The 57,671-nt window shown below is 33.3% G+C and carries 49 protein-coding genes (1 of these 49 only partly in view); 26 read left to right on the forward strand and 23 right to left on the reverse strand.

Annotation, left to right across the window (positions count from 1 at the left end; all coding sequences use genetic code 11):
- Nucleotides 1-12: 12 nt before the first annotated feature.
- From A0O34_RS20320 to gpmI, 3 genes are all read right to left on the reverse strand, one after another.
- Nucleotides 13-444: a BT0820 family HAD-type phosphatase gene (locus tag A0O34_RS20320; protein WP_066758771.1), complete on the reverse strand. Its 432-nt coding sequence runs from the start codon at nt 442-444 to the stop codon at nt 13-15.
- Nucleotides 445-537: 93 nt separating this feature from the next.
- A complete protein-coding gene (locus A0O34_RS20325; protein ID WP_066758774.1) occupies nt 538-1,518 on the reverse strand; it encodes an acyl-ACP desaturase in 981 nt (326 codons plus the stop codon).
- A 149-nt stretch (nt 1,519-1,667) separates the two neighbouring features.
- Nucleotides 1,668-3,209, reverse strand: coding sequence for a 2,3-bisphosphoglycerate-independent phosphoglycerate mutase (gpmI, locus tag A0O34_RS20330; protein ID WP_066758776.1), 1,542 nt, complete (start codon nt 3,207-3,209; stop codon nt 1,668-1,670).
- Between the two features lie 353 nt (nt 3,210-3,562).
- On the opposite strand from gpmI, the gene A0O34_RS20335 reads away from it, so the two are divergent.
- On the forward strand, nt 3,563-4,561 hold the full coding sequence (locus A0O34_RS20335) for a hypothetical protein (protein WP_066758778.1): 999 nt from the start codon (nt 3,563-3,565) through the stop codon (nt 4,559-4,561).
- Nucleotides 4,562-4,731: 170 nt separating this feature from the next.
- Nucleotides 4,732-5,055: a translation initiation factor gene (locus tag A0O34_RS20340; protein ID WP_066758781.1), complete on the forward strand. Its 324-nt coding sequence runs from the start codon at nt 4,732-4,734 to the stop codon at nt 5,053-5,055.
- Nucleotides 5,056-5,057: 2 nt separating this feature from the next.
- Here the strand turns inward: A0O34_RS20340 and A0O34_RS20345 are convergent, their stop codons facing one another.
- The 3 genes from A0O34_RS20345 to A0O34_RS20355 form a co-directional block, all read right to left on the reverse strand.
- Nucleotides 5,058-5,957, reverse strand: a complete 900-nt coding sequence (locus tag A0O34_RS20345; protein WP_066758785.1) for a leucine-rich repeat domain-containing protein — start codon at nt 5,955-5,957, stop codon at nt 5,058-5,060.
- Nucleotides 5,958-6,012: 55 nt separating this feature from the next.
- Nucleotides 6,013-8,157: an alkaline phosphatase PhoX gene (locus A0O34_RS20350; RefSeq protein ID WP_066758787.1), complete on the reverse strand. Its 2,145-nt coding sequence runs from the start codon at nt 8,155-8,157 to the stop codon at nt 6,013-6,015.
- Between the two features lie 220 nt (nt 8,158-8,377).
- Nucleotides 8,378-10,210: a cytochrome-c peroxidase gene (locus A0O34_RS20355; protein WP_066758789.1), complete on the reverse strand. Its 1,833-nt coding sequence runs from the start codon at nt 10,208-10,210 to the stop codon at nt 8,378-8,380.
- A 228-nt stretch (nt 10,211-10,438) separates the two neighbouring features.
- Between A0O34_RS20355 and A0O34_RS20360 the strand changes: the two genes are divergently transcribed.
- Nucleotides 10,439-10,906 (forward strand): hypothetical protein, encoded by a 468-nt coding sequence (locus A0O34_RS20360; protein ID WP_066758791.1) that lies wholly within the window; start codon nt 10,439-10,441, stop codon nt 10,904-10,906.
- 9 nt (nt 10,907-10,915) lie between these two features.
- Entirely contained in the window at nt 10,916-11,770 is an 855-nt protein-coding gene (locus A0O34_RS20365; protein ID WP_066758794.1) for a nucleoside phosphorylase, read from the forward strand.
- A 69-nt stretch (nt 11,771-11,839) separates the two neighbouring features.
- On the opposite strand, the gene A0O34_RS20370 is transcribed toward A0O34_RS20365, so the two are convergent.
- The 4 genes from A0O34_RS20370 to A0O34_RS22650 all read right to left on the reverse strand — a co-directional run bounded on the left by A0O34_RS20370 (nt 11,840) and on the right by A0O34_RS22650 (nt 14,644).
- The gene (locus A0O34_RS20370) at nt 11,840-13,210 is read right to left on the reverse strand and encodes a hypothetical protein (protein WP_157886080.1); all 1,371 of its coding nucleotides are present in this window, start codon (nt 13,208-13,210) and stop codon (nt 11,840-11,842) included.
- 274 nt (nt 13,211-13,484) lie between these two features.
- Complete coding sequence (locus tag A0O34_RS20375; RefSeq protein ID WP_066759890.1) at nt 13,485-14,030, reverse strand: DNA-3-methyladenine glycosylase I; 546 nt, start codon at nt 14,028-14,030, stop codon at nt 13,485-13,487.
- Between the two features lie 155 nt (nt 14,031-14,185).
- Entirely contained in the window at nt 14,186-14,353 is a 168-nt protein-coding gene (locus A0O34_RS22645) for a hypothetical protein (RefSeq protein ID WP_228394326.1), read from the reverse strand.
- Between the two features lie 93 nt (nt 14,354-14,446).
- Nucleotides 14,447-14,644, reverse strand: coding sequence for an IS5 family transposase (locus tag A0O34_RS22650; RefSeq protein WP_066758800.1), 198 nt, complete (start codon nt 14,642-14,644; stop codon nt 14,447-14,449).
- 462 nt (nt 14,645-15,106) lie between these two features.
- On the opposite strand from A0O34_RS22650, the gene A0O34_RS20390 reads away from it, so the two are divergent.
- The 10 genes from A0O34_RS20390 (at nt 15,107) to A0O34_RS20435 (ending at nt 25,870) form a co-directional block, all read left to right on the forward strand.
- Nucleotides 15,107-15,886, forward strand: a complete 780-nt coding sequence (locus A0O34_RS20390; RefSeq protein ID WP_066758802.1) for a hypothetical protein — start codon at nt 15,107-15,109, stop codon at nt 15,884-15,886.
- Between the two features lie 594 nt (nt 15,887-16,480).
- Nucleotides 16,481-16,690 carry a transposase gene (locus A0O34_RS22470; RefSeq protein ID WP_066758804.1) on the forward strand — a complete coding sequence of 70 codons (210 nt, stop codon included), beginning with the start codon at nt 16,481-16,483 and terminating at the stop codon, nt 16,688-16,690.
- Between the two features lie 237 nt (nt 16,691-16,927).
- Entirely contained in the window at nt 16,928-17,227 is a 300-nt protein-coding gene (locus A0O34_RS20400; protein ID WP_082891214.1) for a hypothetical protein, read from the forward strand.
- Between the two features lie 122 nt (nt 17,228-17,349).
- On the forward strand, nt 17,350-18,159 hold the full coding sequence (locus A0O34_RS20405) for an enoyl-ACP reductase FabI (protein ID WP_066758806.1): 810 nt from the start codon (nt 17,350-17,352) through the stop codon (nt 18,157-18,159).
- Nucleotides 18,160-18,427: 268 nt separating this feature from the next.
- On the forward strand, nt 18,428-19,483 hold the full coding sequence (locus A0O34_RS20410; protein WP_066758808.1) for a LysM peptidoglycan-binding domain-containing protein: 1,056 nt from the start codon (nt 18,428-18,430) through the stop codon (nt 19,481-19,483).
- A gap of 35 nt (nt 19,484-19,518) precedes the next feature.
- On the forward strand, nt 19,519-20,349 hold the full coding sequence (locus A0O34_RS20415; RefSeq protein ID WP_066758810.1) for a DUF4280 and LysM peptidoglycan-binding domain-containing protein: 831 nt from the start codon (nt 19,519-19,521) through the stop codon (nt 20,347-20,349).
- Nucleotides 20,350-20,362: 13 nt separating this feature from the next.
- On the forward strand, nt 20,363-22,840 hold the full coding sequence (locus tag A0O34_RS20420) for a lysozyme family protein (RefSeq protein ID WP_066758812.1): 2,478 nt from the start codon (nt 20,363-20,365) through the stop codon (nt 22,838-22,840).
- A 4-nt stretch (nt 22,841-22,844) separates the two neighbouring features.
- Nucleotides 22,845-23,681: a hypothetical protein gene (locus A0O34_RS20425; RefSeq protein ID WP_066758814.1), complete on the forward strand. Its 837-nt coding sequence runs from the start codon at nt 22,845-22,847 to the stop codon at nt 23,679-23,681.
- A gap of 451 nt (nt 23,682-24,132) precedes the next feature.
- Nucleotides 24,133-24,903: a hypothetical protein gene (locus A0O34_RS20430; protein WP_066758815.1), complete on the forward strand. Its 771-nt coding sequence runs from the start codon at nt 24,133-24,135 to the stop codon at nt 24,901-24,903.
- A 7-nt stretch (nt 24,904-24,910) separates the two neighbouring features.
- Nucleotides 24,911-25,870 (forward strand): hypothetical protein, encoded by a 960-nt coding sequence (locus A0O34_RS20435; protein WP_157886082.1) that lies wholly within the window; start codon nt 24,911-24,913, stop codon nt 25,868-25,870.
- A gap of 117 nt (nt 25,871-25,987) precedes the next feature.
- On the opposite strand, the gene A0O34_RS20440 is transcribed toward A0O34_RS20435, so the two are convergent.
- The 5 genes from A0O34_RS20440 to A0O34_RS20460 form a co-directional block, all read right to left on the reverse strand.
- On the reverse strand, nt 25,988-27,427 hold the full coding sequence (locus tag A0O34_RS20440) for a glycoside hydrolase family 30 protein (protein WP_066758817.1): 1,440 nt from the start codon (nt 27,425-27,427) through the stop codon (nt 25,988-25,990).
- Nucleotides 27,428-27,846: 419 nt separating this feature from the next.
- Nucleotides 27,847-30,069, reverse strand: a complete 2,223-nt coding sequence (gene bglX, locus A0O34_RS20445) for a beta-glucosidase BglX (protein ID WP_066758819.1) — start codon at nt 30,067-30,069, stop codon at nt 27,847-27,849.
- Nucleotides 30,070-30,082: 13 nt separating this feature from the next.
- Nucleotides 30,083-31,513 carry a glycoside hydrolase family 30 protein gene (locus tag A0O34_RS20450; protein WP_066758821.1) on the reverse strand — a complete coding sequence of 477 codons (1,431 nt, stop codon included), beginning with the start codon at nt 31,511-31,513 and terminating at the stop codon, nt 30,083-30,085.
- A 3-nt stretch (nt 31,514-31,516) separates the two neighbouring features.
- Nucleotides 31,517-33,055, reverse strand: coding sequence for a RagB/SusD family nutrient uptake outer membrane protein (locus A0O34_RS20455; protein ID WP_066758822.1), 1,539 nt, complete (start codon nt 33,053-33,055; stop codon nt 31,517-31,519).
- Between the two features lie 10 nt (nt 33,056-33,065).
- Nucleotides 33,066-35,975 carry a SusC/RagA family TonB-linked outer membrane protein gene (locus tag A0O34_RS20460; protein WP_066758824.1) on the reverse strand — a complete coding sequence of 970 codons (2,910 nt, stop codon included), beginning with the start codon at nt 35,973-35,975 and terminating at the stop codon, nt 33,066-33,068.
- 177 nt (nt 35,976-36,152) lie between these two features.
- Here A0O34_RS20460 and A0O34_RS20465 point away from each other — a divergent pair, with 177 nt between their 5' ends.
- The 4 genes from A0O34_RS20465 to A0O34_RS20480 all read left to right on the forward strand — a co-directional run bounded on the left by A0O34_RS20465 (nt 36,153) and on the right by A0O34_RS20480 (nt 41,557).
- Nucleotides 36,153-37,340: an MFS transporter gene (locus tag A0O34_RS20465; protein ID WP_066758825.1), complete on the forward strand. Its 1,188-nt coding sequence runs from the start codon at nt 36,153-36,155 to the stop codon at nt 37,338-37,340.
- A 23-nt stretch (nt 37,341-37,363) separates the two neighbouring features.
- Nucleotides 37,364-38,158, forward strand: coding sequence for an NUDIX hydrolase (locus A0O34_RS20470; protein WP_066758826.1), 795 nt, complete (start codon nt 37,364-37,366; stop codon nt 38,156-38,158).
- A gap of 112 nt (nt 38,159-38,270) precedes the next feature.
- Nucleotides 38,271-39,449 carry an acyl-CoA dehydrogenase family protein gene (locus A0O34_RS20475; RefSeq protein ID WP_066758827.1) on the forward strand — a complete coding sequence of 393 codons (1,179 nt, stop codon included), beginning with the start codon at nt 38,271-38,273 and terminating at the stop codon, nt 39,447-39,449.
- Between the two features lie 164 nt (nt 39,450-39,613).
- The gene (locus A0O34_RS20480; RefSeq protein ID WP_066758828.1) at nt 39,614-41,557 is read left to right on the forward strand and encodes a T9SS type A sorting domain-containing protein; all 1,944 of its coding nucleotides are present in this window, start codon (nt 39,614-39,616) and stop codon (nt 41,555-41,557) included.
- Nucleotides 41,558-41,627: 70 nt separating this feature from the next.
- Here the strand turns inward: A0O34_RS20480 and A0O34_RS20485 are convergent, their stop codons facing one another.
- The 5 genes from A0O34_RS20485 to A0O34_RS20505 all read right to left on the reverse strand — a co-directional run bounded on the left by A0O34_RS20485 (nt 41,628) and on the right by A0O34_RS20505 (nt 47,375).
- The gene (locus A0O34_RS20485) at nt 41,628-44,321 is read right to left on the reverse strand and encodes a PD-(D/E)XK nuclease family protein (protein WP_066758831.1); all 2,694 of its coding nucleotides are present in this window, start codon (nt 44,319-44,321) and stop codon (nt 41,628-41,630) included.
- Nucleotides 44,318-44,854, reverse strand: a complete 537-nt coding sequence (locus tag A0O34_RS20490) for a DUF922 domain-containing protein (RefSeq protein ID WP_066758832.1) — start codon at nt 44,852-44,854, stop codon at nt 44,318-44,320. Before A0O34_RS20490 ends, A0O34_RS20485 begins: the two co-directional genes overlap by 4 nt.
- A gap of 2 nt (nt 44,855-44,856) precedes the next feature.
- Nucleotides 44,857-45,264, reverse strand: coding sequence for a hypothetical protein (locus A0O34_RS20495; protein ID WP_066758833.1), 408 nt, complete (start codon nt 45,262-45,264; stop codon nt 44,857-44,859).
- 64 nt (nt 45,265-45,328) lie between these two features.
- Complete coding sequence (rsmG, locus tag A0O34_RS20500; protein WP_066758835.1) at nt 45,329-45,964, reverse strand: 16S rRNA (guanine(527)-N(7))-methyltransferase RsmG; 636 nt, start codon at nt 45,962-45,964, stop codon at nt 45,329-45,331.
- Between the two features lie 73 nt (nt 45,965-46,037).
- A complete protein-coding gene (locus A0O34_RS20505; RefSeq protein WP_066758837.1) occupies nt 46,038-47,375 on the reverse strand; it encodes a M28 family metallopeptidase in 1,338 nt (445 codons plus the stop codon).
- Nucleotides 47,376-47,501: 126 nt separating this feature from the next.
- On the opposite strand from A0O34_RS20505, the gene A0O34_RS20510 reads away from it, so the two are divergent.
- The 5 genes from A0O34_RS20510 (at nt 47,502) to A0O34_RS20530 (ending at nt 53,116) form a co-directional block, all read left to right on the forward strand.
- Nucleotides 47,502-48,695, forward strand: a complete 1,194-nt coding sequence (locus tag A0O34_RS20510; protein WP_066758839.1) for a pyridoxal phosphate-dependent aminotransferase — start codon at nt 47,502-47,504, stop codon at nt 48,693-48,695.
- A 36-nt stretch (nt 48,696-48,731) separates the two neighbouring features.
- Nucleotides 48,732-51,671: a M16 family metallopeptidase gene (locus tag A0O34_RS20515; RefSeq protein ID WP_066758841.1), complete on the forward strand. Its 2,940-nt coding sequence runs from the start codon at nt 48,732-48,734 to the stop codon at nt 51,669-51,671.
- A 149-nt stretch (nt 51,672-51,820) separates the two neighbouring features.
- Nucleotides 51,821-52,453 (forward strand): peroxiredoxin, encoded by a 633-nt coding sequence (locus tag A0O34_RS20520; RefSeq protein WP_066758845.1) that lies wholly within the window; start codon nt 51,821-51,823, stop codon nt 52,451-52,453.
- Nucleotides 52,454-52,559: 106 nt separating this feature from the next.
- Entirely contained in the window at nt 52,560-52,868 is a 309-nt protein-coding gene (locus A0O34_RS20525) for a thioredoxin family protein (RefSeq protein ID WP_066758846.1), read from the forward strand.
- Nucleotides 52,868-53,116, forward strand: coding sequence for a DUF6952 family protein (locus A0O34_RS20530; RefSeq protein WP_027375263.1), 249 nt, complete (start codon nt 52,868-52,870; stop codon nt 53,114-53,116). The genes A0O34_RS20525 and A0O34_RS20530 overlap by 1 nt, the downstream gene beginning before the upstream one ends.
- A 172-nt stretch (nt 53,117-53,288) precedes the next feature.
- On the opposite strand, the gene A0O34_RS20535 is transcribed toward A0O34_RS20530, so the two are convergent.
- Genes A0O34_RS20535 through A0O34_RS20545 form a run of 3 tightly spaced genes read right to left on the reverse strand, consistent with a single transcriptional unit; the run spans nt 53,289 to nt 55,538 of the window.
- Nucleotides 53,289-53,975, reverse strand: a complete 687-nt coding sequence (locus tag A0O34_RS20535) for a Bax inhibitor-1/YccA family protein (protein ID WP_066758851.1) — start codon at nt 53,973-53,975, stop codon at nt 53,289-53,291.
- Between the two features lie 37 nt (nt 53,976-54,012).
- A complete protein-coding gene (locus A0O34_RS20540) occupies nt 54,013-54,459 on the reverse strand; it encodes a peptidylprolyl isomerase (protein WP_066758852.1) in 447 nt (148 codons plus the stop codon).
- Nucleotides 54,460-54,503: 44 nt separating this feature from the next.
- Nucleotides 54,504-55,538: an aldehyde dehydrogenase family protein gene (locus A0O34_RS20545; RefSeq protein ID WP_066758853.1), complete on the reverse strand. Its 1,035-nt coding sequence runs from the start codon at nt 55,536-55,538 to the stop codon at nt 54,504-54,506.
- 59 nt (nt 55,539-55,597) lie between these two features.
- Between A0O34_RS20545 and A0O34_RS20550 the strand changes: the two genes are divergently transcribed.
- The 3 genes from A0O34_RS20550 to A0O34_RS20560 all read left to right on the forward strand — a co-directional run.
- Entirely contained in the window at nt 55,598-55,948 is a 351-nt protein-coding gene (locus A0O34_RS20550) for a 4Fe-4S binding protein (RefSeq protein WP_066758854.1), read from the forward strand.
- A gap of 124 nt (nt 55,949-56,072) precedes the next feature.
- On the forward strand, nt 56,073-57,137 hold the full coding sequence (gene serC / locus A0O34_RS20555) for a 3-phosphoserine/phosphohydroxythreonine transaminase (RefSeq protein ID WP_066758856.1): 1,065 nt from the start codon (nt 56,073-56,075) through the stop codon (nt 57,135-57,137).
- Between the two features lie 58 nt (nt 57,138-57,195).
- Nucleotides 57,196-57,671, forward strand: partial view of a D-2-hydroxyacid dehydrogenase gene (locus A0O34_RS20560; protein ID WP_066758858.1) — the 5' end (the start) only. It continues 490 nt past the right edge of the window; 476 of the gene's 966 nt are visible here — the first part of the coding sequence; it begins with the start codon at nt 57,196-57,198; its stop codon lies off the right edge, out of view.

The following is a 57,671-nucleotide window of genomic DNA, read 5'->3' on the forward strand; positions in this document are numbered from 1 at the left end:
TCTTATAAAAATCTACCAGAAAAGTCCTTTTTTCTTTTCTTTTTTAAGTTTAGAATAGGCTAAAACTTCTTTTCCTTCTACACGAAATTCTATTCTTTCATTAATGATATTGTAGATTTCACCCCAACCTGGGAATCCTCCTAAATTTCTGTCATCAATAAACCAATCTGCATCCAGTTTTCTTGATTGTGTTTCAGAATCAAAAACTTCTCCTTCAAAACTTGAATTTACGGCATAGAATTCAATTCCGTTGCTTCTGCAGAATTCTACTGCTTCATCCAATTTTTTTCCGTGTCTGTATGTCCAAAGGATCAGTCTGAATCCTTGACCTTGTAATTTTTTTAATGTTTCGAATGCGAAAATCTTCGCTTTTCCAATTGCCGGATATGCATCATCAACGATTGTTCCGTCAAAATCCACAGCAATTTTTTTATTATTCATCATTTACCTTATGATTTAGAGTTGCAAAGATAAGAAATAATAAAGAGTGCCAAAAAACTTGACACTCTTACTTTATAATTTAATGATAATATGGAACTAACTTTTTACCCAGCTAAACTGAAACTGTAGATCCGGAGTAGAAACTCTGTCTGTGATTTTCTGTAATCTTCCCGGCAATTTCATTAGATATTCCTGAGCTTTTTCTGCTTTTTCAGTAAGACCTGTTACATGCTCAATCTTCCATTCATCCAATAAGTCTTTCATAATATTGATGTAATCCTGACCTGTATACACCATACATCTTTGCGCTGCATCTGAGAAATGTCCCCAAAGTTCACCCGCTTTTTGTCCTGACTGTCTCATCAAATGCGCAGGCATTACAATTTTCTTACGCATCATATCTTCAAATGCCAAGATCATTTCTGATGGATCTAATTCTAAAATTTTTGCAACGAAATGTTTGTAAGCTTTAGCGTGTCTCGCTTCATCAGCAGCAATTACACCACACATTTTAGCTAATTTTCCGTTTCCGGACTGCTTTGCCAATGTTCCTACTCTTCTGTGAGAAATATTGGTAGCCGTTTCCTGAAAACTTGTATATACGAAGTTTCTGTATGGGTCCATACTTGTACCGATATCGAAACCGTCACTGATTAAATATTGTGTTGTGATCTCGACTTGTCTCATGTTTACTCTTCCACACAGATAAAGATATTTGTTTAATAAATCTCCGTGTCTGTTTTCTTCACCGGTCCAAGATCTGATCCAGTTTGCCCAGCCAACTTTGTTTTCTTCCTGATTAATTCCCTCAACACCCATTAACCAAGATTCGTATGATGGAAGAGCTTCCTCCGTAATACAGTCTCCAATTAATGTTACGAAAAGATCGTAAGGCATTTCACGGGCGAAAGTCTGAATTTCTTCTAAATCATGCTTAAAATCATCACTTGACGGATCTGGAAGATAGTCTGAGGGTTGCCAAATTTTCTCAATTGGCGTCAAAAATTTTTCTAGAAAAGAACCTACTTCCTTTTCCAATATTCCCATTACTTCTTTCCTTACAAGACTGTGATACATTTTAACTATTTAGATTTTAATTTACAAAGATAGGATTTATTTATTATTTGGCGCATAATAACATATGTAACTCATAATATGTCTGACATAAATCATAAAAAATACCATTCTAAAGATAGAACGGTATTTTTTTAACATTATTATTGATTTTAGCTAACTAAAATATCTCCAGTCATAATTTCAGGGGTTTCTATTCCCATTACTTTAAGAATTGTTGGAGCAACATCTCCTAATTTTCCTGGTTTTAAACTCCAGGTATGATCTTTATCCATCACAATAAATGGAACCAAGTTTGTTGAATGCTGTGTATTTGGAGTTCCGTCCGGATTAATCATTACATCTGAATTTCCGTGATCTGCAAGGATGAAAACAGCATATCCATTTTCATAAGCTGTTGTTGCAACTTTTTCGATGCATTTATCAACTATTTCGGCAGCTTTTACAGCAGCTTCGAAAACTCCTGTGTGCCCAACCATATCTGTGTTGGCGAAATTTAAACAGATGAAATCAGCCGTTCCATTTTCTAATTCGGGAACGATAGCATTTGTGATATCGTAAGCAGACATTTCAGGTTTTAAATCATAAGTTGGAACATCTTTCGGGCTTGGACAAAGCAATCTTCTTTCGCCAACAAATTCCTCTTCTCTTCCTCCTGAAAAGAAAAACGTAACGTGAGGATATTTCTCTGTTTCCGCAATTCTGATCTGCGTTTTATTGTTTCTTTCTAAAACCTCTCCCATTGTATCCTGAAGAACATTTTCATCAAAAACTACATGTACATTTTGGTAGGTTTTATCGTAATTCGTCAGTGTAACGTAATATAAATTCAGCTTGCGCATAGAATAATCCGGATAATCCTGCTGAGAAAGCACTTCTGTAATCTCACGACCTCTGTCTGTACGGAAATTGAAACAAATAACCACATCATTATCTGTAATCTTAGCTACAGGAACAATGTTTCCGGTTTGCTTTTGATCGATCATGATGATCGGTTTTAAGAATTCATCCGTTACATTATTATTGTAAGATTCTTTAATTGAAGCTAAAGCATCGGTTGATTGCAAACCAATTCCCTCTACCATTGCATCGTAAGCCAATTTTACACGCTCCCATCTTTTATCTCTGTCCATCGCATAATAACGACCAATAACAGTTGCTAGTTTTCCGGTTGTATGAGTCATATGTTTTTGAAGCTCATCAATAAAGCCAAACCCTGAATGAGGATCACAGTCTCTACCGTCTGTAAAAGCATGAACAAAAACATTATCATGTAAGCCAAATTCCCCTGCAGCAGTTAAAAGACCTTTCAGGTGATTGATATGTGAATGTACTCCTCCATTAGAAACCAATCCGATAAAGTGTACTTTTTTATTTTCTCTTTTAGCATACTCAAATGCTTCCTGAATGGTTTTTTCTTGACCTAATGTTCCATTTTCAACGGCCATATTCAGTTTAACAAGGTTTTGGTATACTACTCTACCTGCTCCTAAATTCATGTGTCCAACTTCAGAATTTCCCATCTGACCGAAAGGAAGACCAACCGCCAAACCACTCGCCTCAAGCGTTGCGTGAGGAAATTTTGTATAACAACTATCTATAAATGGTGTATTTGCTTTGTCTAATGCTGAAACGTCTGGATTAAGACCCAATCCCCATCCGTCAAGGATCGCTAATATTGCTTTTTTTGACATTATTTTATAACTTTTGTACTACAAATTTATCTATTTTAGAATGAATTGAAGAATTTGAAAGACTTAAATTTTTATTAAAATTTTGTCTTTCCCCAACAGATATCAACATATTTAAACTACAAATTTTTCATACTGACTTTTAGTAAATCCTGTAAAGTTGTATTTCAAATATTTTGATCGGACATCAGTAAGTAAAAATACGTACTGAACAGAATAGGCATTTACACTCTATTTTTAACTGATCTTAATGCGTTCCTTTGAAATAGTAATAGAGAACAAAGAATCAACAATATTTACAAATGGACGAATCCGAAAAGCCTTACGAGTAGGAAAACTTAAAAAAACTAAATACCATGTTTACAAAACTAGAATTAATCAATTTAAAAACATCTTTCAACACTGCATATCCTGAATATTGCAGTCAATTAGATGCTTGTACGACTGAGACAGAGTTATTAGAAACGTATGAAAAAATTAAAGAAGATGCGTTTGCTAAGGCTAAACCATATTTAGCAGCAGGTGATGATCCTACCGGTTTTCCGGCACTGGCTCTTACTCCACAACAGTATAATAATCTGAAATCAGCAACAGGATCAAATATCAAAGTGTATGTTACAGCAATGCTTAATCAGGCTCAAATAATTCAGCCAAGTTTCAGTGTTGGTCAAACCGTTGCAACACTTATAGGAGGCGGTCTTACTGCAATAGGTACAATTGCCGGAGCAGCATTTGGTACCGGTATTATAGGCGGAATGGTTGCATCTGTTGCGGTTGCTGCAGGAGTAACAGCAGTTACCGTTGCTGGTCTTGTAACGCTGATAGCAGTTGCTATTGTTGCGGTAATTATCCCTATTCTTTATTTTATGCTTAAACCAGCGTGTTGTTTTGTATTAGTATTAAACGAAACAAATAATCAGCTGACATGGAAAGACGATTATAATGTTCATGGGAAGCCTATCGGACATACTCCGCATATTAGTGCTGCCATAGATATTCCTGAACCTATTCCTGGAGCTGGTAAATATGTTTATGCAGGTCTTGTACAAACGGATAAGAGAGATGCCGCTTTATTTGGAACTCAATATGGATTTACTTACACAGGAGACGTTGGCAAGTATAATGTTAATTTCGGGGCAGAATGTCCTTTAAGCAGTATTTATGTAGATAATAACTGCTATTGTGAAATAGGTTCCACATCAGAAAATTCAGCACGTCAAACAACTAAAAAGAATGCTTTGACCTATTCTGCAACAAGTACAACTCCAAAACTTGATACAAGCATCAAATGTAATTCTGCATCCGGATATGTAGCCTACTATATTGCAAGAGTTGAGGATGGTTCGTTAAGCTAAACCCAATTATAAGCTATATTCTTATCCATTGGAAAGAATCTCAGCCAACTTTATATATCAGCAGTACTTTCACGGTACTGCTTTTTTCATTATTACAATGTTTTTTATTCTTACCACAGATTTGCACAGATGTTTATGGTTAGTAATTAATTTATTTTTAATTTTGCTTTATGGATTTACGAGATCAATTGAAGAACCTTTTTCCTACTCATGAAGAGCAGGATTTTGAGATGCCTGAAGAGCAATTTAAGCAAAAAGAGCCTTTGGTATGTAAGTTTGAGAAAAAAGGAAGAAACGGAAAACCTGTAACGATCGTTGAAGGTTGGGAAGGAAGCGAGGAAGATTTAAAGAAAATCTCAAAAAAAATAAAAACCACACTGGGAATAGGTGGTTCTGAAAAGGATGGAACGATTATTATTCAAGGGGATAATCGTGATAAAATAATGGATATCCTTAAAGAAATGGGATATAAAACCAAAAGAGTTGGCGGATAAATTTAGAAATAGATCTGCGCCTGAGGAAGTAAGGTTTTTAACTCTTCAATTTTATTTTTTGTCATTGGATTTCCTGTTAGAATCAATGTTTTAAGATTTTTCAAGTGTTTAATTTCTGTTGGAAGGTCTTTTAAATTATTGTTCGCCAAATTCATACTCACAACATTTTTCAAACCTTTTATTTTAGGAGAAATCTCCTGAATATTATTGTTGCTTACGTTCAGAAACTCTAGATTTTTTGAATGAAATAAATTTTCCGGCAGTTTTGCGATCGCATTTTGCTGTAATTCTAAATATTTAATGTCTTTAGGGAATTTTAAATTTCCTAAATCATTGATTTGATTTCCCGAAAGGTTTAAAGACTTTAAATTTTTAATCTCATCTAAATCATCAGCAATAAAACTGATCTGATTTCCCTGTAAATTAATCTCTTCCAGCGTTGGAATTTTCATTAATGCTTCAGGAAAAACATTCAAACTATTGGCATCAAGGTGAATTACTTTAAGGCTTTGAAGTTTTGCCAGGTTTGGATTGATGCTTGTTAAGCTATTAAGATTGATAGAAAATGAGGTCAATTTTGTTAAATTTCCTATTTCGTCTGGAATGAATTTAATGCTGTTTTCATTCAAATTTAATATTTCCAATTCTTTTAATGAAAAAATTTCATCATCCATTTTTTCTAATTTATTTCCCATGATATTTAGGAAAAATAAAGCATCCAATTTTTTAATTTCTGGCGGAAGATTGAACAATCCTTTATCCCTGAAACTCATACTGTAAATGGTTTTTCCGCTTTTTAAAGCATCATCAACATTCGTATAAGTAGGATATTTTACAGGATCGATCTGAGCTTTTGCCTGATTGAGCGCTAAAATGGAAATAAGAACGAAAAGTTTTTTCATAAAAAAGATAAAAAGCCACCGATAATAAATTACCGGCAGCTAAAATTATTAATAACTATTTCTTTAAAAGTTTCACTGTTTTCTGGAAACCTTCTGCTTCAATATTCAAGATCAATACTCTTGATGCTTCAAGTTGTGAAGTGAAATCAAGATCTAATGATTTGTTTGAACCTGTATATTTCTTCGTGAAAACAATTTTACCGTCTATGCTGTAAGCTGTTACAGTAATGTCTTTCAATCCTTTTGGAGAGTTAATTTTAACCATTCCGGAAGTTGGATTTGGAGCAACTGTTACTGTATTTTCTGCAGCGTGATCAACCGTTCCTAAAGCTCCTGTTGTTCCTAAATTATCTTTAAGAGCCACAACGATCGTTGCCGATTTTCCTCTGTAGTCAATTGTATTTCCTGTAGCATCTACGTCCGTAAGAATTGTAGAATCCGGGTGTTGAATTGAGAAGAATCCAAATTTATGATCCGGTGTAAATGTAAGACCTGTAGGCTCTGATCCTGCCGGCATAGAAGCAAATAATTTCACTTTTGGATTTGCCTGCGTATGATCCGGAGCGATTACCCAGATGTAGTTTTTACCACCATCCTGAAGTACCCAAAGATTTCCTAATTCATCGAAAGTAAGATTGTCATTACCATCTCCCCAAGCTTCAGATTTCGTTCCCTGTGCAGTTGTGAAAGAATATACAGTAGAAAGACCTCCTACGAAAGTTTCTACTTGGGAAGCGGTAGTTCCATTATCCTGTAAACGGTATACTTTATTTAAACCTTTAGCCGTAAAATAGATTTTTCCGTCTAACGGACTGATGTCTACATCTTCTACTCCATTAAAAGAAGTTCCGCCTAATGACTGAGCTAGAGAAGCTGTATTATTTTGATCTGCTTTAGTTTTATTAGGAATCTGAATCCATGTAGCTGTTGTTCCTACAGGATCTCCATTGCTTAATCCCTGATCTAATTTTAAAACATATAAGTTTCCTGAAGCAAGGTTGTTTGGAGTATCCATGATGTATTTATAAACCATGTGAGTTCCACCATCTTCACCGTAATATGCTGTAGTTCCTGCATTATTTACCACTACATTTTCGTGGTTCATAATACCCATCTGCCATAATTTTCCTTTAGATCCATCAGCATTTTGAGAAATAACCTGAGCTGTTGCAGGGTCAATTTCTACCAACCATCCGTAATCCTTCATTCCATCAGCATTTACATCACTTGCAGTTGTCTGCTCTTCAGCTGTAACTACAGTTCCCCAAGGTGTAACTCCTCCGGAACAGTTTCTGATTGTCTGTACCAAACTTGGTGCTGAGAAACTTACCGCTCTGGATTTTGTTAACTGCCAAAGTTTTGTTGTAGCGTTATAATTGATTTCCGCCATGGTAACACCACCCGGATTTGTTTCGTGGTTTACAGAAAGATAACCGTTTGTGCTGCTTGCATTTTTAGCAACATAAGCAGTGAAATCATTTTGACCTCCAACCAATCCGCCACCTTCTGTATAATTATCACCTTCTTTTAAAACAAGCTGATATTTATGTTCAGTTGGAATGATTAATTTTCCTGTCTGTGCAGTCGGAACGATAGATGTAAAACAACTGATGTGCATTGAATTACAAGTCGTCGGGTTTGTTGTATTTGTTGTTGTTTTAAGATAAGCATCAATTCTTAAATCTGAACTTGTAGCTCCTCTGTTGTGTAATTCGATAGAAATTCTGTTGGTTCCGTTAACGAATTTTGATTTTGGAATTGAGAAAATATTATACACACTTTCTGCAGCTCCGTCAATTGTAGTACTTGATAATGTATTGAAATCAATAACACCTGCTGGCATATTATCTCTCACTACTTCTTCACCGTTTAGGTAAACAACGATACCATCATCTCTCATTACGCCTAATTCCATTGTATCACTTAGAGTAGATAAATTTACCGTGATATCTTTAGCAAAATAAGCCGTCAAAAGACCTGAATTGATAGTCGTTGTAACAGGATCACCATATCCTAGAGGGCCAGCTCCGGTAGTCCAAGTTGAAATATCAAAAGTCTTGTCTTTCCATTGAGCAACCTGTGCCTGATTGTTATCTTTGTAGCTCCACGACGAATTCTTGTCGAACACATAAGTCTGCGCCTGAAATAGAGAACTTGTCACTAATAAAAGGGCTGCAACTGTTAGTAATTTTTTCTTCATTTTAAATTTGATTTATTAGACACTGCAAAGCTATTTTTTTATCCCCAGCCCTCTATTAATAGGACTTTAAATAAATCTTGCCGAATATTAATAAATCAGGAACCTAATGTTAATTAGATTAATTTTATGTTAAATTAAAAAAATATTAAAAAGTGAAGGGTGGATAAGGAAATGCAATTTTTGACTTTTACATTCGTTAAACCACCCTTTCACTAGTAATTTATTTTTTGGTCTGGCTGATATCGGTCAGTGTATTTAGGAAAGCGATTACCTGCTTGATTTCGGTTTGAGTAAGGTTTAATTTATCAGCTGGTAATGTTTGATTTTTCATTTTTAAACCTGCTCCTTCTCCGCCGCCTTCGTTATAGAAATCCATTACTTCTTCCAGTGTATTGAAAGCTCCGTTATGGAAATATGGTTTTGTAAGCGCGATATTTCTAACGGTAACGGTTTTGAATGAATTCTCATAGATCCAAGAATTTTCTTTTTTAACAGGACTGTTTACTCTTCCTTTATCTGTATCAAGCTCGATTGGCAGTTGATTTAAAGGTTTTTTAGTAACACCCAACACTTCAGATTCATTTTCATTAAAGAATGGCGGAACCAATCCTGAAAAATGCGGTGCGAAGTGACAAGTCGCACAATTTGCCTTTCCCATAAAGAGATTGTAGCCTTTTTTAGCATCATCAGAAATTTCTTTTTCATTTCTCATGAATTTATCAAAATCACTTTCAAAAGAATACAGTGAGGCAACGTAAGAACTTAACGCTTTAGAAAAATTCTCTTTACTTATTTCTCCATTTTTAAAAGCTGAACGGAACGCTTTCTTATATTCCGGTTTTGTCTTTAATTTTTTAATGATGCTTTCGTAGCTTGTATTGAATTCATCTTGATTGTAAATTACGTGTTCAGCCTGTTGTTCCAAATAAAAAGCTCTTAAATCATAGAAAAACCTTTTTGCAAAAACTGCATTATATAAAGAAGGTGAATTTCTCAAAACCGTTTTCCCTTCAACATTACTTTGAGATCTTGTTTTTAAATCTGTAAAAGCATTTTCCGGTAAATGGCAGGTTGCACAGCTCATTTTGTTGTTATCACTCAAGTTTTGATCGTAGAAAATATCTTTTCCTAATTTTCTCAGGTCCGGATTATCTTCCGAAGATTTTAATAAGGTAAAGAAATAAGGATCGAGGAAATCGCTGCTGAAAAGGTTTTTACTTTTTACGTTCCAACCTGAAAACTCTTTTAAGTCATCTGAATTTCCGTCCCAGTTTCCGAATTCTTCATACAACGGTTGAATATATTTTTTGTAAAACTCAATTCTGTCAAAAGTTTCAAAATCTTTATTTTTTGAAAGATAATCGATGCTTTCCGTTAAAATTCCATTTGCTTTCTGAACGGAATAATTTTTAAAATAACCATCATTATTGATGTATTTTTTCATTCCTAATAATGCGTGACTTGCTTCTTCGGAAATATTTAATGAACCTGGAGTATCAAAACCTGTTACGCCTAACGTATAAATTCTAATCAATTCAATTCTTAAAGGCAAAGTTTTGTTATTTCCTTTGCTCAAGCCATTTTTTACAGAACTCAAATAGAAGCTTGCATAACTGTTATAAAGAAAATTAGTGATTGTCTTGATTTCCTCTTTTTGCTCTCCTGCTTCATCGGAAAATATCAATTCGTCCAAAACCTGCAAACCCTCTGGAGGAAGTGTATAAGCTGAAGTTCCCGCTGCCTCGATGTGAAATAATGGAGCGGCATTCAGGTGTGTTTTAGAAAATTCAGGGTAATGATAAGCAATATAAAACTCAATTTCTTTGTATGAATTTCGGGTGTTACTTAATGATTTTCGTAAATCTTCAAGAGAGATTTTATCCTCAGAAAATAGATGAACATCAGATTTTAGTTGCTCAAGCTTGCTTTTAAAATCAGTTAAACCTTTATTTACAACGGTATTTTCATTTTCTGTACCTGTGTAAGTAGGATTAAATGACATTATTGCAAAACCCATCAACAAAATGATGATAACTATCGGATAAGATCTCATGAAATTTTTAACGGCAAAGCTATGGTTCGTACGTTACCACAACTTTAATTCAGGATTAAATAATGTTTATATTTTACTTCAGTATTTTTTATTAATTTTAAACCCCGAAATCAAATTCATGATACTCAAAATGGTCGTTACACTCTAAAGACCTATTTTAAAATGATGATGAAAGGATATTGGGTGAGGATTTTAAAGATTTAAAACAAATCAAACTAAAATATTACTATGAAAACAAAACTATTGCTGGCTTTTGTGGCAGGGCTTTTTTCATTTTCTGCTTTTGCTCAGAAATTAGGTCAGGAAATGGCTGTTTATGCGGAAAAAAGAGGTAATGATTATTACCTGCTCCGTCTTGCACAAGACAAACCTGTACCTAAAGTTTACGTTTACTCAAACGGGCAAACGAAAGTTTACAAAGATTACAAGGAAATAAAAGATGTTGCCATGGATTTTCCGGGAATTGTAACCTCTAACAAATCAACAAAAGAAGAATTGGTTTCTATTCTTAATAAAGACAATCATTTTTACGAGGTTACTTCTCAAAGAAAAGATCCTAATAATTTTGAAAAAACAACCGTTACCGTTTACGAAGTTTCAAACGGACAAAAAAGAATTGTAGAAGAATACGGATCTATTATGGAACTTGTAATGTCGCCATATAAAGATGCTATTTTCATTGATATAAAAAAATAAATATACAATATGCTAAATAAACTTGCAGCTTCAGAATTGGTTCTGAATGATGACGGAAGTGTATACCACTTAAATCTTTTACCCGAAGATATTGCCGATAAAGTGATCCTTGTAGGAGATCCGGACAGAGTACCGAAAGTGTCTCAATATTTCGATAAAGTTGAGGTTAAAAAGAACAAAAGAGAATTCTACACGCACACAGGAACATTGCGTGGCGAAAGAATTTCTGTAATGTCAACGGGAATCGGTACAGAAAACATCGATATCGTAATGAACGAGCTTGATGCTTTGGTGAATATCGATTTAAAAGAAAAAGAATTCAAAAAAGAACATAAATCGCTTCAGCTTTTCCGTATGGGAACTTGCGGAAGTGTAAACCCTGACGTTCAGGTTGATAACATGCTAGTAACACAAAATGTTGTCGGATTGGATGGATTAATGCATTTCTACCAAGATTACGAATTTGAAAATGATTTTTCTAGAAACTTCATAGAGAAATTCCCTTATGCGAAGATCAAACCGATGCTTTATTTCGCTGATTGGTCAGAAGAATTGGGAGAATTGTATAAAGATGCCAAATACCACGGAAATACGGCTACTTTCCCAGGATTCTATGCTCCACAGGGAAGACAGCTTCGTTTGAAAGCTTTGGATGATAAATTCTTGGAAACTTTAAATGATCTTGGTGTTACCAATTTCGAAATGGAAACTTCTGCAATTTATGCCTTATCAAAATTATTAGGACATAAAGCGATTACCGTAAATAACGTAATCGCTAACAGAAGACGTGGAGAATTCTCTGCAGATCATCACGCTTCTGAAAAGAACCTGATTACTTGGGTTTTGGATAGAATTATTAAGTAATTTTTCCACCATAAAACATAAAAGGATCTCAATAATTGAGATCCTTTTTTTAACCATATTGAAAACTAATTAAAATTCATTAATCGTTACATAAAAATGTCCCGAATAAAGACTTGCAGAGTTACCTGAAATATTATTTAAAGCTATTGTAATTGTTGAAGTTGAAGAAAGTCTTGGGTTTAAAACTCCAAAATCCGAAATACCCGCAAAATCATTCGCAGGAGATACAACAACTGATGCTCTTGTTGAAGTCGGCTGATAAGCCGCCGGAATTGTAATACTTAATGTTGTCGTTTTCCCAGCCGGTAAATTATTAATAGAAGGATTCGGCCAAACCTCAAAAGTGATCTGATTCTTCTGAACACTACCCTTTTCACCCAGTTTATATTGTCCGTTTACATCAATTTTAGTTGCTGCAGTCGGAGAATTAGTTCCTATGCCTACAGAAGCATTGTTATCACCTAAAATAATAGCATTGGCTTGTGATGTAGTTGCTCCATACCCTATTGCCGTTGAGTTTTGCCCCGTTGCTGATGTTCCCGAACCCAACGCTGTAGAATTCTGATTATTCGTCTGAGAATTAATTCCCAAAGCCGTTTCACCGTTGGACGTAGTTTTTGCATTATGCCCCAACGCAATCGACTGATATCCTCCCGCAACAGAATTTTTCCCGATTGCAGTCGCTTCATTCGTTGTTGTTTTGGCATTATGTCCTATCGCTGTTGATTGATAACCATTAGCCTCAGAACCAAATCCAATGGCGGTAGCTTCGTTCACCGTCACTTTGGCACCGTAGCCCAAAGCGGTCGATTGAAACCCTAAAATTTGTGTATTTGCCCCTACTGCAACAGATTCGTTGGCTGTTACAGAAGCGTTTGTTCCTATTGCAATTCCTTGATAGGCACTGCTTGAGTTTCCTAACGCAATCCCGTTTTGAGCCGCACTTGCTGCAGAACCAAAACTTATGGAATTGTTTGCTCCTAATCTTCCCATTGTAGAAGAATTTACCTTAAATATCAAATCGTCTAACGTAGATGTTCCTAGAGATAAAGGCGTATTGCCAGCACTGTAGTTACCCGCGTTAGTTCCGGTAGTATTCCATCCACTGAAACTGTTGGTTCCGTTGTTGCCATTATTAATGTTTGAGCCTGATGCACTGGAAATTAAATTCCATTGAGTATTATTCCAAAAATAAAAACCTGCTGTCGTCAGAGTACCTGTTCCGTTATTCCAGACCAATAAACCTGTTGCCGGAGATGCGATTGTAGTAGCATCCGTTGAAGAATTTAAAGCTATGCTTGGAATTAATAATCCTTTATTCTTAGAGTTGATTTCTAACATTGCTGAGTTGCTTGGGGAAGCTATTCCTATCCCAACTTGGGCATAAGATAAACTGTGAAAGACTAAAAATAATCCAACAGTTAAGATGACATTTTTCACTTGAGGTATAGTATTTAATAATTGCTTATTATTCGAGTTGCAAATATATGAAATTTTCAATAAAAATACTATTATTTTACATAATTCGCAATAACTATACTATACAGTGATAAATATACCTGTTACTCACTGTTTAATGACAAAACAACAGTTTCAATTACCATAATAAAGCTTTTATCCATAGGCATATAAAAAATAAATTTAATAAAAAGCAGATTTAATATTATCAATTATTTAATTAAATAACACAAAATTGTGAATAATATAATTTTATTCACCGTTTGATGAAACAGCTTTTGAGGTGATCATTGACCATTCCCGTCGCTTGCATGTGCGTATAAACAACTGTTGAGCCCATAAATTTAAAACCTCTTTTCTTCAGATCTTTTGATAAAATATCTGAAATTTCAGTCGTTGCAGGAACATCTTTTAAGGTCTTAGGATTATTTTTTATAGGCCTACCTCCTACAAAGCCCCAGATATATTTTGAAAAACTTCCAAATTCTTCTTGAATCTCCTGAAATTTTTGGGCATTAGTTATTGTTGCTAAAACTTTAAGCCTGTTTCTTACAATCCCAGGATTTTGCATTAATTCTTCCACCTTTTCATCAGAATAGTCTGCAATTTTTTTATAATCGAATTCATCAAAAGCTTCTCTTTTACTTAAGATCGTATACCAGCTCAATCCGGCCTGAAAACTTTCAAGAATTAAAAATTCAAATATCGTTTCATCATCATAAACAGGTCTTCCCCATTCTTCATCGTGATATTTTCTGTACAGATCGTCTTTCTCGCACCATCCACAACGTATTTTTTCCATAATCATATATTTTAAATTAAAGATAAAAACGATTTGGAAAATTATTAGAGCCTGTTTAAATTTTATTGAGTAATAATTTTATAGCAGATAATTTGACCCTTTTTTCAGAGGATTCCATTAGGAGTTCGTAATTTCTGCATAATCTTCTATCATTATCAAACCAAGAAAAAGTGCGCTCTAATAATCCATCGTTTATGAATTGACTCAAACCCTTTTTCTTTTTTGTCTACCATAACATGTCTTTTGATTCCTTTTACTTTTTTACCTCTGTCAAAGCCATTGAGTGAACGGTTATTTCCCCAACGAACACTTTGACTGTCCATAATTCCCAAACTTGCCTCGGATTTCTGACCTCTGTTTCGTCGTACTTTCTCCCTTAATTTTGATAATAACAAATCGAAAACCTCCAGATTTGACTATTTTGAATAATAGCAATACACCAACTGCCATTTTGGAAAATCATGAGGTAAAAGTCTCCATTGGCAGCCTATTTTCACCAAATAACTAATAGCATTCCAAATGACAATCAAATCATATTTTCGTTTTCTGTCATCAAAATCTAATGCTTTTTTTATAAATTGCCACTGAGTTTGGGTTAAGTCCGTTGAATACATTGATGTTTTTTGTTTTGCAACTCTAAAATGACAATTTTTATGTAACTTCTAACCCTTACTCGTTCTTATTATTACTTTTTTAAACAGGCTCTGATACTTTAACGCATAATCTAACATAGTATATAAAGGATTAGATTCATTATAAATCGGTCGCTTTTCGTTATGAGCAGTTGCTTGGTATGGTTAGTAGATAAACTTTTGACATTTTTTTAGTCTTAATAAATCTCATTACCATTGTATCCTACTGTCTTAGAATGGCTTTCATTGGCGTTATTTGTCTTTACTCAGTATTGTTTTGTGTTGGTTTGCCGAATTGTAATTTAAATACTGTTATCAGAACTATTTTTTGATAAGATGTCCCTGTTTTCCTAAGCTGTAACACTATATTCATTATTTAACTTGTTTTATATAAGATATCTTTTTGCTGATTTAAAAAAATGCAATATCTTTGCAAAAAATTAAATGATTAAAAAGAAGGCAATTAATTTGGGTCTTTTATTGGGTTCAATAACCGCGTTTTCACAAGTAGGGATTAATACAGCTAACCCTACAGGCATATTACATATTAATGCCGGAAGTAGTCCGGAAGACACAAATCCCAATGATGATATCGTGATATCTAAATCAGATGGAAATGTTGGTATTGGGCATACAGTTCCAACAGTTAAGTTAGATATAAAAACAGCGGGAACGGCAGGATCTCCAGTTTATGGTTTTAAGCTTTCGGATGGAAATCAAGCTGAAAATAATGTACTATACAGCGATGCTAATGGGGTGGGAACTTGGAAAAAATTGTCAATATTTACCGGGCAAAATATAGTAGGCTCTTTTAATTGGGCAGCATACACAGGTATTGGAAACACAAATTGGAATGAAATTGCTACTCTGACAATCACTCCGGGATCACATATGATCTATACAAAAATTCATATACTTAATAGCTCCAATACTGGGTTTGTGAGAACGTATATAGGAACGAAAAATGTTGGAACTAATAATAGTAATCCACAAGATACACCTATACTTGGAAGTACTAATTTTCAGCCGCTAATGGGAAGAGATTTCGAAGTTACCCAATCCTTTGTTTATAATAATGTTACGAATGCAAATGTGACTTTATATTTTGTTCTTCAGTCGGATATTAATACTATCAGTAGGAGTGTATATAGTTTCAATAATCAAGCAACATTTAGCGGTGTAAGTTTAATTGAGAATTATTTCTTTTCAACACCTGTTGACTAAAAAATCCAGTCATCTTTTTGAACAATAGTTTAATCAAATACTGTAAAAAATAAATATTACAGTAGAAGCACTATTTCATAATGTAAAAAGTTTAAATGACTTATAATTAAATAACTCATGTTTAATTTGAGTTACGGTCAGTAGTTTTAATCCTTGGATATCTCCAGGGATTTTTTTTTGAAAATGTCCTTTCATAAAGCTTTTTAGTTATTAAAGTATAATTGACTAGTGGTATTCGTATTGGAATTAATGAATTATTCTTATTTCTCATTAGTAAGAAATAAGATTAAAATTCTTAAGTTGAGTGACCTAAAAGAACCCTCTTAGGGAATAATGATTATTCACTTAAACTATTTACCATGTCACAACGAATTTATCGGGATGCTCTTTTGAGCATCTCACAGCAGGAGCAGAAGGTCAACACATTATCGATGAGTCCTACCGTATGACGGTGCTTCTTCGTGATCTACTATGTAAAATGAAGGATCACATACTATCCAATGGATTTACCGGCAAATCTGAAGAAATCGAGTTCTTCAGAAAAATAAAACCCCAGATACTTGGCAAGCTGATCTACTACAACAAGGTAGAAACATGGTAAGTGTAGCCAATGTTCATGACAGTAAAGCGGTATTGTTACTGATGAAAACACTGCGATATTTACTGATCCCGCTTCAGGTAATCCTAGCGGACGGAGGTTATAGAGGAGAGATTATTGAAGAAATAAAAACTAAGTTTGGTTACACCATTCAAATCGTTATGCGAAACGATAAAAAAGAAAAAAAATTTGAACCCCATTCATAAACGATGGATTATTGAACGTACTCTTTCCTGGTTTGATAACGACAGAAGACTATGCAGAAATTATGAACTCCTAATGGAAACTTCTGAAAACATGGTCAAATTATCCGTTATAAAATTAGTATTGAACAAAATTTAAACAGGCTCTTAAAAAAATATTATGAAAATTTTAACAAAGACTCCTGTTTTTAGGAATGGTTATTGATTATTTACTAGCAACACACAAAAATATTTACTATTATGAACAATTCAGATTACAACAAAGCAGAAAATGCAGTAGACGACACAAAAAACTCTTTAGAGAATGCAGCTGAAAAAGCAAAATGGAAAGTGAATGAATTGGCAGATAAAGCCAAAGATTACATCAATGAAAAAAGAGCAAATGACGAGGAAGCAACTCAGGAAGACTGGCTTGATAAAGTGAAAAATAATGCTTCTGACGCTTGGGATAGCGTAAAAGATCATGCGAATGATGCTTGGGAAAAAACCAAAGATGCCGCAGAAGATGTGAAGGCAGAATGGAACAAGAAAACCAACTAAAAATTTCAGTCATATAAATATTTTCAAGAAAAACGGAGCTTTTTTATAAAGGCTCCGTTTTTTTATTATGCTCTAAACACAAATTATTGCTACATTTGTATATTAATAAACATTAAAAAATTATGTCATACGGTTTACTTAAAGGCAAGAAGGGAATTATTTTTGGAGCCCTTAATGAACAATCTATCGCATGGAAAGTTGCTGAAAGATGTCATGAAGAAGGTGCTGAATTTATCTTATCAAACGCTCCTATTGCGTTGAGAATGGGAGAGCTTAATGGTTTAGCAGAAAAAACAGGTTCTGAAGTTATTGGTGCAGATGCAACTTCTACAGAGGATCTTGGAAAACTTTTTGATGCTGCAATCGCAAAATTCGGTAAAATAGATTTTATCCTTCACTCTATAGGAATGTCCGTAAATGTAAGAAAAGGGAAACATTATACAGAAATGAATTACGACTGGACAGAAAAAGGTTGGGATATCTCAGCGGTTTCTTTCCACAAAGTAATGCGTACGGCATGGGAAAAAGACTGTATGAACGAATGGGGAAGTATTTTGGCGCTTTCTTATATCGCAGCTCAGAGAACATTCCCGGACTATAACGATATGTCTGACAACAAAGCGTATTTGGAAAGCATCGCAAGAACTTTCGGATACTATTGGGGTGAGAGAAAAGTACGTGTAAATACGGTTTCTCAGTCTCCTACCGTTACAACTGCAGGAAGCGGAGTAAAAGGTTTCGGAGGTTTCTTAGGATATGCTGAAGATATGTCTCCACTAGGAAATGCATCAGCTCTTGAGTGTGCAGATTACTGTGTAACTTTATTCTCTGATCTTACTAAAAAAGTAACAATGCAGAACTTATTCCACGATGGTGGTTTCAGTAATACAGGAGTTTCTCAAAAGGTTATCCAAAAATATGATCTTGAATAAATTGTAGCTAATACAAATTATTAAATAATATTAAAAGCCAAAGTAGAATTTTTACTTTGGCTTTTTCGTGCTCAAATTTCAAATTATTTTTATTTTTTTTGAAAAACTAAACTCTTATGTGATTTATTTTTTTATTTTTGAGAAGTAAAAACACAAACAAATGAAACAAAATATCTTACAAAAGGCAAACTCTTTGTCGATCCCTCCTATCTCGTATTACTTCATGCTTTCTACATTTAATTTCAATTTGATTTAAAACTGATTTTCTATGAAATTATTTTTGCAGCATCATATTGTGAAAAAAGGAGAAACATTGGAACAAATCGCAGCTCTCTACAATGTTCCGACTGTGGAAATTTTGAAATACTATCATTATCAAAATGTTCCCAAAGACAGTAATCATTTAGGTCATATCCTATTTGAAGGTCAGGAAATTTTCGTACCTGAAAGTCATGATATAGAACAGATTTTATTAGAAAGAAAACAAGCTTCACAAAACAGATTAGAACACTCTAATTCATTAATAAAGAACAGTTCTTTGCTTCCTAATTTCATAGGAATTGATCATTCTTACAAGGTTAAAATTACTGATTTAAATGAAGGTAGCACGGAAAATGAAACTGAGTTTGAAGTTGATATACAATATCTTGGAAAGAATGAACAGCATCATATTTTCAAATTTAATAAAAATTCAATCTTAATTAATGGTGAAATACCGGACATGAAAGCGTACGAATTGGCTTTGGATTGTTCTTCTGTTTTATTTCCTGTAGAACTAGGGATAGATTTTAACGGAAAAATTGCAGATATTCATAACTATAGAGTGATTTTGAATAAATGGAAAGAAAATAAACAAAGACTCCTTCAAAAATATAGTGACGAAAATTCTCGCCAATATATTGATAAAGTAGATATCAGAATGGAAAACAGGGAATTATTATTGAAAAATTTGAGAAGTGAATTGTTTATACAGTTTTATTTTTCACCTTATTTTAAAACGTTCTCTAATGGAAAAGCAGAAAATACAGGAAGATTTTCACAATATAAGATTCTGTATGAAAATCATTATGAAATTAATTTAGACCATGAAATTCATATCAGTCAATCTTCCCGATCCGTTGACCAGAGAAGTCAGGAAGAAATTATTCGTTATTTAGAAAATTCTTATGAAAATTCCGAGGATTCTGAATTGCTAGAATCTGAAATATCTGCCAATTTTATTCTTGATAAACAATATAAATTTCTGCAGAAAGCTGATGTAAAAATAGATTTATATCTATATAACGTTCAAGAAACAAAACAGATACAAATAGATAGAAAATAATTTTATAAATTTGAATTAACACAAAAATTACACAAATGATAGAATATAAAGTCAAAAAAGGCGACACTTTGTTGAGCCTTGCCGAAAAATTAGGTTTACCCAGCGCCTACTCCCTGAAATCATTTCACAATTTCAAAGGTTCCATTGAAAGAGGAATCGGAAACGAGATCAAAGCAGGAATGATTCTCACAATTCCCGAACCACATGAAGTGGAAACCATACATAAAAACATTGCTGAAAGGCAAAATAAAAAGGCTGAAGAGAACACTCAAGAGCAAAACCAGCAATCTACAGAAAATCAAAGCTCAGGATTTTCTTCCGAAGAATCTCAACAATCTTCCGAATTGCAAAAAGAAAAGGAACAAGAGAAAGAATCAAAACAAAAACCTGCCGGAGAACATGAAGGGAAACTTTTCGTTGCCCAAAAAGGAAAGGCCATTTGTGATAAAGGAACAAAGTTTCCACAGTTTAAGGTAAGCAGTCATAAAAAGTTATATATCAACGATAAAGATGGTGCAGAAGATTATCTTGCTGTGACAGAAAATGACCTGCAATTCAACCCTCCCGCTGTTCCTTTTGGAAACTGTTCTGTAAAAAACGGACAGCCCTGCAGTTTTGCTCCCGCCGGAAAATGGAAAAAGTTTTATAAAGACGTGAAAGTTTTGGATAACGCCTTACTCACAAAAATTTCCGAACTCCAATGTTCTGTTGGTGGAAAAATAAAAGTTATGGATCACGGACAGAAAGCCCAGCTTAGCAAACAGAATTTCAAAAATGCTGATGCGAAAGTGCATAGTTATATTAATCCTTTGGTGGATTTGGAGGAGTTTACAGATGAGTTAGACGGAGAAAATTTTTATATTTAAAACTTACTATTTTATGTCACAGTTATTAATCATAGGAGACAAAAATCCCGAAATAGGAAAGGAAACAAAATATACAATTTCTCTTGTCAATTTTGGAGGTTTATCGAATAACATCAATGTTTTTAACCCTATTTCAGAAATTCCACAATGGCAAATTCTTGTTTTGGAACATGGAAAATGGCGCAAAACATCTGAAAATACCAAACAGGGGGAAAGCGTATCTTATACTTTCAAACAAAGCAGTCTTTCAAGAGAAGGAATAAAGCTTGTTGTTACAAAAGGAAACGATAAGGGAGAATTAATTATCAAAACTAAAAGAGCCGGACAACCTAAAATTCTAAAAGTTGATCTTCTGGATGTTAATTATAATAAGGTCACAAAACCTTTGCATTATTTTGATACCCTGATTGCAAAAGCTCAGTGCACAGATATGGAAGGTGAAAAGCTTCATTTTACACTTTGGGAAGATGATGCCTTAAAAGAGGGACACAACAAAATTAATGAGATCAATAAAATAAATCCGATCCCAATTTCTGCAACCGTAAAAAGAGGTAAGGCAGAAGCAAGATTCAATATGGCTTTTTATACGCAGGCATCGATGATTGCCAATATGCAATTAGCCAAAGGTGATAAAAGTGAGGGTAAAAATCATGAATATTATGTAACAGCAGATTATTATGGGAAACTTGAAGCCAGTAACAATATAAATATCGCAAATCCTGATTTCAGTAATCCGATACAAAAGGCTTTTGATCTTAAATATCCCGACAAAACGCCACAAAAACCAAAGGTAAATAAACGTCCTACTCCACCTCCACCTGCGCCAAAGAAGGATACCTACAAAACACCTATAACTCCAAAGGCAAAAACTAAGGCTCCTGATCCAAAAGGAAAAATTATAAGTGTTGAGTTCGTAGATTTTTTGGGAAAACCTTACCAAAACATGAAGTTTGGAACACAGGTAAAAGCCAAAATCATTTCCAAAGACATGAAAGGAAAAACCATAAAACTGAAAATATGGGAAGATGATATTTCTGATCAATTGGTTTATGAGAATAATTATGTTTTAGGTGGGGATGAAAGTTATGCAACGCTTAATCTCACCAATGAAATTCGCAAAAAAGGTGATGATTTTAAAGAAGGCAGTGAACAGGAATATTTTTTAGAGATAGAATATGCAGGGCAAAGTGTAGATTCTGAGGTGATTAATGTGAATGATTCTGCGCCTAAGATTAAAGTGGAGACTAGGGTGAGTACTTCGGGGGTGAAGGCTAAAAAAGCAGATCAGAAAAAAGAGGAAAAAGTTTGTGAATGTGAAGCTAGAGTTAGAGCGTTTATGAGGATGTTAAGGGTAGGTGAAGGAACAGGAGAATTAATAAAATCTTCTGTTTACAATAAAGAAACTAAAAAAATGGAAGAGGCATATATTTCTCATAATTTTCAACGTGGTTATAGCACCGCTTTTGGAGGAAATAAAATCACAGATTTTAGTTCACATCCTCAAAAAATGTATGGAGATTCAAGTGCTGCAGGAGCTTATCAAGTTATGAGATATACTTGGTGGTGGATGAATGGAGAAGAACTAGATGATAATAATAAAAAAACTGGAAAATATGTTGCAGAACATGATTACATAAAAAAATACAAAATTTTAGATTACTCTCCTGAATCTCAAGATAAAGTATGCCTTGCTATAATGAAAGCTCAACGTCCTAATCTAATAAAAAAAGTAATTAACAATAATATAGAAAATTCAATTCAAAGTGAAGCTTGTTTTATATGGGCCAGTTTACCTGAAATGGATGACAAAAGCCATTATAAATTTAAAGGTAAACGTCAGCCAGCAACAAAATTAAAAATATGTATAGAACATTATAATAAATTTTTGCAAGAAGAATTACAAGGTATTAGTAATTTACACTTAAAAAAGGGATTTTTAAAGGAGTTTGGTTATGATTGTTGTGGGGAATCTGTAAAAACATCTGAAATAATTTCAAAATGCAAATGTCAAAAGCCACATTATAATATAGCTAAACCAGAATTATGGATTACACAAAAACCTAGTGAATGTTGGGCTGCAAGTGTTGAAATTCTAAAAAATTATGGCGTAATTGGGGGCTCTAGAGCAAATTGTATAATTATAGCAAATCAAGATGGTAAAAACTTATCATCAGTAAATGCTAATTCAGGAATTGATTATATTGACTCTCAATTAAAAATAGGTAAACCAGTAGTTGTTGGACTTGATGATAACTTAAGACAAACTTCATATAATGCACATAAAGCAACAGATCATTTTTTCGTAATAGTAGGTTCTGGATGCGAAAATGGGAAAAGATATTACACCTTTTTTGATGTTGGTTCTAAAACAAGAGATGCTGGAACAAGTTCAAATAACAAAATGTTTATAAATGAAAATCTGCTCATAGAAGGTAAAAGTAATGGAGGTCGACATAATTATACAATCACAGAAGTAAGAAAAAATAATTAAAACTATGCTACAAAAAAAAATACAATTTCTTTTTATATTATTTGTCACTTTTATTTCATGTCAAAAAAAAGAAATAATTCAAAATAAAAGTAACGAAACACTTCAAGGACACACTTTTTTAAGAGTTACTCAAAACAAATCTGGAAACAATTTATTCAAGCCATGTGATGCGGAAATAGAAACTTATAAATTTTATAAAGATTCAATCTATCATAATATGGGACAAGAGTCCGATATGATAACAAAAATTCAGATTTCAAATAACAATCAAAAAATTTCATATAAAGGCTTTAATACTAATACCAATGATTATGAAAGTATTAGTATTGAAAAGATAGAACCATTCTACTTGAAAATAAATAACGAATTATTTATTGATGAATTATATAAATCTAAAATTAAATTAATAAAAGAAAATAATTGCGATGATGATGAGATTACTAAATCAATTGATTATTCTATAAATGGTCGTTGGAAAATAAACTGTGGAGAAGGCATTGCTAGTATGACTGTTCAGAATAAAAATGCATCATTGATTGTTCTAGCAAACCAAATATACATTGAAATGACTGAAACAAAAAGATATGATTTTGAAAAAGGAATTGCTTATAAGTTAAAAGAAATACCTGAAGATTTGGGGACTTATGGAATTAAACTAGATTGGAAGGAATATATAAATGATAAGCCTATTGCGTACGTAAAAGTCATCGATGAAAATACTATAAATTTCTATTGGTATGGCTTCTATAACAATAAAACTAATAAAAGAGAAATGACAGAATGTCAATTTAATCAAGATAGCAATAATAAAGATTTAATACTAAAAAAATGTAATGAATAGAAATCTAATATCAAGTTAGAATGATCTAAAAATAATTAATACTTAAATTATACAAAAAAATGGGATTAAATTATCATTATGAAAAGAATAATATTACTATATACTTTATTGGGATTAATTTATAGTTTCACTCTTGTAAGTTGCCAAAAAAAAAGAACAAATATCTACCAATAATAAAAATCAAAAAATAGACTTAAAAAATTATTTAAAAATTCCGGTAGACACGGATATTAGTTTATTAATTGGTGAATTAGTCTCTAATAATGAGAATATTAATGAAAATTTTAAAATTATAAAAAAAAGAGATACAATATATCTTACAAAACAATTTTTAGAATCAGATAATATTGATGGTAAAAAATTAATATTAGAAAGTAATCACAAGTTTAGCATAACTACTAAATATGATGTTGGCTATAATTTTTCTGGCGATGAAAAAACCTCAAATTATTTGCCTATCAATCATGTTATACAACAAGATATCTATTCTAATTTAACTATTCCATCTTTTGATAAAATATATCATAATGATACGTTTCAAAAGTTTGAGAAATTAAACAAGCAAGAGATTTATGAGGAATCATTCAATACTTTTCTAAAATATTATGAAAGTAAGTCTGAAAATGAATTAAAGTCTTGCTGTCCTTCTGATTTTAAAAATTATCAAACAATAAAAGATATTGATCCTAAAAATATTTATCAATTAGATTTAGTCAAAGACTTAATTACCTATCCCGATTATAAATCTATAACTATAGATTTAAAAGATATAAATACAAATAAAAATTATGTAGTTAAGTTTATAAAAGAAGAAAATAAGTTACAAGACAATTTAAATCAGATAAATAACGCTTTAAATAATAGTAATCAATCTTCAAGCTGGGAAGGAATTTATTGGCTATATCCATATAACCTTGATAGTAAAAAAATAGGTAATTACTACATAAATATTTTTAATCAAAATAAGGAATTTGGTTTTAGTGGTGATGGTGAATTTAATTATAAAATCAGCACTAAAATAATTGATAATAATAAACTCTATATTTTTGATTTAAATAGCCAGTCTTCAAATCCTCTAGCTATTATTTATAAAAATCAGAATAAATACTATTTAAAAAGTAGTGTAATTAAAATAGAACGCTCTGATTTAAAAGAAACTCAAAATGGTTACCCAATAAATTGGGCAAAGTCAAGTGATGACGTACCAGATTCTCCACAATAATCAAAGGATGAAAAATTTAATAATTATATTATGCTTATTAAGTATATTTTCTTGCAAGAAAGTGCAAGAAAATTTTAATCCAAATACAAGCACAAAAAAAATTACTTTAAATAAAGAATGGCAAGGAGATTCATTAATTTCAGATTTGAATTTTATAAACTCAATTGATAGTACTTGTAAATTAAATGATGGTTTTTTTGAACGTTCTGATAAGCAAATAAAAGATGATAATTTAAAATGTGCTTTGTCAAAAATCAAATTTGATTATCAAAAATTAAGCTCTTTAAATTTCATAGCTTCTTTAGGGAGTATAAATTCTACAACAACACTTTTCATTAAAACCACAAAACCTAGTAATACTGAAAATACAGATATATATCATCAAGCAACATTATATGTTGAAATTAATAAAAAGATTACTGATTCTATTGTCATTTATAATTCAATAAATTTTTCTGAAGCTCTAACCGTAAGAGAAAGAAATTACTATGTTGATAAAGATAATATCTACATACTTGATATAGCCGAAGATGAATCTGGAGCAAATGTAGAAAAATGGTCACAAAGCAAGATAAATTCATCAGGAAAAATAATTTCTGTAAAACAAAAAATATTTCCCAAGGATGATTCCTACAAAATCAAAGAGTCTAAAGATAATTTATGGAATGGAACTTATTATTTTGAAGCATCGAATAGAGATAATGTAAAAACGGTTTTTGACATTACAATAAATTCGTTAGATGATATTTCACTAAATGTTACTGAAGAAGGTATAAAGAATAAATATTCAAATATAAAAGCAGAAAAAGTTGATAATGGGAAAATCAAAATAAATTATGATACATCTTCAGATGATATGGGAACAATATATATTGAAAGATCTGATAATGAATTTTATATTTCAGGAAACCCTATATATTTTATCAATTTAGGGAATAATAAAATGCCTTTAAAAAAGATAAAATGATTATTTTAATGAGAAATATAATTTTTCTATTCGCTTTCTTTAGCTAATTACTCAACAAAAACAGTTTCAGCGGCACCTTTGGTGCCGCCGAAACTTAATAAAAATGTTAATATAATGTTATAAAATTACGGTCTGTATAGAGTGCGCAGGTGCAGATAGCTTGGCCGACATTCCTTCGATCCAAAGATTGGTATCGATATCATTATCGGAATCATTCATAATTACGGTAACTAGCTGTCCATTTTCATTCATGAAAGTTGTTGAGGTTAGAGCAGCTCTGTTGGATGAACTTCCAATTCTTTGCGCATTTGGCTTAATGAATTTGGAAACGTGGCCTACATAATAATATTCATAGGTATAATGAACTTCCCCTGTTTTTGTATCCGCGATGATTGGAGCAAAACAGAAATTCCCAACATGGTTTGGTCCACCGGTTTCGTCTAGAAGAACGTTCCAATCGGTCCATAAAGCAGTTCCTTTGTTGAAATCATTGATCATATTTTTTCCGTACAATTCGCCTAAACTTACATCGTAAATTTTAGACATGTCAAATTGCTCTTTGCAACCTTCTGTAAAAGCCAGAAATTTATCCGGAAAAGCCCTTTGAGTTTCAATTAAATTATCAAAAAGCTGTGTTTTGTTATTCCATGTTTCGTACCAGTGGTAACCGATTCCTGATGCATATTTTGACGTTTCAGGATCGCTTAATGTTGTTGTTGCTCTTTGGTAGATCAAATCACGGTTATGATCCCAGATCATTACTTTTTTATCTTTAAATCCGTTTTTCCAAAGAGTTGGGCCTAAATTATTTTTCAGGAACTCCCCTTCTTCTTCAGCGGTGTAAATACAAGATTCCCAGCTTTGCGTTGCCATCGGTTCGTTTTGAACGGTCAATCCCCAAACATTAATTCCTCTTTTTTCGTATTCTTTGATGAATTTTACATAATAATCTGCCCAGGTTTGATAGAAACTATTTTCCAATCTACCTCCTTTCAACATGCTTTTATTAGATTTCATCCAAGCGGGTGGACTCCACGGAGAAAAATAGAACGTAAAATCTTTTCCAATTGCCTTTTGAGCTTCTTTAATTAATGGAATTTTATACTTTTCGTCGTGCGCAACATTGAATGATTTTAATGAATTATCATTCTCAGTCACATACGTATAAGAATCGCTTGAGAAGTCACACGAATTCATATTGGTACGAACAACCGTGTATCCCAACCCATTTTTCCCATAATAAGCCTCAAGAATTTCTTTCTGCTTATTTTTTGGAAGTTTATAAAAAGTTTCGGCCGATGCATCGGTAATAGCACCTCCGATTCCTATTAATTTTTGATATTTAAAATCAGGATCTACAAAAACACAGGCATCAGTTTCTTTTGGCTGATCCATCTTTTCGAATTTCACCGTTCCTTTATCAACCATTTTTTCGTTGGTCTTAGAATTGGTGAAAATTACTTTCGCTGTTTTTCCTGCATTTTTTTTCCAGTAATTCTGAGCATTTGCATTAAAAAAAGCTCCCACTACAAAACAACTTACTACTAGTTTCTTCATAATTTCTTTCTATTTTATGGAGAGAAAATCACTCTCGTTTCATTATTTATTTTGATAAACCCTTAATCTTCTTTTTTTAACGCAAAGTTTTATTTAAATAAATATAATTTTGAGGGAGCAAAGAGTTGCGACAAGTCGCTGATTAAGCATAACTATAAAACGTACGCTTCAACTAATCAACTTTGTTGATTTTCTTTGCCTCCTTAAAGTCAATAATCCTTTTAAATAAATCTTTGCGTTAAAATTTTTAGATTAAATTCTATTAATATATTTTCAAAGTTTATCATGCTGGAAGCATCTCTACAAAAAATTATTTAGATTCTTTCAAGAATGACAAAAATTGCGTTTGCTTAAAAAACTCACGTCTTTTACCACCAAAAGCAGGTTTCATCCCGCTCTCAGTTTTTGTAAACTAATATTTATTTTGACCAATTGATCCTTTTTGTCTGAACATCTTTAGAATTAGTTCCCACCATAATATCGAATTCTCCGGCTTCCCAATCATAGTTTAATTCATCATCATAGAATTTTAAATCCTCGGGAGTCAGCGTAAAGTTTACGGTTTTACTTTCTCCTTTTTTGATGAATACTTTTTGGAAGTTTTTTAATTCTTTCACAGGTCTTACCACTTTTCCGAATAGATCTCTGATGTATAACTGCACCACTTCTTCTCCGTCATAATTTCCGGTGTTGGAAACATTTACACTGATATTTAACGTCTGATTTCCTTTAAGGTTTGTTGAACTTAAATTCATATCAGAATATTTAAAATTCGTATAACTTAAACCATAACCAAATGGAAATTTCGGGTCATTATCTAAATCGATATAAGCTGAAACATAGTTTCTATCCGTATCATTTTTAGCTGGTCTTCCTGTGTTGTAATGATTATAATAAACCGGAATTTGTCCCTCTGTTTTTGGAAATGTCATTGGTAGTTTTCCACCTGGATTTACAGTTCCGAAAAGTACGTCTGCGATAGAATTTCCGGCTTCCGTTCCCAACCACCAAGTGTAAACAATCGTCGGAATATTGTCTGCTGCCCAATCAAAAACCAAAGGTCTTCCTGCGTTGATCATTAGCACAATTGGTTTTCCTGTTTTTGCAATTTCTTTCAATAAATCTTCCTGAACTCCCGTGAAATGTAAGTTACTTCTACTTTTCGCTTCACCGCTCATTGCTGAACCTTCGCCTAAAGTCATGATCACAACATCTGCTTTTTTTGCAGTTTCCACCGCTTCAGCAAACATAGATTTATCCTTATCATCAACGTTGGCACCTTTTGCGTATAATAAAGTTGAATTTTTATCTAATTGATTTTTAATTCCGTCAAACTGAGTGATGATTCTTTGATTATCATCTTTAAAAGCAATCGACCAAAAACCGTGATTTGCAGTTGTTTCTTTTCCAAAAGGGCCAATCAATGCAATCGTTTTCGTAGTTTTTGAAAGCGGAAGAATCTTTTTTTCATTCTTCAATAAAACAATACTTTTCGAACCAAATTCTCTTCCGAATTTTCTATTATCTTGATTGTTTAATTGCTCTTTTTGTCTTTTTTCATTGCTGAATCTGTAAGGATCATCAAATAATCCCATTTCAAATTTTTTAACCAAAATTCTTCTTGCTGCATCATCAATTAATTTAGGATCAACCTTTCCTTCCTGAACCAATTTTGGAAGTTCAGCCATATAAGCACGGCTTTCCATATCCATATCGCTTCCTGCAATGATTGCTTTTTCGGCAGCTTCTTTATTGTCTTTTGCGTACCCGTGAGGAACCATTTCGCCGATACTTCCCCAATCTGAAACCACAAAACCTTGATAGTTCCATTTGCCTTTTAAAAGATCTCTTAAAATATATTTGTTTGCCGTTGCCGGAATTCCATTAATATCATTAAAAGAATTCATAAACGTGGCAACTCCTGCTTCTGCAGCTGCTTTGAATGGTGGCAGATAAGTTTCATTTAACTGTCTTAAACTCATGTCGACAGAATTGTAATCTCTTCCGCCAACTGCCGCTCCATATGCTGCGAAATGCTTTGCACAAGCCATAATTGCATCAATATTTCCCAGACCTTTTCCTTGAAATCCTTTGATTCTTGCTAAACCGATTTGAGTTCCTAAATAAGTGTCCTCACCCGAACCTTCCATTACTCTACCCCATCTCGGATCTCTGGCAACGTCGACCATTGGCGCAAACGTCCAGTGAATACCGTAAGCAGAGGCTTCTGTTGCGGCAATTCTTTCAGATTTTTCAATTAAACTTAAATCCCAGCTTGCTGCCTGACCTAAATTCACAGGGAACGTTGTTCTGTACCCGTGAATTACATCCTGACCAAACAACAAAGGAATTTTTAACCTTGATTTTAAAGCTAATTCCTGAAATTTTCTGGTTTCCTCTGCTCCTGCTACATTCAGCATTGAACCTACTTTACCTTTTTTTATTTCATCTAAAACACTTGCCGAATTGGAGTTTTGAGGACCTGTTGCATACTCGAAACCGCTGTACTGAACTAGCTGACCTACTTTTTCCTCTAAGGTCATTTTAGATAAGATCTCCGAAACTCTTTGATCTATAGATTTCTGTGCAGAAGCACCAACTCCGAGTGCTACGAATAGTAATAAAAGGCATTTCTTCTTCATGTTGTTCTTTTTTTTAAAAAACGTATGTTGCAACCGAATTTCCCGAAAGATTGACTGTTGCCGTTTTTCCGTTATATTTTATATTAAATGTTTCTTCATTTTTTGCTCCGTTTTGCACAACCAAAATTCTCTTTCCTGCAGGCGTAATAAAAGCCGCAGTAGAAAGATTGTCGGTTTGAGTAGAAGCTATTCTTCTTGAATCAGCAGGAATAAATTTTGAGGCATGAGCAATGATATAATACGCAACGTTTCTCGTGAAATTTTCACTGTCTGAAACCGTAATTGCTCCTTTACATTCTGTACAACCTCCGTCTGTGTGAGGTTTGTATTGAGGATCATTAGCTAAATTCCATTCCAGAGCGATTTTGCTCCAGTTTCTCATAGAACCGATGACCACGTTTTTGGTATGCCAATTTAAATCTTCATTAAAAGTTCCCTTCGCGCTTGTCCATTGCTCGGTAAAATACAAATTTTTATTTGGAAAAGCAGCATGAACAGTACCTAAAGCTGAAATTTCGCCTTCATATAAATGAAAAGCAGAACCGTCAATATATTGCGCAGCTTCAGAATCACCTAAAATATTGGTAACATATTCTGGTTTGTTGCAATTGTGATCGTAAACCACAATTTTAGTTTTAATAGTATTTGATTTAAAAATTGGCCCTAAACTTTTCTTGATGAAATCTTTTTGCTGATCTGATGGCATATACAAGCTCGGATTATTTCCGGGATGTAAAGGTTCGTTTTGAGGAGTTATTGCATCAATGGTAATGCCTTCTTTCTGCATTCCCTGAATATATTTCACGAAATATTTAGCATAAACATCATAAAATTCAGGTTTTAAACTTCCTCCTTTTGATTTTCCATTGTCTTTCATCCAAACCGGAGCCGACCAAGGTGCTGCAATAATTTTAATTTTTGGATTAATTGCTAAAATCTCTTTTAACATCGCAATCAAATCTTTATCTCTTACCAAACTGAATTTTGAAAGAGAAGGATCGGTTTGTCCTTCCGGTAAATCATCATAAGAGAAAACCTGGCTATCCAAATCGGATGCACCAATACTTAATCTTAAATAACTTATGGAAATTGAATTTTTATTATTTCCGAAAAGTTCATTCAGTAAAGCTTTTCTTTTGGATGGTGAAAGTCGGTTAATTACTTCAACACTTCCGCCCGTTAATGTATATCCGAAACCGTCAACATATTGAAACTTTTGAGAATCATCAATGTCAATATTTTGAATGTTGTTGGATATTTTTACAAAAACTAAAGGTAACTGTTGTTCTAATTTTACGCTTTCATCTCCTTTTGTAAGCCAAATCTGAATTTGATCTTTCGTGCTTACAGTTGATTTACATGATGTTAAAGGCAAAAGTACCACACCGCCAATTAGCAGTGTAGTACTTTTTAAAAAGAAACTATATAAATTGTGAAACTTCATGTTTTAATAGCCAGGATTTTGCATTAAAGCTGTATTTACTAATTCATTAAAAGGAATTGGTAGTATTTCATTTTTACCTGCAACAAAGCCTCTTGATCCCAATTTAGCCGGAGCATCACCCCATCTTACTAAATCGAACCATCTGTGGCCTTCACCTGCTAATTCTCTTCTTCTTTCATCCTTGATTGCCTGCATAGAAACAGGAACAGATGTAAGTCCTACTCTAGTTCTAACTGCATCCAATAGAGCCTGCGCTCTTGAGCCTGAACCTCCTAAAGCTTCTGCTTCCATTAAATACGTATCTGCTAATCTGATAGCCATATAATTTTGATGGAAATTTAATTCTGTAGCTCCCGGAAGCCCACTTTTATCGGCATTTCTTGGCAAAAATTTATTTAAGAAATATCCTGTATCTCTAAATCCGGAAGAATAAGTGATTTTATTTTCATCTACAAATTTTTTGGCATTAAATATTGTGGCATCCAAACGAGGATCTCCCTGCATAAAATTAAACAGATCATCCGTTGCAGGATTAAAGCCCCATCCTTTATAAATATCCGGTGCATCATTATTAGGAGTTGCTGTAACACGCCCATATGATATAATAGCAATCATTTGATTAATAGAATTGCCTTCATCTTTCCCTGTTCCCCAAAAATCCCATTCTGCATTACTTTTATCCGTATGCATAACTTCCAAGATAGACTCAGTTGTAAATTTATTATTTACTTTCCATAAGTCAGCAAAGTTGGCTACCAGCTTATATCCATATTGACTTGTTCCTCCAGGTGTCCCATTAACCATTTCAAACTGCGCAGCAGCGTCGGTATTTTTTTTATCATACAGATAAATTTTTCCTAAGATAGCATGTGCCGTTCCTTGTGTAATACGCCCTTTTTCTGATGCTGTTGAAGTTGCTACAGGAAGATCATTAATTGCAGAAAGAATGTCTGATTCTATCTGTGCATAAACATCTGCAGGTTTCGCCTGAGGAATATTATAATAGTCATCATCATATTTTATAGGCTTTAAAATCAAAGGTATGTTTTTGAACATTCTCAATAATTCAAAATAATATAATGATCTTAAAACTTTTGCTTCCGCTATAAATCTTTTTCTGGTTTGATCATTCATATCGGCATTTGGAATTCTTTCAAACAAAAGATTCGCTTTTGCAATGCCTTGATAATAATCTTTCCAATAACTTAAAGGCATGATAATGGGGTTGATCGTATAATTAGAAAACCCTTGAATTCCTGCCCCATCAGTAGAACTACCTCCACCAGAATAAAAATCATCAGATGCTCCATTAAAGAAAGTAACATCATTTTCAAATCCCCCAGAGTACTTTCTCAACATATCGTATACAGCAACTAAACCGCTGAAAGACTGTTCTTCATTTCTAAAATAATTATCCGGTTCAAATGTACCTGAGTTTTGTACATCTTCCAGATTACTATTATTACAAGATACTGCTCCAAAACTAATTCCTGTTAATAATAGAACGGATAAACTTTTATATATAAATCTTTTATTTTTCATATTTTCTTAATTAAAATTGAACATTAGCTCCGAAAAGGAAGGTTCTGGATTGTGGATAATAAGCTCTGTCAATACCGAAAGTATCACCACCTGCAATTTCAGGGTCATATCCTGTATATTTTGTGAAAGTAACCAAATTCTCTCCTGTAACATAGAATCTCACTTTGCTTGCACCAATCGCCTGAGATACTTCTTTTGGAAGTGTATATCCTACCTGTACCAATTTTAGACGTAAATAATCTCCTTTTTGTAGGTAATAGTCAGACATTCTTGTATAGTTTTGATTTGGGTCATCCTGACTTACCCTTGCTATAGTATTAGAAGTTCCTTCACCTGTCCAACGATCTAAAATTGAAGTCTGATAATTGGCTTCCGGGATATCCAATCTTCTCAGACCTTGGAAAATTTTGTTTCCGGCCTGCCCCTGAGCAAATATCATTAGATCAAAGTTTTTGTAATTCATATTCAATGTTAATCCAAAAGTATATTTTGGCACAGAATTACCCAGATTTACATAGTCATTCTCATCAATTTTACCATCTCCATTCGCATCCAGTCTTTTAAAATCACCTGGTTTAGCATTGCCCTGAATTAGTCCACCATTAGCATTTTTATAAGCATCGATTTCCGCTTGATTCTGGAAAACACCTAAATTCTGGAATCCATAGAAAGAACCATAAGAAGAACCAACCTGTAATCTTGAAACGGCTCCCATTGACTGAAATGATGCAAAATTTACATATGGTTTATCATCCTCTAATCTTGTAATCTCATTTTTCAGATAAGCAAAGTTACCATTCGCTGAGAATCCAAAATCTCCCCAGTTCTTTTTGTATCCTAAGCTTACTTCTACCCCATCATTATTCATGTCTCCAATGTTTCTCCATGGGTTATTGATTAAACCAATGTACCCAGGAAGATCAATTCTTCTTAAAATATCCGTACTCTTTTTTCTGTAAACATCTACTGATAAATCGAAATTTTTAAAGATTTTAAGATCGGCAGCAATATTCAACTGAGAAGTTCTTTCCCATTTCAAATTAGGATTTTCTAATGTACTTGGAGCATATCCTATGTGAATAACATCATCTCCAAATGTATAATTACTTCCAGGAATCAAGAAATTGGCATACTGGAAATTATCGATAGCATCATTTCCTAATATTCCATATCCACCTCTTAATTTAAAGCTATTTACTACGTTATTTTCTGGCCAAAAATCTTCATTAGATACATTCCAGCCTAAAGACATTGCAGGAAAATTTCCCCAGTGATAATCTCTTGCGAATTTGGAAGAACCATCTCTACGGATAGTACCTGTGAAAAGATATTTATTAGCATAATCATATACTACTCTTGCAAAATATGATGTTTTATGTGTTTCCTTTCCATCCCAAGCATTGGTAGCTCTGTCAGTCTGTGGAATATCAAAGTTAAATGAAGCCTCCTGCCAATCGTTTGTCGGAAGATTTTTATAGGTAGTATTTTGACCTGAAGAAATATTATATTCGTAATATCCCTGTCCCAATAATACATTTAAGTTATGTTGACCGAATTTGTTTTGGTAAGTAACTGTATTTTCTGTGCTCCATTCAAATTTTTTCTCAATTTGTCTGAATAAAGTATTAAAATCATTTTTAGTAGCAGAACTTAAATAATTTACAGGAGTAAAAGCTTGACTTCCCCAATAAGAAAGCTTTCCGTTCACTGTAGATTTAAAGCTAATATTTTTATTAATTTTTAAATCAGCATAAACGTTGGCAATAATATCATCTGTCCAATTGTATTTTCCTAATTGTGTTTGTTGAAAAGCCAATGGGTTAGACATTTCTTTACTCACATAATGCGAGATTCCATATGGGTTTCCATTTTGATCTCTTACGATGTTCGGATTATTTAGATAATCACTTGGAAAAGGCTGATTATTAACTCCATCTGTAACAACTAGAGGTGTTAGTGGATCAAGATTAATAGCAGAACTTAATGGACCTCCAAATTCACCATTTGCATTGATCCCCGCAGATTTTGTATGTGTATAAGCAAAAGTCTGCCCTACAGTTAAAAAGTCTAATACTTTATGATTTGAGTTCAATCTTGCATTGATTCTCTTGTAATTTGAAATATCTCTCAATACAATACCCTCTTGATCATAATAACCAAAAGACGCATAATACGTTGATTTCTCACTTCCACCGTTGATACTAAATTCATGAGACTGACGCTGTGCACTATTAAAAATTGCTTTTTGCCAATCTGTTCCATTTCCATATGATCCAGCATTTGCAAATATAGGTGCGCGGCCATCGTTGGTATTTGCTTCATTTCGAATTGTTGCGTACTGATTTCCATTCAGAAGATCAAGCTTGTTGGCAGCACTACCAACCCCAAAAAATCCGTTGTAAGAAATGCCCAGTTTTCCTTTTGTACCTTTTTTGGTAGTAATCAAAACAACACCTTTTGCAGCAGAAACTCCGTAGATAGCAGCTGATGCACCGTCTTTAAGAATCTCCATTCCTTCAATATCAGATTGGTTTAGCCAGCCGATATTATCAACAACAATTCCGTCAACTACCCAAAGAGGATCGTTACTTCCAGCCCCAAAACTGGTAATTCCACGAACTCTTACTGTAGCAGTAGATCCTGGTTGCCCTGAATTCGAAATTACAGAAACTCCGGCAGCTCTACCTTGTAGAACCTGCTCAGCTCTTCCCGAAGGAATTTCATCAATATCCGAAGCTTTAATACTTGATATTGCTCCCGTCACATTACTCTTCTTCTGAGTACCGTAACCGATCATTACCACTTCCTCTATTTTTTGCTCTTTAGGAATGGTGTCATTCGTCTTGTTTTGGGCACTGAAATTTGCAGTAAAATAAAGGACTGCAACCATTCCCAAACTTCTTGATATTCTTACATTCATATACAGTTAGTTTTTTAATTCTCAAATTGAGACAATAAAAATATATTTTTTTTTAAATAATTAACATTATATTAATAAATATTTTAATTTTTCGTTTATTTTTGGGGGTTTAAAGCCCTATATTTGATGCCATAATTCATAAAATTTCATAAAAAGTTAATAAAATAAATCCCCAAAATGAATACCAAGCCTCCTAATATTTCACTTCCATTAAAACTTACATTTCTAATTTTCTCTATGGTTTTGAACTGCATGGGCATTGTAATTCTTCAACTTTCTGAGGCAAATATCACCTATGAAAAGCTGGGTTTTCTGGAATCTTTTAAAGATCTTCCGATAGCGTTTATTTCTCTTTTTGCTGTTAATTTTATCAGTAAAATCGGAACTAAAAAATCATTGATTCTAGCATTAACAATTGTTGGTATTTGCTCCACTATTTTGCCTTTTGTGGAAGTTTTTTGGTTTTATAAACTTTGGTTTGCCATCATTGGGACTTGTTTTGCGATCGGAAAAATTTGCGTTTTTGGAATTATCAGAAATAATGTTTCGGACGAAAAATCTTTAGCCAAAACGATGAACAATGTTGAGGCATCTTTTATGATCGGGATTTTTGTTGTGAATACAGGTTTTGGCTGGTTGATTTCGAGTCAGTTTTCTGAATATTGGAAATTTGGGTTTTTATCAATTTCAGTTCTTTCAATAATAACTATATTTTTATTTTCAAAAATAAAAATTGCAGAACCTGTACAATCTGATAATCAAGGTATTATCTCTGAATTATCAAAATTAATCAACCCATTAATTATCATGTTTTTAGGAGTAATATTTTGCATTGTTTTTATTGAGCAAAGTTTTAATTCCTGGCTACCCTCTTTTTATAAAAATCATTTGAAGGTCAATTCTTTTTTTGCATTACAAGCATCTTCTTTTCTGGCTCTTTTTTCTTATGTGGGAAGAACAATTACGGCTAATATTATTCATAGGTTCTCATTATCAAAATATTATGTATTGTGTTTGTCATTAATTATTTTGGTCTTAATTATTATTGTAGGACTGCAATATTTTCATTCAGATAATTCTATGGCGCTTTTATTTTTATTTCCGGTCATTGGTCTTTTCCTGTCGCCGCTTTATCCTGTTATTAATTCTAAAATGATCGCTCAGATCGATAGAGAACAGGCTAATCTCTTCACTTCGCTTATCGTTATATTTTCATCATTGGGAAGTTCGGTGAGCTCAATTATCATGTCTTTACTATTTGGAAAACAAATGTTAAATTTTTATCCTTTATATATTTTACTCGCTGTAACTGTGCTTTTTACGATAAGTTTAATTTATTTTAGGGTTGCTGATAAAAAAATATAGAAAATAATTTTATTTTTACTGTCATGGAAATCAGGGATACAAAAAATAAAGAAACTTTACGGGAACTCATTGATACAAAAGACTTTGTAGCACATGTGTCCGTGGATTGTACCATATTTGGTTTTCACAATAATATCTTAAAAGTGCTTCTTTTGAAGTATCACGACCTCGATTTGTGGTCTCTTCCGGGTGGATTTGTTTTTAATGACGAAGATCTTCGTGAAGCCGCCGCTCGTGTTTTATTCGAAAGAACTCAGCTTAAAGATCTATTTTTAAAACAATTTCATACTTTTGGGAGAATTGACCGTACAGAGAATAATGTACATCAAATCCTGCTTAATAATAAAGGAATTGAAGTACCAAAAGATCACTGGATTTTCCAACGATTTATCACGGTGGGTTATTGCAGTCTGATTGATTTTTCTATTGCGAACACCTTTCCTGATGCTTTCAATGAAACGTGTGAGTGGTTCGAGGTCAATAAGTTACCAAAAATGGCTTTCGATCATGACAGAGTTATCGAAACGGGTCTTGAGTATTTAAGAATGAATATTAATACCGAAGTAGCAGCAAGTAACCTTCTTCCTGAGAAATTTACGATGAAAGATCTTCAATCTTTGTATGAAACCATTTTGGGTGAGACATTCAGGAGAAATAATTTTCAGCGAAAAATTTTAAGTTTAAATATTCTTGAAAGATTAGAGAAGCTTTATGACGGTTCTGCCAACAAAGCTCCTTACCTGTACAAGTTCAAAGAAAGAATTTACAACCCTACTAATCAGTACCCTATCTCTAATGATGAGGACGAAAAAGTGTAATATTCGGGTTCAGAAAATTATTAAATAAATCTGAGAATTTTATTAAAAACTCCATTCAAAAAAAATTTCTCAGGAATAACGAAAAGTCTTATTTTTAGAAAAATTAAATTACATGTCATATTATCCTCTTACAAGCATTCCCGATTATTACGGAATTGATGCTTTACTTACCGAAGAACATAAACTGATTCGTCAATCAATAAGAGACTGGGTTGAAAGTTTTGTAATGCCACAGATTGATCAGGCTGCACAAGATCATACAGACATCCCAGGTTTGATGAGAGAATTAGGGAAAATTGGAGCTTTAGGTCCATATATTCCGGTTGAGTATGGCGGTTCGGGCTTAGATCAGATCTCATACGGTCTTATCATGCAGGAATTGGAAAGAGGTGATTCTGCGGTTCGTTCTGCGGCGTCTGTACAGAGTTCTTTGGTGATGTTTCCTATTAATGAATTCGGTTCTGAAGAACAGAAAAGAAAATATTTACCAAAATTAGCTTCCGGTGAAATGATCGGTTCTTTTGGATTAACAGAACCTAATCATGGTTCAGATCCGGGATCTATGGAGACTTATTTTAAAGATATGGGAGATCATTATCTTCTAAATGGTGCCAAAATGTGGATCACAAATTCTCCATTATGCGACATCGCTGTTATTTGGGCTAAAAATGAAGAAGGAAAAGTTCAGGGATTGATCGTTGAAAGAGGAATGGAAGGTTTCACAACTCCAGAAACTCATAATAAATGGAGCTTAAGAGCTTCAAAAACAGGAGAATTGGTATTTAATGACGTAAAAGTTCCGAAAGAAAATCTACTTCCGGGAGTTACAGGATTAAAAGGACCTTTATCTTGTTTAAATTCAGCAAGATATGGGATTTCTTGGGGTGTAATTGGTGCTGCAATTGATTGCTATTGTACAGCAGTTCAATATTCTAAAGAAAGAAAACAATTCGGAAAGCCAATTGGATCTTATCAGCTACAACAGAAAAAATTAGCAGAATTTTTAACTGAAATCACTAAGGCTCAGTTGCTTTGTCTACAGTTAGGAAATCTTAAAAACGATCATAAAGCAAGTCCGGCTCAGATCTCAATGGCAAAAAGAAATAACGTGAAAATGGCTATTGACATTGCAAGAGAATCTCGTCAAATCCTTGGCGGAATGGGCATCATGGGCGAATTCCCAATGATGAGACACGCTGCTAACCTAGAGTCCGTAATTACTTATGAAGGAACTCACGATGTTCATTTATTAATTACAGGAATGGATATTACAGGTATCAACGCTTTCTAGAAAGTAAAAAAAAATAGATAAATAAGAGTCTGGTCGATTGATCAGGCTCTTTTATTTTAGACATAATTCAGAGAACTTGTATTCAATGAATAATTATTGATTATACAACATACTGCTTGTTTTATTTAAAAAAATTAATTTAACATGAATTAAAAATATGAATTATGAAAAAATTAAGTCTTTTATTTTTGGGGCTATCGGCTCCATTTTACTTTTCACAACAGGCAGGTGATGTTGTCAACTTTGAACAAAAACTGGATTTAACGCCACAAGGAGCAGTTAATTTCATTGCAAACAGTTTTGGGGAAGAAAGTACGCCTGATTTTGTTTCTTACCTTAATGGTTTTAATGTAGGTTTAAAAGCTTATAAAATAACCTATTATACTAAAAATGAAAACAATACACTTGTAAAAGCTACTGGACTTGTAATGTATCCCAACGTAAGTTATAAGCTTTCTACAGTGGTTTCTGAACATGGTACAACAGACACAAGAAATAACGTTCCTTCTAATTTAAGAGGTACTTTGTACGGCGGTTTTGTAGTTGAGCTTTCTTACGCTCTCAACGGATATATCGTAATGGCGCCTGATTATGTAGGGATGGGAAGCGGTGAAGGCGCTCATCCGTATGTACACTATCCTACCGAAGCTTCTGCAACAATTGATTTTGTAACAGCCGCAAACAAAGTTTTAACACAATTAAATATAAAACGATATAATGAATATTTCTTAACCGGCTATTCTCAGGGCGCTCACGCTGCTATGTCGACTTTAAAAAAGTTAAATATATCAAACCCAACCAACCTGAATTTCAAATATGCTTACATGGGCGACGGGCCTTATGATTTTTCGGGAGTTACTCTTCAAAAAGGAGTTATAGAGAAAGAAATTTATCCGTTTACTGCATTTTTGGCGAATGTTGTAAACACTTGTAATAATATTGGTTATAAAACATACACCAACAATATTTCAGAAGTTATCTCACCGGAGTATCTTCAAAAATACAATGAAAACGTTATTCAGGAACATGGGGGATTACTTTGGGGACCATTTATTTGGAGAAAATTATTCACCCAAAGCTTTGTAAATGATGTCACTAACAACAATAATAATAAATTAAGACAATGCCTGAGAGCAAGTGATGTTTACGATTGGTATAACAAAACGCCGATGACTTTGGGACATTCAACTGTAGATCTTGCTATTCATCCTGAAAATACCTCCAAGACTATTGATGTACAGAGAGGTTATTATCCGTGGTGGGATTTAAATAAATATAAATTAGAAGCCTTTTATTGGGGACCTTTAGGTCATGCAGGCGGAATTTTACCATTCGTTTTGGCTTCTAATGCTAAATTTAATACATTAAGAAGTGGCGGATTATTCAATGAATGGGCTATTTTAACCTCAAAAAATACAGATAATCAGCCAAAAACAAGTTCATTACTTTCTTCTCAAATAAAACCAGATTTACAAGATATGCAATTGCTTGAAGTTACAGATTTCAATAAAGAAAAAGCTGAACGTAAAGCAATGGTTAACAATAATTTAAGCACCTTAAAAGATGGGGTTTATTTATTAAAAGTCTCTGATAATAACGAAAACAAATTAATTCCTTATATTAAAAATACACCGACAGAAGTTACTGAAAATGAGATAATAAAGTCAAATAACAATAATATTTTAAGTTTAAAAATTAATCCGGAAGAATTATCGGCCGTTAATATTTTTGATGAGAATAAAAATTTAGTAAAAACAATATCTCAGAAACAATACCTTAAAGACGATGGAATTGATTTACATGATATTGATAATCAGAACTATACTTTTGAAATTGTAACTCAATTTTATAATCTTCAATTCAAAAAGCAAGTTGGAGATGTAACATTAACTGACAGTCCTGAAATCTTTACGAAAAACCGCCAGATCATTATTAAAGCTAAAAATAATTTGAAAAATATCAGTATTTACAGTATTTCGGGAGCTTTAATCTTAAATCAGGAAATTAATCAATCCCAATTTGAATCAAGAAGCTTGGAATCAGGAATTTATGTTGTACAAATCACTCAAAACAATGGAAAAATAACTAATAAAAAAGTGAAATTATAACATCTAACATTCTCAATAACAGATTTTTATAATTAAATGAATGCACTTCAGAAATGGAGTGCATTTTTATTTAATACGATTTAATATCTTCAATAAAGGTAAGGTTTGGATCTAGAATTTCCAAAATTAAGCTTTTAATAGACTTCATCGCATCATCTATATTTCCCTTTTCAAATTGCAATGAGACAACGCCCTTCCTCGCTTCAGCAAAGCTCCAGATTCCTGTTTCGATTGGCAATCCCCAGAACTCCGGAAGATTTTGTACCACATACTGATAGATACACAGCTGTAAAGCTTGTTTTCTTTCACTGTTAAGGAAATACTCATCAACATTATTTTCATCGATTTTTACGGTAAGATTTTTAATTTTCGCTGTTTTATAATCGATAATTCTTAATGTTCCGTTTAGACGGTCAATTCTGTCAATAAATCCGAAGAAAGAAATTCGGTCTTTAGTATTTTCATCTAAATAAAAATCTACATTTTCAAACCTTTTTTCAATATCAAGAATTTCTAATTTATTTCCGCTTTTTACTAATTCTAAATCGACATTCAATACACTTTCAATAACCTTTTTAGCAATTGCTTTGTGAATGAAATTCATCCCCTTTTCGTAGAACTCAGGTTGATGTTTAAGCTTTTCAATAGCGACATCAATATATTTATCAACCGCTTTAATTGATTCTTTTAAATCATTTTCTTTTAATACTTTACCCTTTAACACTTCATAAACTTCTTGAAGTGAATAGTGAACTAAATTTCCGTAATTTTTCACGGATAATTCTTCCTCAATTTCATCGGTTTCTGAGGTCTTTAAAATCTTCGAAAGGTAAAAATCAATCGGATTATAGAGATAACTTGTAAGGTGAGAAGCCGATACTTTTTCTTTCCATTTTTCAAGGCGCTCCAAGACAATATCAGTCTTTGGAATTTCGATAGGCTGAGTGGTGATTGGCTCGGAAGAATTCTCAATAATTAAGTGTTCGATATGGTGAGAACTTTCCATTTCAATCTGGGTGATAAATCTACTTTTTTCACCTGTATTTACACCCGAACTTAATGCATTAAATAGCAAATGAACATTCTTAGAATCCTGTATTAATCGGTAAAAATGATAGGCATAAATACTATCATTTTCCAAAAAAGTATGAAGATCAAAAAATCGTCTGATATCAAAAGGAATATAGGTGTTTTGAGAATTTCCCAACGGTAATTTTCCTTCATTCACGGAAAGCATAATTACGTTTTCGAAATTCAAAAGACGAGTTTCCAAAAGTCCCATAATTTGCAATCCACGCAAAGGTTCACCTTGAAAATCAATACTTTCTGTATTAACATGTTGATTAATCAAAATCTCCAATGTTTCCATTTTAATTTGAAAATCATATGGAGCAACCTGATTTTTTATAATTCTGAATGCATTTTCAAAATGAGAAACGTTTTCATACTGAATATCATCTATTTCCAGCCATTTGATCTGCTTACAAAAGTCAATTAGCAAATCAAGATAGACATTTGTAGAATCTGCTTTTTGAAGCAAATTAAAATAAGATAGTTCGCTTAAAAGCTCATTCAATAACTTTTTTGAAATATAAACGATGTTTCTCTCCTCTATTTTAGATTTAAACTGAATGATAATCTGCTCATCTTCAATAGATTTCGGAAGCTCTTCAAGGATAGGAAAAATATCTCGGTAATAATAAGAAGATTTGTTCTTTTCCAATTGTTTCTGCAAATAAAACAATTGTTTTATGGCATTAGAAAACGACAAATTCTTCAAAGGAAAACCCATGGTAATATTCAGGTTTTCAACGGCGTACATCACATCTAAACTTGCAGGAAGCAAATTTTCATCCAGCAAAACAACTGCCGTATTTGAATAGGTTTTATTCTCAATTTCTTTGAAAATTTCAGGAAGAATTTTTGTTTGAGTAACATTTCCTGAAACTTCGTAAACTTTTATATTTTTGGATTGATTAAAATCATCTTCAATCCATTGAAAAGCTCTGCTGTCATTGAATTCTTTCCATGTTTTATGGTTTCTCAAAAACTTTCCGGCTTCCTGTCTTTCATCATCAAAATAATAATGATCGCCTTGGAAAAAACATTGTCCTTTATCCCATTGCAAAAGGCTTCGTACCAATTTTTCTTCAACCGGAGTAAAAGCATTGAATCCGCAAAAAACGAATTTGTTAGGTGTATTTTTAGCAAAATCAATGATCTTAGATTTTGCAGTTTCGTGGATCATTCCTGATGTTGCCCAGTTTTTTCCCTGTAGTTTTTGCTTTAAAACAGGAAGAAAAACATTCATATTTCTCCAGAAATTAAGGAATTTTTTCCTTGGAACATCATCATCTTCTCCAAGATCCTGAGCCCATTCCTTTATCCTTTCTTCATCAAACATGTATTGTAAAACTGCCTGATCGCTTTCAGAAAATTTCAAAATATCATCCCAATCCTTCAATAACGTCGGGAACCACTTTAAGAAATCTGCAAAATCATCGTTTGGAATAAGATTAAGACTTTTATAAACATCAAATGCAAAAAGCCAGACAGAAATACCCTGAATTGGCTGTTTGTCGGCAATTTGATCAATTAATTCTTCAATTGTAAAAAATTTGGGAAGAAATCCTGAATAATTATTCTCCTCTAAAATCTGTCGGATAAAAACAATCGGACGCTTTCCTGGCAAAACAATGTTAAATGCAGAGAGATCTGCATTTTGAGCTAATAATTCGTTGATTATTTTATTGAGGAATTTCAAGAGGCTTTATAACTTTTTAAATTTTCTAATTCTTCAGAGATTTTAAGGTCATATTCAGCCTGCTTTGCTTCATCCATTCCATGTTTTGTGTCTTTATCATAAGTAACCTGAAAGTTTCTATAATCATTTAAAAGCCTGTTGTAGATAGCTTGAAAATTTTTATTAAAATCACCTGAAGTCTTTATTTTTTCCTGAACTTCCTTTCGAAGCTTTCGGGCAAATACTTCTGCAATGTCAAAATGCTTTTGCTCATGTCCTAAAACATAATCATTGATCTTTTTAACATCTTTCCAGGATTTATCTTCGTTGAAAATAGTTTCGATCTTAATTTTTACAGGAGATTTTGGATTTGAGGATTTAACGACAGAATATACCCAACCGCAGTTTGTATAGGCTACAACATTGGTTCCGCGTTGATTATTTATATTACTTTTAAAATTACTCCAATTGAGTTTTAAGCCTTCCTGCCAAACTATTTTTTGAGCAAATAAGATATTGGTTATCAATAAACAAACTAAAAAAATCCATTTCATTATTATTTTACTACAATTGTTTTGGTGATCCAGTTGCTGCCACCATTCCAGAATTTAAAAGTATAGGTTCCAATCTGTTGTGGACTAAAATTAATTTGGCTTGCTCCAACATGATTTTCCTGCACACATGGCCCGTTACTGATATATTTGTAAGCTGTAATTGTTCTTGTTAAATTGCTGTTGTGAATATAATCATACCCATAAAACCCTTCACACTGAGATGAATAGGTTGAATATGTTTTAATACTTTGCACGGTGAAAACATCCATCGTATCATTAAGAACCTTCACGCTGTCGATTTTTATTTTATCGACCGATTCGATGGTTTGATAATCGTCATCATCATTACACGAAGTAAAAAATAACCCTAAAACTATTGCCGAAAACCCAATATTTAAAAGTTTTTTCATAACATTTTACAATTTTTGATTATTATTAAATAAACAGCAAAAATTATTCCCTAATTATAATAAATTAAGAATTAAAATTACCTTTTGATACATAAACTACTCTTTTAGTATCAAAAAATTCTTCATCAAAATAGTTTTTAAGGTTGGAGATCTCACACCTAAGTCCGGCAAGCTCTTCTGCAAGGTCGCCACCTTTTAAATATAAGATTCCATTGTGTTTTGCGTTGAATTGCTCTTTTTCAAATTTGCCTTTCAACCATCTTAAAAATTCCGGCATTTGAGTAACCGCTCGACTTACTACAAAATGGAATTTTTCTTTTACTTTTTCCGCTCTTCCGTGAATTGCAGTTACGTTTTTCAACCCAACTCCCTCTGCAACAGCATTTACTACACTTATTTTCTTTCCGATAGAATCAACTAAAGTAAATTGTACTTCAGGAAACATAATCGCTAAGGGAATCCCAGGGAAACCACCGCCAGTTCCGATATCCAAAACTTTGGTTCCGGGAGCAAATTCCATCACTTTTACGATTCCTAACGAATGTAAAATGTGCTTTTCATATAGAGATTCCATATCTTTTCTGGAAATTACGTTGATTTTTTCGTTCCACTCGTTGTAAAGTGCTTCCAATTTTGTGAATTGTTCAATCTGTACTTCTGTAAGATCCGGAAAATATTTTAATAGTAACGATATAGACATATGAATTATTATACTGCAAAAATATGTTTTATTTCACTTTTATTCAAATTAAATGAATTTTGATCAACCAAAATCATTTCGCAATGCTCGGAATAACAGGTAAACTCAAATTTCCCGATTGATTAACTGCCTGTACCGCAAAAATATAATTATCCTTAGAAAGCGGAATTTTAATAGAAAGTTCAGTCGTAAAAATCTTTTTCTGCCAAATAGGATTATCCGTTTCTCTCACCAAAACATAATATCCCGCAACAGTCCCGAATTTCGGTTTTTCCCAATGCAAAACGGTAGAATTGGTAAGTTCTTTCACTTCAATTTCAACACGCTCAGGTTTTGATGTAGATTTGGCGAGACTAGCAAGTGCAGCAATATTTACGGCAACATTTTTCTTGAGATAATTGTAATCTATAAACTCAGGAAGATCTCCATATTTAATATTTTTTTCTGTTCTTACATCCTGATGTTGATGGTCATAGTTTTCATAATATTCGGTAAGTCTTACTGAGGGAAATCCATAATTAACGAAGCTGGAATGATCTCCACCACGCAGAAATCTGTCGTTTCTATATACTAATTTCACCTCAATCTTATCTACGTATTTTTCTGCAATTTCTTTTATATAACGAGCCAATTGTCTGGAATCTCCATCATTTTCCAATCCGATATTTCTTATGCTCATTGCTTTTTTATCTAAATCCATGTAAGGAATTCCCTCACTGAAAACTCTGAGAACGTGATCATTTATTTCACCAGTTTCTCCGGCTTTAGTGTTACCGATCATGTCATTATTTAAAACAGCTTCTATCTGCATATTTTCATTTTTGGCTTTTTCCGCCAATAATTTAGAACCTAACAGCGACTGTTCCTCACCGGAAAATGTAACAAAAATTACAGATGCGGGAAATGAAGATTTACTCAAAATTCTTGTAGCTTCTATAACTGCGCTTACTCCACTGCCATCATCGTTTGCACCGGGAGCGAAAGAAGTTCTGTCCATAATATTGGTGACGCGGGAATCCAAATGTGCGGAAATAAGAAAAATTCTTTTATCATTTGGATCGGTTCCTTTAAGATAAGCAATGGGATTTCCTAAATTAGTTACTTGGTCTACCCTCTTTCCATCCGGCTGAATGTCTTGCTGTTGCATATAAACCTCCATTCTTCCATTGGAGTTTTTCGAATAATCTTTAAATTTTTTCAGCACCCAATTTCTTGCAGCTCCTATTCCTTTACTTTTATCATTTGTTGAGCTTAAAGTGTGTCTGGTGTGAAAACCAACCAGCGTATTGATATATGATTTTAAAGAATCAGAATTTACTTCAGAAACATATTTTTTCACTTCATTATCTTTTGGAGGAACCTGTGAATAAATAATAAAAGGAGCAAATAATAAAAAAAGAGAATATTTCATAACAAATGTGATTTTACGAGAGTATTGTAAATATAAGAAATCTATAGTTTGGTTGCCATTTTTTTCAATCATACATTATTCACGTTAAGTTTTTATTATATATTTGTTACAATACAAAAATACTACATGAGCAAACTTTCAGATAGAGTAACAAGACTAGGCTTTTCTCAAACTTTTGTAATGTCTAACAAGGCAAGAGAAATGAAAGCTAACGGAATAGATGTCATCAGTTTAACATTGGGAGAACCTGATTTCGACGTTCCGGATAACATAAAACAAGCCGCTTTTGATGCAATTAATCAAAACTACAGTCACTACTCTCCCGTTCCGGGATTTTTAGAACTTCGTGAGGCAATTTCTAATAAATTAAAAAGAGATAATAATTTAGACTATAAACCAACACAAATCTGTGTTTCTAATGGTGCTAAACAAGCTATTATTAATGTTTTAGCAGCGATTATCAATGATGGTGATGAAGTTTTACTTCCCGCTCCTTATTGGGTAAGTTATGATGAAATGGTAAAAATGATGGGCGGAAACTCTGTCATGATCACCACTTCATATGTTAATGATTTTAAAATCACTGCAGAACAGTTAGAAGAAGCAATTACAGAAAAAACTAAGGCTGTTTTATTCAGTTCGCCTTGTAATCCGTCAGGTGGATATTATACATATGACGAATTGAAATCTTTAGCTAAAATTATCGCTAAATACCCTCAAATCACAGTAATTTCTGACGAAATCTACGAATATATCAATTACGAAACAAAAACGACTTCTATCGCTCAGTTTCCTGAGGTATATGAGCAAACTGCCGTAATTAATGGTATGTCTAAAGCTTTCGCAATGACAGGCTGGAGAATCGGTTATTCTGCATGTCCGGAATGGCTGGCAAAAGCATGTGAAAAAATTCAGGGACAAATGACGAGCGGTGCCAATACAGTTGCTCAGAGAGCATCAATTGTGGCTTTACAAACCGATCCATCTGAATACAAATACATGATCGATGCTTTTAAAATAAGAAGAAACCTTGTGTTTGATCTGATGAAAGAAATTCCAGGTTTCAAAGTTCTTTTGCCTAAAGCTGCATTCTATTTCTTCCCGGATATTTCTCATTATATCGGTAAGACTTTAGATGGAACAGAAATTAAAGATGCTGATGATTTTGCAATGTTTATTTTAGAAAAAGCTCATGTTGGATGTGTTGGCGGAGTTTCATTCGGAAGCCCGGAATGTATACGATTTTCTTATGCAGCTTCGGAAGACGATTTAAGAGAAGCGATGAGAAGAATTAAAGAATTATTAAGCAAATTCAATTAATTAAATCAGATAAAAAACATAACCAACAATAGAAGAATGAATTTTTTCAAAAAAATCACTATTGCCACAAGTATTGCTGCGGCAAGTTTCACTGGGTACGCTTTTGGGCAGGATTTCCAGTGGAAAGAAGCCAAATCCAATGGTTATTCTTACAAATATGTAACGAATGACCCTACTTCAGCGAGATATTATACGCTTAAAAATGGTCTAACGGTCATTTTAAGTCCAACAAATAAAGATCCGAGAATCCAGACTTATATTGCAACAAAAGCAGGAAGCAAAACAGATCCCGCAGATCATACAGGTCTTGCACATTATCTTGAGCACATGCTTTTCAAAGGAACGGATAAATTCGGTTCTAAAGACTGGGCAAAAGAAAAACCTCTTTTAGACAAGATTGATGCGCTTTACGAAAAGTATAATCAGACTAAAGATGAAGCCAAAAGAAAGGAAATTTATAAAGAAATCGATAAAACTTCAGGAGAAGCTGCAAAATTTGCCATCGCCAACGAGTATGACAAATTAATGGCAGACATGGGAGCAGATGGAACCAACGCTTTCACTTCTTTTGAGCAAACTGTTTATACAGAAGATATTCCTTCAAATGTTGTAGATAAATTTTTAACGGTTCAGGCAGAAAGATTCAGACAACCTGTTTTGAGACTTTTCCATACTGAATTGGAGGCTGTTTATGAAGAAAAAAACAGATCTCTTGATGATGATGGCGACAAAGTTTACGACAAGATGTTTGAAAGTCTTTTCCCAAACAACAATTACGGAAAACAGACAACGATCGGAACGATTGAGCATTTGAAAAACCCTTCTCTTACAGCGATCAGAGAATATTTCAACAATTACTATGTTCCTAATAATATGGGAATTATTATGTCGGGAGATTTTAATCCTGATGAAGTAATTGCAAAAATTGACAAGGCTTTTTCTTATATGAAATCTAAGCCAATCCCAACTTACAATATCGGTCAGGAAAAAGCAATTACTGCTCCAATCACAAAAGAAGTTTTAGGTCCAAATCCTGAAAGTTTGATGATGGGATTCAGATTTCCGGGTGCCACAACGAAAGATGCAAGACTATTAACTCTCGTTGGAAACATGCTTACCAACGGACAGGCAGGATTGATTGATCTTGATCTTGTTAAAAAGCAAAAATTATTGGGAGCTTATGCTTTTCCGTATGTTTTAAAAGATTATTCTGTTCTTTTGTTACAGGGAAAACCTACTGAGGGTCAGTCTTTAGATGAAGTTAAAAACTTATTGCTTCAGGAAATCGATAAATTAAGAAAAGGTGAATTTTCGGATGATCTTATCCAATCTATCGTAAATAATGAGAAGAAAAGCATCATTCAGAAGGATGAAAAATATTCGTCAAGAGCTGGTATTTTGATGGATGAATTTACGTCTGATATTGATCACAAAACTTCTCTTGAATATGTAGAAGAAATCTCAAAGCTTACCAAGAAAGATATTATGGATTTCGCTTCAAAATATCTTCAGGCTAACAATTATGTTTCTGTTTATAAAAGAAAAGGTGAAGATAAAAGTATTGTAAAAGTTGACAAGCCTACCATTACTCCGATTTCTGTAAACAGAGAAGATCAGTCAGAATTCCTTAAAAAAGTTGAGGAAATGCCGGAAAATGCAATTGCTCCGGTTTGGTTGAATTTTGATAAAGACATCACTAAAAACAAGCTTGGAAATGTAGATGTACTTTCTGTAAAAAATACAGATAATGCGCTTTTCAGATTATATTATCATTTCGATTCCGGAAAATGGAATAACAAGATCCTTCCTTTGGCAGCGGAATATTTACAATATTTAGGTACAAAAGATAAATCTTCTGAGACGATCAGTAAAGAATTTTACAAATTAGCTTCAAGCTTTAATGTAAGCGCAGGAAACGAAGAAACTTATGTTACTTTGGAAGGTTTAAATGAAAACTTCGATAAAACAATCGCTTTATTTGAAGATTTAATTAAAAATTCTCAGGCAGATCAAAAAGCATTGGATGCCTATAAAATAAGACTGAAAAAATCCAGAGACAATGCAAAACAGAACAAATCTACCATTATGGCAGGTTTGAGAAGTTACGCACAGTATGGCGCTCAGAATCCTTTCAATAATGTTTTAAGTGATGCTGAATTAGATGCTTTAAAAGCAGAAGATTTAATTAATGTTCTTCATGACTTATTCAATTTCAAGCATAGAGTATTGTATTACGGACCAAAAGCAGGAAATGAAGTTGTTGCTTCTTTAACTCCAGTTCACAAGCTTCCTGCTACGTTGAAAGAATTGCCTAAATCTAAGACTTTCACACAGGTTCCAACAGATAAAAACAAAGTATTATTTGCTCATTATGATATGGTTCAGGCCGAGATTTTCTGGGTGAGAAATTCTGATCAGTACAATGCTTCTATTACACCGACTGTAAGTTTATTCAATAATTATTTTGGAGGCGGAATGGGCTCTATTGTTTTCCAGACGATTAGAGAATCTAAGGCTTTAGCATATTCTACTTATTCTTATTTCTCACTTCCAAGCAAAAAAGAAGATAAGGATATTGTTATGGCTTATGTAGGAACGCAGGCAGATAAGTTCAATGACTCTACTCTAGCGATGAATGAGCTTCTGACAACACTTCCAAAATCTGATCAATTATTCGAAACAGCGAAAAATGGATTGAAAAAATCTATTGCTTCCGAAAGAATAACTCAGGACGGAATTATCTTCTCTTATTTAAGATCCCAAAAGCTTGGAAATAACTTTGATATGAGAAAGAATGTTTACGATCAGGCTCCGAAATTAGCTTTCACAGACATCAACAGTTTCCACGATAAGGAAATGAAAGGTAAAAACTTCACTTACTGTTTAGTCGCATCGCAAGACAAAGTAAATGAGGCCGATATGAAGAAATTAGGCGAAGTAAAAAAACTTAATTTAAACGAAATATTCGGTTACTAAAATAAATGAAAAAGTTCTGGAAACAGGGCTTTTTTCTTTGTACTACATCAAAAACAATTATAGATTTTATTTATCAAAATCAACTTGTTCGATAGATGAAATACCCTTATCTTTGCCACAGAAAATTTAATTATAAAAACGAGAAAATTATGTCTTTAGTAGGAAAAAAATTCCCGAATGTAGCAATTGATGCAATGTCTGAAATGGGTGATGATCTTAGAATCAACATCTTCGAAGAAACAACTAAAAACCAACAGAAAGTAATTTTGTTCTGGTATCCAAAAGATTTCACTTTCGTATGTCCAACTGAGCTTCACGCTTTTCAGGAAGCTTTAGGTGAATTCGAAAAAAGAAACACTAAAGTAATCGGTGCTTCTTGTGATACAAACGAAGTACACTTCGCTTGGTTGAACGTTTCAAAAGATAACGGAGGTATCGAAGGGGTAACTTACCCACTTTTAGCTGATACTCACAGACAATTGGCAAACATGCTGGGAATTGTAGATCAGGATTTCGAATATAACGATGAGGGAGAAGAAGTTTTCACAGGTTCTAATGTAACTTACAGAGCAACTTACCTAATCGACGAGACTGGAAAAGTATTCCACGAGTCTGTAAACGATATGCCTTTAGGAAGAAACGTAAAAGAATATTTAAGATTGATCGATGCTTACACGCACGTTCAGAAGCACGGTGAAGTTTGTCCTGCAAACTGGGAAGAAGGAAAAGATGCAATGAAAGCTGACAGAAATTCAACTGCTGAATATTTAGCTAAGAATTAATTTAATGTGTTAATATGGCAATGAGATAGTTTGCTGATGATTCTTAGGAGCATTTTCAAATTATCTCATTCCTTTTTTAATTAAATTATTAATCAACAAATCAATTATGTACACAGAATTAACCGAAGATACGTTACAAAATATCGTAACAGACAATGAAAAAGTAGTTGTTCAATACGGAGCAACATGGTGTGGAAACTGCAGAATTATGAAGCCAAAATTCAAGAAATTAGCTTCTGAAAATGACAGCATTCCTTTCCTTTATGTAGATGCAGAAAAATTACCGGAAAGCAGAAAATTAGCTAAAGTTGACAATTTACCGACTTTCGCGATCTTCAAAAATGGTGAATTGGTGAATCAGGTTCAATCTAATCAGGCTGAAAGTTTAATTAACCTTTTTAATGAATTAGCATAATGAAGTTACCCGTAATAAGACAATTTTACCAAAATCAAACACCTGAAAATCTTGAAAAAACATTAGAAGTTTTAGAAAGTTTCAGCGAATTCAGAGGAACAAGTGAAGAGGACTTAAACGTTGCAGGTGAGTTAATTACAAACATCTGCGGAGCATTGGAAGTTCACGCCAACGTACAAAACGGAATGAGTGAAAAAGATGCTTTAAATTCTTTTGCTCAAAAGGTTTTAGGATCGATTGATAAATAAAACTTAAACACTAATACCACAAATATTTCACGAATCTACACAAATAAGTTTATAAAAATTTAGTGTTTATTTGTGATAAAATTAGTGTCATTTGTGTTTAAATCACCAAAAATAAAATCCCGATGAAAAGACATCAGGATTTTTTGGGTTTATAAAATTTCTTTACTTTATATTAGCTTCTTCTGCTCATCAAAATGCTCAAGATATACCAGAACAACAACATGATAGAAGCAAAAAGCTGTAACGAAGCTCCTACATACTGATTGGTTGCGTAAGAATCCTTAAGCTTACTTGTTTGATATAAAATTGTTGCAGAAGCCAAAATCACCATTCCTACAGAGAACCAAAGTCCAAGATTGAAACCGAAAATCATTCCGGCAACGATTAATCCTAATGCGATAAATCCACCGATAACGATAATATTTCTTAAAAAAGAAAAATCTCTTTTAGAAGTAAAAGCTACCGCTGAAATTCCTGCAAACATGCCAACCGTTAATGTTGCTGCCTGAAAAATTACCTGCGCTCCGGAATACACCATCGCAATGTAAATTAACGGTAAGAAAATAACCGCTTCAAGCAAAATATAGAATCCAAGTCCGAAATATTGCGTTGATTTACTTTGTGAAAGTGACCATTTTGCAGCTAAAACTGAAGCTAGCCAAAATACACCGATAATCAGTAACCATACGAATCTTTGCGCGAACATTGCAACGATCAATTGCTCAGGAACCACTTTTAATAAAACGGTTTCAACTCCAATAAATCCAAGGATTGCCAGAGCAACATGCAAATACGTTTTCTTGTAAAAACTGGCCTTTTCTACGTCCGTAGAATTCGCCACTAAAACATCTGTCATCATAGTTTATATTTTTTATTTAAATATAATTAAAAATAAATTATTTTTTGAATGGTTTAACTCCAAGAATCTTCCCATTATTTTCAAATACCGCCGTAATAACCTCCTTTGGATCAGCAGACTTATCATCAGCATATTTATATTGGATCATCGGATAACTATTACCATCTATCAAAGGTTTGTAGCCAGTTTTAATGATCGTAAACTTTTTGCTGGTATTGATATCTGTCGACAGTTTTGTAAACACTTTATCAGTTACCACTTGCTTTGCCTTATCAGAAAGTAAAGCTTCCATTCCTTTTCTGTCAGATGATTTTAGGGCGGTGATAAATTGCAGAAACTTCCCGTTGTATAGATCAATCTGTTTTTTGTTCAGATCTAAAGGAGTTTCTGTCTTTCGGTTGTTTTCCACCTTTAAATCAACAACTTCCTGCGAAAAGAAAAGCTGTACAGATAAGATTGAAAGTATTAAAAATATTTTTTTCATTTTAGTAATTTCGGATATAAATTTGCACTTGAAGATACGTAAAATTAAATTAATTCTAGAAATTTCATCGTATCCACATTATCCGCATAAGTATCCAAACCTGGATTTTGCGCTTGTCCAAAATATACAGAATCTAGACCAAGTTCTTCTTTAGCCACAATACATTGAATATTTTCTTCATTTTCAGCAATAAAGCTTTTCACATTCTCCAAAGAAGAATATCTACTGAAATTAATCACAGAAAGCGGACTGAATAATTTATCATCTTCTTTCATCATCACAAAATTATTATCCCAGAATTTATCCAGATTTAAAAGATAAACCGCTCTGTTATATTCATAATTATTTGCATATTTATTATGATTGATAATATCCTGATAGCCTACAAAGCTTTCAAATAATCTGTCAATTACAAAATCGTCCGGAATTAAAATTCTAGTTACATTTCTGCAACCCAATCCAAAATATTGGAAAATATCATTCGCTAAAAGTTTTAATTCTTCAACCGTTTCATCACCTTTCAAAATGGCAACTGAAGTTCTGTTTTTACGGATAATATTCAGATGTTTTTTAAAATAATATTCTAAATATCTCGCTGTATTATTACTTCCTGTTGCGATCACTGCGTCATAACTTTCCAACCTTTCAACGAATTCATATTCAACATTATCGCTAGAAAACTCTTTCCATTTTTTTAATAAAAACGGAACCATATACCTGTCTTTTGAAGATAATTTGATCACCGGAATATGATTGCTCAATACAACAGAAATCACATCATGTAATCCTACCAAAGGAATATTTCCAGCCAGGATTAATCCTACTCTTTTTGTAATTTTAGAGATGGAATAATCTTTAAGCCAATCCTTAATATTTTCTTCCGTCAGCAGATCCGACCACTGTTTAAGAGCAAATTTCTGATTATCAATGGTAAACCAAGGGTTTTCCATTTCAGACTTTCTTAACAATAATTCAAAATCAGAATCATTCTCGTTATATTCAGCAATATCTTTTGCTAAAAACTCTTTTATATAATCACTTAGGTTAATAAGTCCTAAAACTTGATTTTCGATATTCATAATTACTGTAAAATTGGGGAATATTTTGTAATTTTGTGCAAATTTAAAAAAAATTAGCGATGGCTATTAAAATAACTGATGAATGCATTAATTGCGGTGCCTGCGAACCAGAGTGTCCCAACAATGCAATATATGAAGGAGCAGTAGATTGGAAAGCTTCCGAGGGTACTGAGCTTAAAGGTACTGTCACATTGACATCAGGACTTACAGTGGATGCAGATGCACCGCAAGAGCCTGTAAATGATGATGTTTATTTTATTGTAACAGATAAGTGTACAGAATGTAAGGGATTCCATGAAGAACCACAGTGTGCAGCGGTTTGCCCGGTAGATTGCTGTGTTCCTGATGAAGATCATGTAGAATCTGAAGAAGCATTGCTTAACAAGAAAGCATTTTTACACGGTGAATAAAAAACGCCGTCTCAGCCAGTATGAGACGGTTTTTTTAACCAAATATTTCAAAAGATCTAAGTAAAATATTAAAAATGAAACGGTAAGCCCGAAAAGTTCTTACCAAAACCAAAAAAATAAAAATATGAGCAAAAAGCACAACTTCAGCGCAGGACCATGTATTTTACCACAAGAGGTATTCGAAAAATCGGCAGAAGCGATTTTAGATTTTAACGGTATTGGTCTTTCTCTTCTTGAGATCTCTCACAGAAGCAAAGATTTCGTTGCAGTAATGGACGAAGCGCGTGCGATTGTAAAAAGATTAATGAACCTTGGGGATGATTATGAAGTTTTGTATTTAGGAGGTGGCGCTAGTCTGCAGTTTGCAATGGTTCCTTACAACTTGTTGAAAGTTGGCGGAAAAGCGGCTTATTTAGATACTGGAACTTGGGCTGCAGGAGCAATCAAGGAAGCAAAAAAATTAGGTAATGTGGATGTTGTAGGTTCTTCAAAAGAGGAAAACTATTCTTTCATTCCTAAAAATTATACTATAGGTTCAGAGTACGATTATTTCCACTGTACTTCAAACAATACAATTTACGGAACTCAAATGAAGTCTTTCCCGGAAGTTGATACTTTGATGGTTTGTGACATGAGTTCTGATATTTTCTCAAGACAATTGGATTTTTCTAAATTCGATCTAATCTATGCCGGAGCTCAGAAAAATATGGGCCCTGCAGGAGTTACTTTGATCGTAATTAAAAAGGAAATTCTTGGAAAAACAGGAAGAGAAAATATGTTGTCGATTTTAGATTATTCTCAGCATATTTCAAAAGAGTCAATGTATAATACTCCACCGGTTTTCCCTGTGTATGCATCTTTATTGACTTTGCAACATCTAGAAAACAACGGAGGAATTGCTGCTGCTGAAGCAAGAAATGAAGCAAAAGCAAAACTTTTATATGACGAAATTGATAGTAATCCGTTATTTGAGACGTTTTGTGTAAAAGAAGACCGTTCTTTGATGAATGTTTCGTTCAAATTGATCGATGACAGCAAAAAAGAAGAATTCGACGCTGCTTGGAAAGCTGCAGGAATCAGCGGACTGAATGGTCACAGAAGTTTAGGTGGTTACAGAGCTAGTTTGTACAATGCTTTACCTATTGAAAGCGTGCAAGTTTTAGTAGATGTAATGAAATCTATAAAATAACTATATTAGGCGACTGAAAAAATTGAAAAATTAAGACATTTCAGAAAAATATAAAACCATGAAAGTTTTAGCTAACGACGGAATTTCCGAAGCAGGACGAAAAGCATTGCAAGATGCAGGAATCGAAGTACTTGACAACCGAGTTGCTCAGGATCACGTGATTAATTTCATTAATGAAAATAACGTGGATGTCCTTTTGGTAAGAAGTGCAACGAAAGTAAGACAAGATATTATTGATGCCTGCCCGACTCTTAGAATTGTAGGAAGAGGCGGAATTGGTATGGATAATATTGATGTTGACTATGCTAAAACGAAAGGCTTAAAAGTGATCAATACTCCAAATGCATCGTCAAAATCGGTTGCTGAATTGGTTTTTGGACACTTCTTTGCTCTGGCAAGATTCCTTCACGAATCAAACAGACTGATGCCTTTGGAAGGTGAAACGCATTTTAATGCGATGAAAAAATCTTTCAGCAACGCTTATGAACTTTCAGGTAAAACTTTAGGTGTTATAGGTTTTGGAGGTATAGGTCA

Origin of the sequence: Chryseobacterium glaciei (genome assembly GCF_001648155.1) — a bacterium.
GTDB lineage: Bacteria > Bacteroidota > Bacteroidia > Flavobacteriales > Weeksellaceae > Chryseobacterium > Chryseobacterium glaciei.

Coding starts and splice junctions, on each gene's coding strand:
- A0O34_RS20420 (WP_066758812.1), top strand. CDS start 20,363: ATGTCACAGTTATTAATCATAGGAGACAAAAATCCCGAAATAGGAAAG.
- A0O34_RS20530 (WP_027375263.1), top strand. CDS start 52,868: ATGAAGTTACCCGTAATAAGACAATTTTACCAAAATCAAACACCTGAA.
- rsmG (WP_066758835.1), bottom strand. CDS start 45,964: ATGTCTATATCGTTACTATTAAAATATTTTCCGGATCTTACAGAAGTA.
- A0O34_RS20390 (WP_066758802.1), top strand. CDS start 15,107: ATGATTAAAAAGAAGGCAATTAATTTGGGTCTTTTATTGGGTTCAATA.
- A0O34_RS20440 (WP_066758817.1), bottom strand. CDS start 27,427: ATGAAGAAACTAGTAGTAAGTTGTTTTGTAGTGGGAGCTTTTTTTAAT.
- A0O34_RS20490 (WP_066758832.1), bottom strand. CDS start 44,854: ATGAAATGGATTTTTTTAGTTTGTTTATTGATAACCAATATCTTATTT.
- A0O34_RS20475 (WP_066758827.1), top strand. CDS start 38,271: ATGTCATATTATCCTCTTACAAGCATTCCCGATTATTACGGAATTGAT.
- A0O34_RS20415 (WP_066758810.1), top strand. CDS start 19,519: ATGATAGAATATAAAGTCAAAAAAGGCGACACTTTGTTGAGCCTTGCC.
- A0O34_RS20510 (WP_066758839.1), top strand. CDS start 47,502: ATGAGCAAACTTTCAGATAGAGTAACAAGACTAGGCTTTTCTCAAACT.
- A0O34_RS20545 (WP_066758853.1), bottom strand. CDS start 55,538: ATGAATATCGAAAATCAAGTTTTAGGACTTATTAACCTAAGTGATTAT.
- A0O34_RS20340 (WP_066758781.1), top strand. CDS start 4,732: ATGGATTTACGAGATCAATTGAAGAACCTTTTTCCTACTCATGAAGAG.
- A0O34_RS20460 (WP_066758824.1), bottom strand. CDS start 35,975: ATGAATGTAAGAATATCAAGAAGTTTGGGAATGGTTGCAGTCCTTTAT.
- A0O34_RS20450 (WP_066758821.1), bottom strand. CDS start 31,513: ATGAAGTTTCACAATTTATATAGTTTCTTTTTAAAAAGTACTACACTG.
- A0O34_RS22470 (WP_066758804.1), top strand. CDS start 16,481: ATGGTAAGTGTAGCCAATGTTCATGACAGTAAAGCGGTATTGTTACTG.
- A0O34_RS20320 (WP_066758771.1), bottom strand. CDS start 444: ATGATGAATAATAAAAAAATTGCTGTGGATTTTGACGGAACAATCGTT.
- A0O34_RS20520 (WP_066758845.1), top strand. CDS start 51,821: ATGTCTTTAGTAGGAAAAAAATTCCCGAATGTAGCAATTGATGCAATG.
- A0O34_RS20535 (WP_066758851.1), bottom strand. CDS start 53,975: ATGATGACAGATGTTTTAGTGGCGAATTCTACGGACGTAGAAAAGGCC.
- A0O34_RS22650 (WP_066758800.1), bottom strand. CDS start 14,644: ATGTATTCAACGGACTTAACCCAAACTCAGTGGCAATTTATAAAAAAA.
- A0O34_RS20465 (WP_066758825.1), top strand. CDS start 36,153: ATGAATACCAAGCCTCCTAATATTTCACTTCCATTAAAACTTACATTT.
- A0O34_RS20480 (WP_066758828.1), top strand. CDS start 39,614: ATGAAAAAATTAAGTCTTTTATTTTTGGGGCTATCGGCTCCATTTTAC.
- A0O34_RS20515 (WP_066758841.1), top strand. CDS start 48,732: ATGAATTTTTTCAAAAAAATCACTATTGCCACAAGTATTGCTGCGGCA.
- A0O34_RS20375 (WP_066759890.1), bottom strand. CDS start 14,030: ATGGAAAAAATACGTTGTGGATGGTGCGAGAAAGACGATCTGTACAGA.
- A0O34_RS20325 (WP_066758774.1), bottom strand. CDS start 1,518: ATGTATCACAGTCTTGTAAGGAAAGAAGTAATGGGAATATTGGAAAAG.
- A0O34_RS20410 (WP_066758808.1), top strand. CDS start 18,428: ATGAAATTATTTTTGCAGCATCATATTGTGAAAAAAGGAGAAACATTG.
- A0O34_RS20360 (WP_066758791.1), top strand. CDS start 10,439: ATGAAAACAAAACTATTGCTGGCTTTTGTGGCAGGGCTTTTTTCATTT.
- A0O34_RS20525 (WP_066758846.1), top strand. CDS start 52,560: ATGTACACAGAATTAACCGAAGATACGTTACAAAATATCGTAACAGAC.
- A0O34_RS22645 (WP_228394326.1), bottom strand. CDS start 14,353: ATGGACAGTCAAAGTGTTCGTTGGGGAAATAACCGTTCACTCAATGGC.
- A0O34_RS20550 (WP_066758854.1), top strand. CDS start 55,598: ATGGCTATTAAAATAACTGATGAATGCATTAATTGCGGTGCCTGCGAA.
- A0O34_RS20335 (WP_066758778.1), top strand. CDS start 3,563: ATGTTTACAAAACTAGAATTAATCAATTTAAAAACATCTTTCAACACT.
- A0O34_RS20505 (WP_066758837.1), bottom strand. CDS start 47,375: ATGAAATATTCTCTTTTTTTATTATTTGCTCCTTTTATTATTTATTCA.
- A0O34_RS20435 (WP_157886082.1), top strand. CDS start 24,911: ATGAAAAATTTAATAATTATATTATGCTTATTAAGTATATTTTCTTGC.
- A0O34_RS20355 (WP_066758789.1), bottom strand. CDS start 10,210: ATGAGATCTTATCCGATAGTTATCATCATTTTGTTGATGGGTTTTGCA.
- A0O34_RS20350 (WP_066758787.1), bottom strand. CDS start 8,157: ATGAAGAAAAAATTACTAACAGTTGCAGCCCTTTTATTAGTGACAAGT.
- A0O34_RS20470 (WP_066758826.1), top strand. CDS start 37,364: ATGGAAATCAGGGATACAAAAAATAAAGAAACTTTACGGGAACTCATT.
- A0O34_RS20345 (WP_066758785.1), bottom strand. CDS start 5,957: ATGAAAAAACTTTTCGTTCTTATTTCCATTTTAGCGCTCAATCAGGCA.
- A0O34_RS20540 (WP_066758852.1), bottom strand. CDS start 54,459: ATGAAAAAAATATTTTTAATACTTTCAATCTTATCTGTACAGCTTTTC.
- A0O34_RS20405 (WP_066758806.1), top strand. CDS start 17,350: ATGTCATACGGTTTACTTAAAGGCAAGAAGGGAATTATTTTTGGAGCC.
- A0O34_RS20400 (WP_082891214.1), top strand. CDS start 16,928: ATGAACAATTCAGATTACAACAAAGCAGAAAATGCAGTAGACGACACA.
- A0O34_RS20455 (WP_066758822.1), bottom strand. CDS start 33,055: ATGAAAAATAAAAGATTTATATATAAAAGTTTATCCGTTCTATTATTA.
- A0O34_RS20365 (WP_066758794.1), top strand. CDS start 10,916: ATGCTAAATAAACTTGCAGCTTCAGAATTGGTTCTGAATGATGACGGA.
- gpmI (WP_066758776.1), bottom strand. CDS start 3,209: ATGTCAAAAAAAGCAATATTAGCGATCCTTGACGGATGGGGATTGGGT.
- A0O34_RS20425 (WP_066758814.1), top strand. CDS start 22,845: ATGCTACAAAAAAAAATACAATTTCTTTTTATATTATTTGTCACTTTT.
- serC (WP_066758856.1), top strand. CDS start 56,073: ATGAGCAAAAAGCACAACTTCAGCGCAGGACCATGTATTTTACCACAA.
- bglX (WP_066758819.1), bottom strand. CDS start 30,069: ATGAAGAAGAAATGCCTTTTATTACTATTCGTAGCACTCGGAGTTGGT.
- A0O34_RS20495 (WP_066758833.1), bottom strand. CDS start 45,264: ATGAAAAAACTTTTAAATATTGGGTTTTCGGCAATAGTTTTAGGGTTA.